General features: G+C 69.5%; 55 protein-coding genes (2 of these 55 running past the window's edge). 27 read left to right on the top strand and 28 right to left on the bottom strand.

The features are described from left to right. Both ACI3KT_RS01685 and ACI3KT_RS01680 read left to right on the top strand, forming a co-directional pair. Nucleotides 1–68 carry the 3' end of an ATP-binding cassette domain-containing protein gene (locus ACI3KT_RS01685; RefSeq protein ID WP_292908692.1) on the top strand. Its footprint begins 967 nt before the window's first position, so the window shows 68 of its 1035 coding nt (coding positions 968–1035); its start codon lies beyond the left edge, outside the window; the stop codon is at nt 66–68. Beyond that, entirely contained in the window at nt 65–844 is a 780-nt protein-coding gene (locus tag ACI3KT_RS01680; protein ID WP_404902160.1) for an ABC transporter permease, read from the top strand. The genes ACI3KT_RS01685 and ACI3KT_RS01680 overlap by 4 nt, the downstream gene beginning before the upstream one ends. A 73-nt stretch (nt 845–917) precedes the next feature. On the opposite strand, the gene ACI3KT_RS01675 is transcribed toward ACI3KT_RS01680, so the two are convergent. From ACI3KT_RS01675 to ACI3KT_RS01650, 6 genes are all read right to left on the bottom strand, one after another. Continuing rightward, nucleotides 918–1625: an SDR family oxidoreductase gene (locus ACI3KT_RS01675; protein WP_292908696.1), complete on the bottom strand. Its 708-nt coding sequence runs from the start codon at nt 1623–1625 to the stop codon at nt 918–920. A 116-nt stretch (nt 1626–1741) separates the two neighbouring features. Then, nucleotides 1742–3109, bottom strand: a complete 1368-nt coding sequence (locus tag ACI3KT_RS01670) for a DUF6716 putative glycosyltransferase (RefSeq protein WP_307298696.1) — start codon at nt 3107–3109, stop codon at nt 1742–1744. Then, complete coding sequence (locus tag ACI3KT_RS01665) at nt 3106–3978, bottom strand: N-acetylneuraminate synthase family protein (protein WP_404902158.1); 873 nt, start codon at nt 3976–3978, stop codon at nt 3106–3108. Before ACI3KT_RS01665 ends, ACI3KT_RS01670 begins: the two co-directional genes overlap by 4 nt. 83 nt (nt 3979–4061) lie before the next feature. Further along, nucleotides 4062–5207 (bottom strand): cytidylyltransferase domain-containing protein, encoded by a 1146-nt coding sequence (locus ACI3KT_RS01660; RefSeq protein ID WP_404902155.1) that lies wholly within the window; start codon nt 5205–5207, stop codon nt 4062–4064. Further along, complete coding sequence (locus tag ACI3KT_RS01655) at nt 5204–6553, bottom strand: polysialyltransferase family glycosyltransferase (protein ID WP_307298702.1); 1350 nt, start codon at nt 6551–6553, stop codon at nt 5204–5206. The genes ACI3KT_RS01660 and ACI3KT_RS01655 overlap by 4 nt, the downstream gene beginning before the upstream one ends. Beyond that, the gene (locus tag ACI3KT_RS01650) at nt 6550–7530 is read right to left on the bottom strand and encodes a glycosyltransferase family 2 protein (protein ID WP_404902152.1); all 981 of its coding nucleotides are present in this window, start codon (nt 7528–7530) and stop codon (nt 6550–6552) included. The genes ACI3KT_RS01655 and ACI3KT_RS01650 overlap by 4 nt, the downstream gene beginning before the upstream one ends. A 103-nt stretch (nt 7531–7633) precedes the next feature. On the opposite strand from ACI3KT_RS01650, the gene ACI3KT_RS01645 reads away from it, so the two are divergent. Genes ACI3KT_RS01645 through ACI3KT_RS01635 form a run of 3 tightly spaced genes read left to right on the top strand, consistent with a single transcriptional unit; the run spans nt 7634 to nt 9449 of the window. Further along, nucleotides 7634–8509 carry a hypothetical protein gene (locus ACI3KT_RS01645; protein ID WP_404902150.1) on the top strand — a complete coding sequence of 292 codons (876 nt, stop codon included), beginning with the start codon at nt 7634–7636 and terminating at the stop codon, nt 8507–8509. Beyond that, nucleotides 8506–9126, top strand: coding sequence for a hypothetical protein (locus tag ACI3KT_RS01640; RefSeq protein ID WP_404902147.1), 621 nt, complete (start codon nt 8506–8508; stop codon nt 9124–9126). The genes ACI3KT_RS01645 and ACI3KT_RS01640 overlap by 4 nt, the downstream gene beginning before the upstream one ends. 41 nt (nt 9127–9167) lie before the next feature. Further along, nucleotides 9168–9449, top strand: coding sequence for a DUF4229 domain-containing protein (locus ACI3KT_RS01635; RefSeq protein WP_404902144.1), 282 nt, complete (start codon nt 9168–9170; stop codon nt 9447–9449). A 9-nt stretch (nt 9450–9458) separates the two neighbouring features. Here the strand turns inward: ACI3KT_RS01635 and ACI3KT_RS01630 are convergent, their stop codons facing one another. From ACI3KT_RS01630 to ACI3KT_RS01615, 4 genes are all read right to left on the bottom strand, one after another. Continuing rightward, nucleotides 9459–10442: a 1,4-dihydroxy-2-naphthoate polyprenyltransferase gene (locus ACI3KT_RS01630; RefSeq protein ID WP_292908713.1), complete on the bottom strand. Its 984-nt coding sequence runs from the start codon at nt 10440–10442 to the stop codon at nt 9459–9461. 168 nt (nt 10443–10610) lie between these two features. Continuing rightward, the gene (locus ACI3KT_RS01625) at nt 10611–11255 is read right to left on the bottom strand and encodes a dihydrofolate reductase family protein (protein WP_292908715.1); all 645 of its coding nucleotides are present in this window, start codon (nt 11253–11255) and stop codon (nt 10611–10613) included. Between the two features lie 22 nt (nt 11256–11277). Next, nucleotides 11278–11568 carry a DUF4287 domain-containing protein gene (locus ACI3KT_RS01620; RefSeq protein ID WP_404902141.1) on the bottom strand — a complete coding sequence of 97 codons (291 nt, stop codon included), beginning with the start codon at nt 11566–11568 and terminating at the stop codon, nt 11278–11280. Between the two features lie 13 nt (nt 11569–11581). Then, nucleotides 11582–11968: a cupin domain-containing protein gene (locus ACI3KT_RS01615; protein ID WP_404902138.1), complete on the bottom strand. Its 387-nt coding sequence runs from the start codon at nt 11966–11968 to the stop codon at nt 11582–11584. A gap of 45 nt (nt 11969–12013) precedes the next feature. On the opposite strand from ACI3KT_RS01615, the gene ACI3KT_RS01610 reads away from it, so the two are divergent. Then, nucleotides 12014–13036, top strand: a complete 1023-nt coding sequence (locus tag ACI3KT_RS01610; RefSeq protein ID WP_404902135.1) for a DUF5937 family protein — start codon at nt 12014–12016, stop codon at nt 13034–13036. 11 nt (nt 13037–13047) lie between these two features. On the opposite strand, the gene ACI3KT_RS01605 is transcribed toward ACI3KT_RS01610, so the two are convergent. Both ACI3KT_RS01605 and ACI3KT_RS01600 read right to left on the bottom strand, forming a co-directional pair. Further along, nucleotides 13048–13848 (bottom strand): alpha/beta fold hydrolase, encoded by an 801-nt coding sequence (locus tag ACI3KT_RS01605; protein WP_404902134.1) that lies wholly within the window; start codon nt 13846–13848, stop codon nt 13048–13050. Nucleotides 13849–13936: 88 nt separating this feature from the next. Next, complete coding sequence (locus tag ACI3KT_RS01600) at nt 13937–14395, bottom strand: Lrp/AsnC family transcriptional regulator (RefSeq protein ID WP_404902132.1); 459 nt, start codon at nt 14393–14395, stop codon at nt 13937–13939. Between the two features lie 70 nt (nt 14396–14465). Here ACI3KT_RS01600 and ACI3KT_RS01595 point away from each other — a divergent pair, with 70 nt between their 5' ends. Together ACI3KT_RS01595 and ACI3KT_RS01590 are read left to right on the top strand one after the other, a co-directional pair. After that, a complete protein-coding gene (locus ACI3KT_RS01595) occupies nt 14466–15968 on the top strand; it encodes a DUF6421 family protein (RefSeq protein ID WP_404902130.1) in 1503 nt (500 codons plus the stop codon). Between the two features lie 144 nt (nt 15969–16112). Beyond that, a complete protein-coding gene (locus ACI3KT_RS01590) occupies nt 16113–16751 on the top strand; it encodes an SDR family NAD(P)-dependent oxidoreductase (RefSeq protein ID WP_404902127.1) in 639 nt (212 codons plus the stop codon). A gap of 8 nt (nt 16752–16759) precedes the next feature. On the opposite strand, the gene ACI3KT_RS01585 is transcribed toward ACI3KT_RS01590, so the two are convergent. After that, complete coding sequence (locus ACI3KT_RS01585; protein WP_404902125.1) at nt 16760–17719, bottom strand: helix-turn-helix transcriptional regulator; 960 nt, start codon at nt 17717–17719, stop codon at nt 16760–16762. A 102-nt stretch (nt 17720–17821) separates the two neighbouring features. Here ACI3KT_RS01585 and ACI3KT_RS01580 point away from each other — a divergent pair, with 102 nt between their 5' ends. After that, complete coding sequence (locus ACI3KT_RS01580; protein WP_307298721.1) at nt 17822–18220, top strand: VOC family protein; 399 nt, start codon at nt 17822–17824, stop codon at nt 18218–18220. A 555-nt stretch (nt 18221–18775) separates the two neighbouring features. On the opposite strand, the gene ACI3KT_RS01575 is transcribed toward ACI3KT_RS01580, so the two are convergent. Next, a complete protein-coding gene (locus ACI3KT_RS01575) occupies nt 18776–20242 on the bottom strand; it encodes an MFS transporter (RefSeq protein WP_404902123.1) in 1467 nt (488 codons plus the stop codon). A gap of 86 nt (nt 20243–20328) precedes the next feature. Here ACI3KT_RS01575 and ACI3KT_RS01570 point away from each other — a divergent pair, with 86 nt between their 5' ends. Further along, the gene (locus ACI3KT_RS01570) at nt 20329–21396 is read left to right on the top strand and encodes a threonine aldolase family protein (protein WP_404902121.1); all 1068 of its coding nucleotides are present in this window, start codon (nt 20329–20331) and stop codon (nt 21394–21396) included. Nucleotides 21397–21408: 12 nt separating this feature from the next. Here the strand turns inward: ACI3KT_RS01570 and ACI3KT_RS01565 are convergent, their stop codons facing one another. From ACI3KT_RS01565 to ACI3KT_RS01555, 3 genes are all read right to left on the bottom strand, one after another. Then, a complete protein-coding gene (locus ACI3KT_RS01565; RefSeq protein WP_404902118.1) occupies nt 21409–21837 on the bottom strand; it encodes a hypothetical protein in 429 nt (142 codons plus the stop codon). A gap of 80 nt (nt 21838–21917) precedes the next feature. Next, nucleotides 21918–24236 (bottom strand): Ig-like domain-containing protein, encoded by a 2319-nt coding sequence (locus tag ACI3KT_RS01560; RefSeq protein WP_404902115.1) that lies wholly within the window; start codon nt 24234–24236, stop codon nt 21918–21920. A gap of 198 nt (nt 24237–24434) precedes the next feature. Then, nucleotides 24435–25037: an NUDIX hydrolase family protein gene (locus ACI3KT_RS01555; RefSeq protein ID WP_292904084.1), complete on the bottom strand. Its 603-nt coding sequence runs from the start codon at nt 25035–25037 to the stop codon at nt 24435–24437. A gap of 29 nt (nt 25038–25066) precedes the next feature. Between ACI3KT_RS01555 and ACI3KT_RS01550 the strand changes: the two genes are divergently transcribed. Beyond that, nucleotides 25067–25714, top strand: coding sequence for an alpha/beta hydrolase (locus tag ACI3KT_RS01550; protein WP_404902112.1), 648 nt, complete (start codon nt 25067–25069; stop codon nt 25712–25714). A 6-nt stretch (nt 25715–25720) separates the two neighbouring features. On the opposite strand, the gene ACI3KT_RS01545 is transcribed toward ACI3KT_RS01550, so the two are convergent. After that, nucleotides 25721–26992 carry an endonuclease/exonuclease/phosphatase family protein gene (locus ACI3KT_RS01545; RefSeq protein ID WP_404902111.1) on the bottom strand — a complete coding sequence of 424 codons (1272 nt, stop codon included), beginning with the start codon at nt 26990–26992 and terminating at the stop codon, nt 25721–25723. A gap of 66 nt (nt 26993–27058) precedes the next feature. Continuing rightward, nucleotides 27059–27319 carry a hypothetical protein gene (locus ACI3KT_RS01540; RefSeq protein ID WP_292904090.1) on the bottom strand — a complete coding sequence of 87 codons (261 nt, stop codon included), beginning with the start codon at nt 27317–27319 and terminating at the stop codon, nt 27059–27061. Between the two features lie 279 nt (nt 27320–27598). On the opposite strand from ACI3KT_RS01540, the gene ACI3KT_RS01535 reads away from it, so the two are divergent. Then, nucleotides 27599–29260 carry an ABC-F family ATP-binding cassette domain-containing protein gene (locus ACI3KT_RS01535; RefSeq protein WP_404902109.1) on the top strand — a complete coding sequence of 554 codons (1662 nt, stop codon included), beginning with the start codon at nt 27599–27601 and terminating at the stop codon, nt 29258–29260. A 91-nt stretch (nt 29261–29351) separates the two neighbouring features. On the opposite strand, the gene ACI3KT_RS01530 is transcribed toward ACI3KT_RS01535, so the two are convergent. After that, on the bottom strand, nt 29352–30644 hold the full coding sequence (locus ACI3KT_RS01530) for a PA2928 family protein (protein ID WP_404902106.1): 1293 nt from the start codon (nt 30642–30644) through the stop codon (nt 29352–29354). An 80-nt stretch (nt 30645–30724) separates the two neighbouring features. Between ACI3KT_RS01530 and ACI3KT_RS01525 the strand changes: the two genes are divergently transcribed. The 4 genes from ACI3KT_RS01525 to ACI3KT_RS01510 are packed head-to-tail and all read left to right on the top strand — an operon-like array spanning nt 30725 to nt 36046. Beyond that, a complete protein-coding gene (locus ACI3KT_RS01525) occupies nt 30725–32044 on the top strand; it encodes a hypothetical protein (protein ID WP_404902104.1) in 1320 nt (439 codons plus the stop codon). Beyond that, on the top strand, nt 32041–33114 hold the full coding sequence (locus tag ACI3KT_RS01520; protein ID WP_404902102.1) for a hypothetical protein: 1074 nt from the start codon (nt 32041–32043) through the stop codon (nt 33112–33114). Before ACI3KT_RS01525 ends, ACI3KT_RS01520 begins: the two co-directional genes overlap by 4 nt. Next, complete coding sequence (locus tag ACI3KT_RS01515; RefSeq protein WP_404902099.1) at nt 33111–34730, top strand: hypothetical protein; 1620 nt, start codon at nt 33111–33113, stop codon at nt 34728–34730. The genes ACI3KT_RS01520 and ACI3KT_RS01515 overlap by 4 nt, the downstream gene beginning before the upstream one ends. After that, nucleotides 34724–36046 (top strand): CHAT domain-containing protein, encoded by a 1323-nt coding sequence (locus ACI3KT_RS01510; protein WP_404902098.1) that lies wholly within the window; start codon nt 34724–34726, stop codon nt 36044–36046. Before ACI3KT_RS01515 ends, ACI3KT_RS01510 begins: the two co-directional genes overlap by 7 nt. Nucleotides 36047–36097: 51 nt before the next feature. On the opposite strand, the gene ACI3KT_RS01505 is transcribed toward ACI3KT_RS01510, so the two are convergent. Genes ACI3KT_RS01505 through ACI3KT_RS01495 form a run of 3 tightly spaced genes read right to left on the bottom strand, consistent with a single transcriptional unit; the run spans nt 36098 to nt 37875 of the window. Beyond that, entirely contained in the window at nt 36098–36841 is a 744-nt protein-coding gene (locus ACI3KT_RS01505) for a hypothetical protein (protein WP_404902096.1), read from the bottom strand. After that, complete coding sequence (locus tag ACI3KT_RS01500; RefSeq protein WP_404902093.1) at nt 36838–37434, bottom strand: RNA polymerase sigma factor; 597 nt, start codon at nt 37432–37434, stop codon at nt 36838–36840. Before ACI3KT_RS01500 ends, ACI3KT_RS01505 begins: the two co-directional genes overlap by 4 nt. A 30-nt stretch (nt 37435–37464) precedes the next feature. Next, nucleotides 37465–37875: a DUF6157 family protein gene (locus ACI3KT_RS01495; RefSeq protein ID WP_404902091.1), complete on the bottom strand. Its 411-nt coding sequence runs from the start codon at nt 37873–37875 to the stop codon at nt 37465–37467. A gap of 173 nt (nt 37876–38048) precedes the next feature. On the opposite strand from ACI3KT_RS01495, the gene ACI3KT_RS01490 reads away from it, so the two are divergent. From ACI3KT_RS01490 to ACI3KT_RS01470, 5 genes are all read left to right on the top strand, one after another. Then, entirely contained in the window at nt 38049–38228 is a 180-nt protein-coding gene (locus tag ACI3KT_RS01490) for a PspC domain-containing protein (RefSeq protein ID WP_404902089.1), read from the top strand. 38 nt (nt 38229–38266) lie between these two features. Continuing rightward, nucleotides 38267–42862 carry an ATP-dependent helicase gene (locus ACI3KT_RS01485; RefSeq protein ID WP_404902086.1) on the top strand — a complete coding sequence of 1532 codons (4596 nt, stop codon included), beginning with the start codon at nt 38267–38269 and terminating at the stop codon, nt 42860–42862. A 19-nt stretch (nt 42863–42881) separates the two neighbouring features. Beyond that, the gene (locus ACI3KT_RS01480) at nt 42882–43661 is read left to right on the top strand and encodes an EI24 domain-containing protein (RefSeq protein WP_404902083.1); all 780 of its coding nucleotides are present in this window, start codon (nt 42882–42884) and stop codon (nt 43659–43661) included. Next, on the top strand, nt 43661–44449 hold the full coding sequence (locus ACI3KT_RS01475; RefSeq protein ID WP_404902080.1) for a DNA-formamidopyrimidine glycosylase family protein: 789 nt from the start codon (nt 43661–43663) through the stop codon (nt 44447–44449). The genes ACI3KT_RS01480 and ACI3KT_RS01475 overlap by 1 nt, the downstream gene beginning before the upstream one ends. 88 nt (nt 44450–44537) lie before the next feature. After that, nucleotides 44538–44945, top strand: a complete 408-nt coding sequence (locus ACI3KT_RS01470; RefSeq protein ID WP_307298758.1) for a DapH/DapD/GlmU-related protein — start codon at nt 44538–44540, stop codon at nt 44943–44945. A 34-nt stretch (nt 44946–44979) separates the two neighbouring features. On the opposite strand, the gene ACI3KT_RS01465 is transcribed toward ACI3KT_RS01470, so the two are convergent. Both ACI3KT_RS01465 and ACI3KT_RS01460 read right to left on the bottom strand, forming a co-directional pair. Further along, nucleotides 44980–45639: a response regulator transcription factor gene (locus ACI3KT_RS01465; protein WP_307298760.1), complete on the bottom strand. Its 660-nt coding sequence runs from the start codon at nt 45637–45639 to the stop codon at nt 44980–44982. Continuing rightward, nucleotides 45632–46804 carry a PspC domain-containing protein gene (locus tag ACI3KT_RS01460; RefSeq protein WP_404902077.1) on the bottom strand — a complete coding sequence of 391 codons (1173 nt, stop codon included), beginning with the start codon at nt 46802–46804 and terminating at the stop codon, nt 45632–45634. Before ACI3KT_RS01460 ends, ACI3KT_RS01465 begins: the two co-directional genes overlap by 8 nt. 114 nt (nt 46805–46918) lie before the next feature. Between ACI3KT_RS01460 and ACI3KT_RS01455 the strand changes: the two genes are divergently transcribed. From ACI3KT_RS01455 to ACI3KT_RS01435, 5 genes are all read left to right on the top strand, one after another. Beyond that, nucleotides 46919–48505, top strand: a complete 1587-nt coding sequence (locus ACI3KT_RS01455; protein WP_404902075.1) for a PspC domain-containing protein — start codon at nt 46919–46921, stop codon at nt 48503–48505. Then, nucleotides 48502–48861, top strand: coding sequence for a hypothetical protein (locus ACI3KT_RS01450; RefSeq protein ID WP_404902072.1), 360 nt, complete (start codon nt 48502–48504; stop codon nt 48859–48861). Before ACI3KT_RS01455 ends, ACI3KT_RS01450 begins: the two co-directional genes overlap by 4 nt. Continuing rightward, the gene (locus ACI3KT_RS01445; RefSeq protein WP_404902070.1) at nt 48861–49583 is read left to right on the top strand and encodes a LysR substrate-binding domain-containing protein; all 723 of its coding nucleotides are present in this window, start codon (nt 48861–48863) and stop codon (nt 49581–49583) included. Before ACI3KT_RS01450 ends, ACI3KT_RS01445 begins: the two co-directional genes overlap by 1 nt. A gap of 17 nt (nt 49584–49600) precedes the next feature. Next, on the top strand, nt 49601–50173 hold the full coding sequence (locus ACI3KT_RS01440) for a YdeI family protein (RefSeq protein ID WP_404902068.1): 573 nt from the start codon (nt 49601–49603) through the stop codon (nt 50171–50173). Nucleotides 50174–50263: 90 nt separating this feature from the next. After that, nucleotides 50264–50983 carry a glutamine amidotransferase-related protein gene (locus ACI3KT_RS01435; RefSeq protein ID WP_292904128.1) on the top strand — a complete coding sequence of 240 codons (720 nt, stop codon included), beginning with the start codon at nt 50264–50266 and terminating at the stop codon, nt 50981–50983. 185 nt (nt 50984–51168) lie between these two features. Here the strand turns inward: ACI3KT_RS01435 and ACI3KT_RS01430 are convergent, their stop codons facing one another. After that, on the bottom strand, nt 51169–52737 hold the full coding sequence (locus ACI3KT_RS01430) for a DUF222 domain-containing protein (RefSeq protein ID WP_404902066.1): 1569 nt from the start codon (nt 52735–52737) through the stop codon (nt 51169–51171). 328 nt (nt 52738–53065) lie between these two features. Further along, nucleotides 53066–53521: a glutaminase gene (locus ACI3KT_RS01425; protein ID WP_404902065.1), complete on the bottom strand. Its 456-nt coding sequence runs from the start codon at nt 53519–53521 to the stop codon at nt 53066–53068. A gap of 75 nt (nt 53522–53596) precedes the next feature. Here ACI3KT_RS01425 and purU point away from each other — a divergent pair, with 75 nt between their 5' ends. Beyond that, nucleotides 53597–54448 carry a formyltetrahydrofolate deformylase gene (purU, locus tag ACI3KT_RS01420; RefSeq protein WP_307298772.1) on the top strand — a complete coding sequence of 284 codons (852 nt, stop codon included), beginning with the start codon at nt 53597–53599 and terminating at the stop codon, nt 54446–54448. Nucleotides 54449–54470: 22 nt separating this feature from the next. On the opposite strand, the gene ACI3KT_RS01415 is transcribed toward purU, so the two are convergent. Next, nucleotides 54471–55480, bottom strand: the 3' portion of a protein-coding gene (locus ACI3KT_RS01415) for an NAD(P)H-dependent flavin oxidoreductase (protein WP_404902063.1). The gene runs 25 nt beyond the window's last position; 1010 of the gene's 1035 nt are visible here — the last part of the coding sequence; its start codon lies beyond the right edge, outside the window; the stop codon is at nt 54471–54473.

Below are 55480 nucleotides of genomic sequence, written 5' to 3'. Positions count from 1 at the left end.
GTTCATCCGACGCCGCATCCGAGACCACCCCCGAGATCGAGACCGCCCAGACAGGAGTCCTCTCATGACCGCCACGGACACCCTCGTACGTCCGAACCTCACCAGGGACACGAAGAACGTGCTGATCAGGGAGCTCAAGCCCGTGCTCCGAGATCCCTTCACGCTCATCTTCAGCCTGCTCCAGCCGCTGGTGTTCCTCGGTCTGTTCGCGCCGCTTCTCGTGGGCAGCTCGGGTCGTCCAGCCGACGAGACGCTGGCGTGGTTCGTGCCGGGAGTGCTCGTGATGATCGTGCTGTTCGGCACCGGCGCCACCGGATCCAACCTGCAGTACGAGATGATGACCGGCTCGCACGAGCGCACCCTCGTCGCTCCGCTCGCCCGCTCATCGCTGCTGGTCGGCCGTGCACTCAAGGAGATCGCGCCGATCGTCGTGCAGGCGCTCGTGATCTCCGCTCTCGCCTGGCCGTTCGGCTTCGCGATCGATGTGCCGGGGCTCATCGTCGGGCTCGCGCTGCTCGCCGTGTTCGGGGTGGGGCTCGGCTCCCTCTCGTACTCGCTGGCGCTCGCCACCAAGGATCGCGAATGGCTGTTCTGGGGCGTGCAGCAGGCGCTGATCTTCCCGTTGCTGATCCTGTCGGGCATGCTGCTGCCGCTCGACGAAGGACCGGGGTGGATGCGCGCGGTCGCGTCGGTGAATCCGGTGAACTGGGTCGTTCAGGCCGAGCGGGCGCTGTTCGCCGGTGATCTCGGCGACGTCACGGTGCTGTGGGGCTGGGTCGCCGCCCTCGCGGTCGCGGTCATCGGGATCACGGTCGGCGTGCGCGCCATCCGTCGCAGCAGCTGATCGAGCCCAGCCTTGCACCCGCGCCTCCCGTCCCGGATAACGGGCGGGAGGCGCGAGTGCTGCGAGTTCGGACCTATGCGGTGCGCAGCTGCGGGTAGAGCGCCTCGATCGGCGCGCTGAGGCCGGCCTTGAGCTGCACCGAGGTCTCGTCGGCGAGGACCTCGTACTCGCCGCGCTCGGTGGCGTCGAGAACCGCGCCGACGAGGTCCGCCGGGTCTGTCTTCGGGTCGTCGACGTGGGCCGCCATCGCCGTGTCGACGTAGCCGACGTGCACTCCGACGACGTGGACGCCAGCAGGCGCGAGCTCGAGGCGGAGGGAGTTCGTCGCGGACCACAGCGCGGCCTTGGTGGCGCTGTAGATGCCGCCGACCGCGTACCAGGCGAGCGCGGAGTGGATGTCGATGATCGCCGCACCCGGGCGTCCGGAGAGCAGCGGCGCATAGGCACGGGCGAGGAAGAGCGGGCCGAGGAAGTTCGTCTCCACGTTCCGGCGGATGTCCTCGTCGGAGTGCGTGAGGATGCCGGCCGAGGGCACGGATGCGCCCGCGTTGTTGATGAGCACGGTCACGTCGGGGGCGGCCTCGACGACCGCGCTGATCGAGGCGGGGTCCGTCACGTCGAGAGCAAGGGGCACGACACGGTCGTCGTTCCATTCGCGCGGGCTGCGGGCCGTGGCGTACACCTTGGCCGCTCCGCGCGCCAGCGCCTGTTCGACGAAACGGGTGCCGATGCCCCCGTTCGCTCCGGTGATGAGGACGACGGCGCCGGTGAGTGAAGGCATGAGCGGATCTCTTCTCTTGTTGCGACAATGGGTGATGAGGAATCGCGTAAGCGACTCAACTCATAACTGAGTCAATTCAGTTTCTATTCCCAGAGTCCCTGATCCCCAGAGATCGCTCAGCGCCGGATCGAGTCGTGGAACGGATTCGGCTCGAGCGTGTAGTCCGTCGAGGCGTCCGACCAGGTGCCGAGCCCCGGCGCACGGCGCCGATCGCGCACCGCGGCCATGGCACGTGTCGCCGGCACTCCGAAGGCGAGGGCGGCGCGACCGCTCAGGGTGCGGTCGTCGCGCCCGAGGACGCTCGCCCGGTGCCACGCGGCCTTGACCGCTCCCCCACGCCCGTACCGCACGGGTCGCGCCGGAAGCGCGCCCGCCCGTCGTTGCGCCACCAGTTCCTCCACCCGCTGCCACCAGGTCGACTCGGACTCGGGGTGGAAGTAGTTGTCGCGCAGCCAGTTCGGATGCGGATGCCGGAACCGCCCCGCGATGACCTCGCTCCGCCCGCCCAGCAGACCGCTGCCGACGAACACGGTGTTCAGCAGCGACTTGCTGACCCCGAACGAATCGAGGGCGATCACCGGCACGCCGAGCGCTACCGCCTCGATCGCCGCGGTCGAGCTCACCGTCACAAGGCCCGCGGCCGTCGACAGGGCGTCGGCCATCGAATCGTAGGAGACCACGAGATTCGACGGCCTCCTGCCCTCGAGCAGGTCGATGTAGGCGTCGTGCTCGAGATGCGTCTCGGCCTCGCCGGGCCGTGAGCGCAGCTTCACGACGACCCGACGGTTCGGATCCGCGTTCGCCGCCTTCACCAGGGTCGCCGCGATCTCCGCCCGCTCTTCGCGCTCCATCGGCACGAGCGCCTGCGAGGCGAACACCAGATCCGTGGCCGGTGGTCGGAGCACCTGGCCCGCCGAGCGCTCAGCGACGAGAACCCCGCGCGCCCCCGCGGAGCGGACGAGCTCGGGCGACAGCATCCGCGCCCTGGTCTTCGCGAACGGCAGCGTCGCGAGGGCCGTGGGCACCTGCACCCCGATGCGACGGCCGAGCTCTTCGAACGCCCACTCCTCCCGATGCGAGTGCACGACGAGCAGGTCAGCGTGCCGCCGGTACTCGAGCGCTCCGCGCTGCGCGGGGATCGCCATACCCGGGAGCCCCGCGACCGTGACAGGCCGTCGGGACAGCGTGTCGATCACGCGTCCCATCAGACGCACGAACGGGCCACGGCCGGCGAGCAGGACGACATCGGGGCGCTGAGCCTCGAGCCACGGACCCGCTTCGCGGAACGCGATGCGCGACACCGACGACGCGTCGAGCCCTGCGCCGGCGAGCGCAGTGCGCTCCTGCGCAGCGCTCGCCGTCAGCGGCGTCTTCACCAGCAGCAGATGCGCACGGATGCCGGGCACGCTGCCGAGCAGGGATGCCGACCATTTGACGAACGAGTCGGCATCCGCGACCGCGACGACCCGCAGCGGCTCGCTCATGCCGGAACGCGACGCAGCTTCGCCATCGGCGCGCGCTCGCTGTCGAACACGCGCTTGACTCCGTCGCCGAGCGCCTTCTCGATCACGCGGATGTCGCGCACCAGGTGCTCGAGCCCCGCGGGCTCGAGCGAGGCCGCATGATCGGAGCCCCACATCGTGCGGTCCAGCGTGATGTGCCGTTCGACCGCGACGGCGCCGAGCGCGACGGCGGCGAGGGAGATCTGCAGGCCACGCTCATGACCGGAGTACCCGACCGGGATACCGGCGTAACGATCGCGCAGCGTGGAGATCACGCGCAGGTTCGCCTCTTCCGGCTCCAGCGGGTACGTCGAGGTCGCGTGCATGAGGACGACACGGTCGGTGCCCAGCGCCTCCAGCGCTCGGTCGATCTGCTCGATCGTCGACATGCCCGTCGAGAGGATGATCGGCTTGCCCGTCTCACGCAGGCGGACCAGCAGCTCGGTGTCGGTGAGGCTCGCCGAGGCGACCTTGTGGGCGACCACGTTCAGGTCCTCGAGGAAGTCGACGCTGGGCACGTCCCACGGCGAGGCGAACCAGTCGAGGCCGAGCATGGTCGCGTAGTCGCCGATCTCGATGTACTCGTCGCGGCCGAACTCGACACGACGGCGGTAGTCGAGGTAGCTCATGGTTCCCCACGGCGTCTCGCGCGGCACGTCGCGCATGTGCTCCGGCGTGGAGATCTCCGGCGTGCGCTTCTGGAACTTCACGGCGTCGGCTCCCGCCCGCGCCGCCACGTCGATGAGCTTCTTGGCGATCTCGACGTCGCCGTTGTGGTTGAGGCCGATCTCGGCGATCACATAGGCGGGATGGCCGCCGCCGATCACGTGCGATCCGATGCTGACAGTCATGATTCCTCCGGTCGTCGAATGCCTTCTCTCCTGGGTACGCGCCGAGAGTGAACATCGCGCGACGCCGGGGTTACCGGAGCGCGTCAGCTCGACAACACGCGTTCGACCAGTTCGCGAACAGCTCCCCTTCCGCCCTCGCGGGACAGCACGGCCCTCGCCTCCGCGATCACGAGCGGATGCGCGTTCGCCACTGCGACCGGCCAGCCGACGATGCGCATGGCAGGCAGGTCGTTCACGTCGTTGCCGAGGTAGGCGACGTCGGCGAGGTCGAGGCGGTTCTCGGCGGCCCAGGCACGCAGGGCTGTCGCCTTGTCGTCGATGCCGTGCAGCACCGGCACCTGCAGCTTCTCGGCGCGAGCGCGCACCACGGCGTTCACCTCGGTCGAGAGGATCAGCATCGGCACTCCAGCCTTGCGCAGCAGCGCGACCCCCATACCGTCCTCGCGGCTCACTTGCACGCGCTCTCCGCCGTCCGCGTCGATGATCGCCGTGTCGTCGGTGTGGACTCCGTCGAAGTCGGTCACGACCGCCTTCACCGGGATGGGATGCTCCGCCTCGTGCAGTGCAGCGAGGGAGCGGGCGATGCGCAGCTGCTGCTCGTCGTCGATCTCGATCGCCGTCCACTCCGGGACTTCTGCGATGGCCGTGCGGCCGAAGAACCGATGCCCGCTCTGGCGGAACCCGGCCGCCGAGAACACGTAGAACGCGCCGGTCTCGAGATAGTGCGGTTCGCGGTCCTGGCGCCGAAGCCGGTACGCGGCGTCGTGATTGATCGCCAGTGCCGCGCCGTCGGCATCCCTCCGCCAGAGGAATCCGTAGGTCTCGAACGCCGAGAAGACGCTGTCGGCCTCGCCATTGCGCACCTGCGCGACCGCCGCGGCCAGGGCGTCGGGCGGGATGAACGCTGAGGTCGCCTGCAGGAAGGCGATCACGTCGACCTGTTCTCCTGCGGAAGCGAGCTCGTCGAGAGCATGCATGATCGCGCTCTCGGATGTCGCCGTGTCCCCGGAGATCTCCGCAGGGCGGCGGATGACACGCGCGCCTGCGGCCGCGCTGACTCCGGCGATCTCGTCGTCGTCGGTCGACACCACGACGAGATCGATGCCGTCGGCGGCGAGAGCCGCGCGCACCGCCCTCGCCACGAGAGGCACCCCGCCGACCTTCTGCACGTTCTTTCGCGGCACCTGCTTCGACCCGCCGCGCGCGGGGATGATCGCCACTGTCGTCATCGTCCTCGTATCGCCTTCCATGCTCGTCCAGCCCGACGTCTGACGCCGAGCGCGGTCAGCCGCAGCTCTTCGGCCCGTCCGATGCCGCCCGCCGGCCGGAGCGCGCGCTGCACCGGAGTCGGCGCGGGGGCGCCTGGTAGACGCAGCGCGGCCAATCGTGCGGGCCCGAAGTAGCGATCGCGCTCGGTCTGCTCCAGCGTTCCGAGCAACCGCTCGGCCCGAGGGCGCAGGTGGGCGGCGATCTCGGGCTGCATCGCGTATCCGACCGCATCGACGAGGAGCTGCAGCGCCCCGACATCCGTCCACCTGCCGTCCGTACGGGTGAGTGCGTCGACGATCGTGGCGGGTATCCGGTTGCTGTTCTCGAAGGGGGTGAGGCGGGAGAGCACGGTTTCGTTCCCCGCCGATCCGATCTCGCGCCCCTGCAGGGCGCGGACGGTCGGGAGAGCGGTGGAGAAGCCTGCGACCACCGCGAGCGCGTCGAGACGTTCGGCGAGGAGCTCCGCGGCGAGCGGGCCCCGGTACTCGACGAACTCGACGTCGTGGAACGCGGCCCTGCTCCGAAGGGCATCCGTGAACCGAGGCGGCGCAGAGGGGTGGGGCTTGAAGACGATGCGCTCCGGCGACCAGGAGACTGCGCGATCGATCATCTCGACCTGCATCGCCACCTCCTCGGTCTCGGTGGCGAGTCCGAGCGCAGCCAGGTACTGGCCGAGGACGAGCACGGTCGACGAATCCGTGTCGAGCGATTCGCGATCGGCCGTCTCATCGGCCGTCTCGGCGAGCGCCGCGCCGAACAGCGCGGCCGGCACCGGCACCGCGGAAGCCAGCGGCGATCCCACGAGCGGCGTCACGCCCGGCACCACGTCGGCGTAGACCACGCGCACGATGCGAGCGGCGATCGTGTGCGGCAGCTTCACCCGCATCGGCGAGTAGGTCATCAGGCCATCGCCGACGATCGTGACGGGCGCTCCGGGGAACAGCGTCATGAGGGTCCGAGCCGGTGCCACCTGCGGGCTCTGCACGAACAGCTCGACCTCTCCCCGATCGAGACTCCACGCCCTGGTCAGCAGACGCTCGAGCACGGGCAGGTCGGCGTCGCGCGGCCTCCACGAACTCGGATGCGTGGCTCCCAGCAGCTCATCGAGGTCCTCGATGCGGTCGAACCGGTCGCGCAGCGACCGCAGGGCGGGATCGGTGCGGATGCTGCGGCTGATCTCGGGTATCCGCGACGAGGTGAACGGCACGAGCACCCGCTCGCCCCTCGTGCCGAGCAGACCGCCGTCGATCGCCGCCGCGGCCGTGGCAAGCCCATAGGCGCTGTGCACCGCGAAGATCTGCGTCATACGCGACTCCTCGCCCTGCGCAGCAGCGGTGCGAGCACACGGCGGCGCGGTCCGTCCAGACGTCCGACGACGGCATCGACCTCGTCGACGGGCAGGCGGCCCAGCAGCTCGCGGATGCCCGACCGCATCTCCCCTCGCAGCGAGGGCGTCATCCGTCGCGCACGCACGAGGTGCCGCGAGCTGAGCGCGAGCACCGTCCAGGTGGCCTTGGGTAGGAAGCGCCCCGCATCGGCATCCGCCTCGACCACGTCGATGACTTCTCTCATCGCACGCACGAAATCGAGCTGCCGCCGATCGCGCACCTGGGTGAGCGAGGTGGGGACACCGCGACGGTACAGCAGAGCCGGCGCGTCGACGACGGCGAACGACTGCGCCTGCAGATGTAGCCGCCAGATCCATGGTCGGTCCTCAGCCGTGAACAGGCCGGTCGAGAAGCCGGCGAGGCCCTGGTCGATGACCCGGCGGTGGAACATCCCGGCCCAGGCGAACGGGTAGTCGACCATGGTGGGCTCGTGCTCCGGAAGAATCGCGTCGCGCGGGGAGGCGACCCGTTCACGCCACGGGAACGGTGCGCGTTTCACCATCCGCTTCGTGCCGGTGACCGTGACGTGGTCGGTGCGCACGAAGTCGCAGTCCAGTTCGCGCAGCCTCGCGGAGAGCACCTGCAGCCGCAGCGGCTGCATCCAGTCGTCACCGTCGAGGAAGCAGAAGTGATCTCCGTCGACGTGGTCGAGTCCCTGGTTGCGCGCACTGGCGAGCCCGAGCGGGCGAGGATTCGTCAGCACGACGGCGTCGTCGAAGCGATCCGCGTAGCGGCGCATCAGCGCACCGGTGTCGTCACGCGACCCGTCATCGATCATGATGACCTTGAGGGCGGAGGTGTCCTCGAACTGCCGGGTGAGGGTCTCCAGCGTGGTCCCGATGTACGGGCCGGCGTCCTTGGCGGGGACGATGACGGTCACAAGTGGCGTACGCATGGTGCCAGGGATGGTCGCACGCGTTCGTGGCCGATCGGGGACGACGAGGTGAACGCCGGGTGTCCTCGCCCTGGTTCCCAGGTCGATCGGCGACGATGGACGCATGCCGCACCCGCACCGCCCCTCGTGGAGACCCGTGCTGCGCCATGGCTCCGACGTGCGCTGGCTCACGGCTCGGTCGTGGACGAACCGTTGGTATCCGCAGGGTGTCGACACCGGCCTGTTGCAGGGGCGGCGGATGCTGGCGATCAGCTGGTTCCGGCAGGATCGGAACCGCACGCACCTCGCCTCACGGGTCTCGTTCATCGACCTCGCCCGTCCGCGGCGCTTCGACGTGGCGCTCGCGATCGAAGGCGACGACGGGGCGCTCGAGCCCGCGCGGATCCACGTCGGCGGGCTCGCATGGTTCGGCGATCGGCTGTTCGCCGCCGCGACCAGGCAGGGCGTCTGGGAGTTCGATCTGGCCGGCGTCCGACGTGTCCAGGGGACGACCGCACGACGCCTGACCGGCGGCTCCCGCTCGAAGACGCTCGTCGCCGTGCGCGCCCGCGAGCATCCGATCGATCTGCGCTGCTCGTTCGTCGGGCGCGTGTTCGATGAGGCGGGGCGTTCGCTGCCGCGTGTGCTGATCGGCGAATTCCGCTCAGGCGAGGAGGGCCGGATCGGGGAGTTCGAGCTGACTGCGCACGGGTTCGCTCTGGTCCGAGAGTTCACCCCAGGTGTCCGTCATATGCAGGGCGCGGCGCTCTGGGGACAGGAGATCCTGATCTCGCAGTCCGACGGCCTGCGGCCGGGTGCGCTGTGGCGCGGGAGTTTCGGCGCAGTCGAACCAAGCGCGACGGCACTGCCCGCGGGGTGCCAGGACCTCGCGCTCGACCCGCACCTCGGCATGCTCTGGTCGCTGGGTGAGCACCCGTGGCACCGAGTCGTACGCGGCGTCCCCTTCGCTACGCTGGGAATCGGAGAGGATCGCGCATGACCGCTACACGACAGCGCCTTGCAAGGCGCGCGATCACGGCTCTGCTCGTCGGCCTGATATGCACCCTGCCGCTCACCGGATGCTTCGTGATCCCGCTCATCGACGACCGATCGCCCTTCGACGATCCGTTCGGCACCAGCACGACCGACGTCGCGAACGCGCTGCCCGTCGTTCAGGAGGCTCTCGAACTCGTCGACACACAGGACGGGCTGTGGCGATACGAGGTCCTGCGCGGGCAGGGGAACTGCGAAGGCGCGTGCGATCTGCACGTCGAGGTGCGCGTCGTCCCCTCCGGCATCCTCTCTGCATATCCGGAGGTCGATCTTGAGAGCGACCCTTCGCTGATCATCGTTCCCGAGCAGGTGCTGCGCGATGTGCTCGTGGCCGTCGTCCCGGCCGCGGAGCAGCAGCGGGTCGATGTTCGTGTGGTGCCGGGCAACGGCGACGCCGGCAGCAGCGATCTCGGCGACGCAGCCGATGCTCTGTTCGGGCCGCTTCCCGCCGATGGGCTCTCCGAGGAAGCGTTCGAGGTCGACGTGAACCACTCCGATGAGGTGTCGGTCAACGCGAACACCCGGGATCAGCAGAATGTCCTCGAAGCGATGGGATTGGCCTGACTGCGGACGCTGCCGCGCCCAGGCGAAAGTAGACTGAAAGAGTGAAGCCCGCACCGATCCTCGTCTACTCCGTGCTGCGGTTGCTGGCGTTCCTCCTCCCGCTCGCGATCCTCTGGTACTTCTTCCCGATCTTCCGCGAGCTGTGGTGGCTGGCCGTGATCTTCGCCGCGCTCATCGGTGTCAGCATCTCGATGCTGTTCCTGCGCGCGCCGCTGTCCGAGGCGTCGGCCGACCTCTACGAGCGCCGGCGCACCCGCACCACGACGGGCCAGGAGGACGCCGAGGCCGAAGACGAGGTTCTCGACAAGGACTCCGAGGTCTGAGCCCCGGCGTCAGCCGACGAACGCCCAGAACAGCGCGCCGGCGTACAGCAGCGCCGCGAGCGAGGTCAGCGCGAGCGCGATGACGAGTTCCGCCGGCTTGCGGTACGTCCACACGATCAGCAGTGCGGGCAGGGCCGCGAGCAGGGCGAGCAGCGCGATCCACGCGATCGGGAAGAGCAGCGCGAGCAGCACGGCGATCACGAACGGCGCGAGCACGAACAGCGTGAACAGCACCTGCGTCGCGCGCTTGCCGATCAGCACCGTGAGGGTGCGCTTTCCCACCAGGCGGTCCTGATCGATGTCGCGGAGATTGTTGGCGAGCAGCACTGCGCACGCGAACAGCCCCGCGGCGATCGCCCCGAGCCACGCCTGCTGCGGCAGCGCGAAGATCTGCACCCACGTCGTTCCCAGTGTCGCGACGAGGCCGAAGAAGACGAACACGAAGACCTCGCCGAGGCCGAAGTAGCCGTACGGGCGCTTGCCGCCGGTGTAGAACCACGCGGCGATGATGCACACGGCGCCGACCGCCAGCATCCACCACTGCTGAGTGCGGATCACGATCGCGATGCCGACCAGCGCGGCGAGCGAGAAGAACACCAGTCCGATGATCAGCACCGTGCGCGGCCTCACGCGACCCGACGCGGTCAGTCTCGCAGGACCGACGCGGTGGGCGTCGGTGCCGCGGATGCCGTCGCTGTAGTCGTTCGTGAAGTTCACGCCGATCTGCAGGAACACCGCGACCGCGAGACAGGCGAGCGCGATGACCCAGTGGAACTCCGGCCCGGTGCTGCGGGCGGCTCCGGTGCCGATCACGACCGGCGCGATCGCGAGCGGCAGCGTGCGCAGACGGGCGGCGCCGATCCAGTCACGGGCCGTCACCGGGCCCGCCTCGACGATCGGCTTCTTCGCCGGGTTGCCGCTCGTGCGGGTCGCTGTACGAGTGCTCTTCTTCTTGCTCGCGCTCTTGTTCTTGCGCTGTGAGGATGCTGCCACGGAGGAATCCTAGTAGGCGTGGCTTTGCGGGCCGCGTTCAGTCCTCGATCTCGAACGGCATCCGTTCCGGAGGAGAACTCGCGTTCAGAAGGAGGAATCCGCGCAGATCCTCCTCCACACCGCGAGTTCTCCTTCCGAACGAGCGCGGCGGATACGACAGCGGGTGGCTCAGCGCCGGGTGAACGTCACGTGGGTGACGCCGCTCTCGGCCACCTCATTGCGGACGGCGTAGTCGTTCTCGAGCCCACGCAGGCCGTCCCAGATGCGTTCGCCGCTGCCGATCACGAGCGGGGCGACTGCGAGGTGCATCCGATCGATGAGCCCTGCGCGTAGGAATTGCCGCACGACGTCCACGCCGCCTCCGATGCGCACGTCCCCGTCGCCGGCGACTGCGGTCGCCTTCGCGAGTGCCTCCTCCGGCGTCGCCTCGAGGAAGTGGAAGACCGTGCCGTTGGCGAACTCGATCGACGGACGCGCTGTGTGCGTCAGGACGAAGACCGGCACGTGGAACGGCGGCTCATCACCCCACCATCCCTTCCAGTCCGGATCATCGCCGTGCTCGTGCAGGCCGAACATGCCGGCGCCCATGATCTCGGCGCCGACCTCTTCGAAGTATGCAGCCGCGTAGTCCTCGTCGAGCCCGGTCGTCCCCTCCCCGGAGGAATCGCCGAGCACCCGGGCACGGAAGGTACGGGTCGCCACGTAGGCGGCGACGAGGCGGCCCCAGTCGTCGCCGAACGGGTTGTCGGGGGTCTGGTCGGTGGTGGTCGCGAATCCGTCGAGTGAGATGTTGAGGTCGGCGCGAACGGCCATGGTGGTTCTCCTTGCCGTGGAGTCAGAGAGCGGGCTTGGTGTCTTTGCCGTCGAGCCACAGGGTGTCCGAGGCGTCGGCGTGCGCACCGTCGGTGCCGACGTGCTTGGCGCTGATCTGCGGACCCTTGGTGATGACGTGCACGAGAGCCATTCCGTATCCGCGCGAGAGGTCGTAGTCGGCCTTCAGCCACTCGAGGATCGGGGTGGCCTTGGTCTGCGGGCCGAACCCCTTCTCGGTGGCGAGGTCGAGGAACTGGCGGGGTGTGAGCCCGGTCTTGGTCTCGATGTTGTCGAGGTATGCCTGGAACGACATGCTTTCTCCTGTCCTATGCCTGCACTGAGCGTGCCGATTCGTCCTCGTCGAGGAACGTCTGGATGATCGTGGGGGATGCGTGGATGCCGATGAGTCGCAGCATCCCGTCGCCGACGTTCGTGAAGCGATGCGGCACGAACGCGGGCCCGGTGGCGGTGTCACCCGCCTCGGCGACGAAGGTGTCGTCACCGACCGTGATGCGAGCGGTGCCCTCGAGCACCACCCAGGTCTCAGAGTAGGGGTGCCAATGCAGTCCTGGGCCCTGACCTGGCTGGTTCTCGACGTAGAAGTACGAGACATGCGCGCCGTGCTCTGCGCCTTCGAACTTTCGGCTGAGGCCGGTGCCGATTCGGATGTCGGCGCCGGCGACGACCGATGCGGGAAGCGGTGTCCTGTTCATGCCACCAGTCTCGACAGCCGCACGATGAGTCCCTAGAGTTTCGATGTGGGTCGAAACATGCCGATCGAAGGCGTCGAGCATCCCGATCACCGGGTCGAATTCGAACTGAGCCCTGGCGACATCCAGGCGGTGCGGTTCGGCATCTCCCCTGGCCATGAACTCGCCCATGCCGTGCGGGTGCTGCTGCGTCCGGCGCAGCATCCGCTGCAATGGGGCTGGCTGCGCTCGGTGCGCGAGAACCTTCCTCGCGACAGCTTCGCGGTGCTCGCCGCCGTGATCGGCGACGACGGCTACCTGCCCGACTTCCTCACGGCGACCGCGAGCTGGGAGATGACCCCGGAAGCCGAACTCGACGCCCTGCGTGCGGCGTCGCTCGATGGCATGCGGGTCGACTTCGGCAAGATGGTTGTGCGCTCGACGGGTGCACGACGGCAGGCCCTGCGCGAGATGCAGGAGCACCCGACCCGGGCGCGGGCGATCATCGCGGACGCCTGGTCGGAGGTGTGGGAGGCCGCGCTCGCACCCGCGTGGTCCCAGCTCGAGCGCATCCTGCGCGCCGACATCGTCGTGCGTTCGCGCGCGATCGCGACCGGGGGCATCGCCGGCATGGCGGGTGATCTGCACCCGAAGGTCGGCTGGGGCGACGGCGCCGTGCGCGTGTCGCTGCGGCGGCACAGCGAGCAGGTCGACTGCCGCGGCAGCGGTCTCGTTCTGGTTCCCTCGGTCATGTCCTCGTGGGGTTGCATGGTGCTCACCGAGCCGCCGGCGCAGCCGACGCTCTTCTACCCCGCCCGCGGGGTCACAGCGGGATGGGCTAAGGACGCGATCGAGATCTCCGCCGCGCTGAGCGCATTGCTCGGTCCCGCCCGAGCGGAGATCCTGCTCGAGGCCGGCAATGCGCGCACGACGTCGCAGGTGGCGAAGGATGCCGGCATCGCGGTCTCGACGGCATCCCACCACCTCACCGTGCTCCGTGGCGCGGGTCTGGTCTCTTCGGAAAGAGACGGCGCCCGAATGCTGCACCTGCGCACGCCGCTCGGCGAGGCGTTGGTCGGCGCGACCCTGTGACGAAAGGTCGCCTACCCGTGGCGGCGAAGAAACTCGATGACAGCGCGCCCCGCGGCTTCAGGCTCTTGCTCCAGCGGGTAATGACCGGAGTCCTCGAGAACGACACCGGTCACGTCCTTGGCGAAGAGACGGACGCCGTCGGCGACGGCGGAGCCGAAAGCGAAGCGTCCGCCGAGCGCGAGTACTGGCGCGGCGACCTGATCGGCGACGAGCGCACGGACATCTCCGAGGTCATCGCTGCCGGTGCGGTAGTAACCGAGGCCGGCCTCCAGAACGCCCGGTGCGGAGTATGCCTCGATGTATGACCGGACTGTGTCGGGATCGAGCCCCGCCGGACCCGCGCTCTGCTCGAGGAACATGCCGTAGTACGCGGCTTCACGCCCGGGGACGAGCTGTTCGGCGAGACCGATCGTGCGATTGATGGGCCCGTGCCAGGTCGGGTAGTGGCTTCGACCCGGCTCAGGAATGTGGATGTCGATCCCGGGAAGGATCTCTTCCTCGACGACCAGGGCGGTCACCGCGGAAGCCAGCTCGGCGGCGAGAATCACGGCAACTGTGGCGCCCCAGTCATGACCGATCAGCGCGAACCGCGTGATCCCCCGCTGAGCGAGCATGTCTTTCAGCCAGTGCGCAAGATCGGCCTTGCGGAAGCTCGTGGCTTGAACGGGCTTCGCGCCGAGACCCGGCAGCGTGATCGGCACCGCGGCGAAGCCCGCCTGATCCAGAAGGGGGAGCAGATGCCGCCAGTGCGCCTCGGTGACGGGCCAGCCGTGCAGCAGCACGACCGGTAGACGGGATGATCCTGCAGTCATCGTTCTATGATGCCCGCATCCTCGGGCGGCGATCGAGGTCGTCATCCTGAAAGCCGCCGCCGTCACGCGGAGCGCCGGGCAGGAACGCCTATGGAGTGTTCTCGACCGAGATGATGGGCCGATGCTCGTAGTAGGTCTGCAGCACGACGGTGGTGCGCGTGCTGACATTGGCTTCCAGCCGGATGTCGCGAACCAGCTCCTCCAGGGCGCGCGGCGACGGAACCCGGACGAACAGCATGTAGCTGGCGTCGCCGGCGATCGAGTGACAGGCTTCGATCGCCTGCAGATGCTCGAGCAGCTCGGGGGCGTTGTCGGGCTGAGCGGGATCGAGCGGAGTGATCTCGATGAAGGCGGACAACGGGGTGCCCACCTGTTCGGGGTCGACGACCGCCCGGTAACCCGTGATGACGCCGCGGGTCTCGAGGCGCTTGAGTCGCGACTGAACGGCTGACACAGAAAGCCCGACGGCGTCGGAGAGCTGGGCGAGTGTGGCGCGCCCGTCGCGCGAGACCGCGGCGAGGATGGCGCGGTCGACAGAGTCATCCATGCATGGAATAATATCGGGAGAACCCGGCAATCACCGGAATATTTCCTGCATTTCATGATCGGAGGTCCCGATGTCCCTCACCACCACTCACAGCAACGCTCTCATCGGCGAACCCGAGGTCGTCGAGGACGCGTCGACTGCTGAGCAGTCCGCCGCCTGGGCCCAGCTCAAGGACGCCGCGATCGCGATTCGCGAGATGCAGATCAAGGACGGCTCGATCCCGGACGCTTCGCTCCCCACGCCCACTCCGGGCATCGCTGACGCGCTGTCCGGAGCCTCCGAGCGCGGGGGCCCCCGCTCAGCGACCCATGAGAAGGCCCGCCAGCTCGTCTCCGCGATCATCTCCGGCATCCGCGCGCTCTCCCCTGCCTTCCCGCACGACGCCGAGTATCTCGCCGCGTCCGTCGTGGACTTCGAGCGCTGGGCGGACTCCGGTTTCGGCGTGCCCGACTTCCTCGACTCGCTGATCGCGTTCCAGCCGCAGCAGAACCGCGTCGACGGCATCCGTCACCTCGTCGTCTTCCCGATGTACACGCAGAACGGCTCGAGCGACCGCCTGGTCGAGGCGCTCATCGTCGAGACGATCTGGCCGGAGTTCATCGGCGCGCTCGAGGCGGGCGACTACGGCAACAAGCTGTTCGTCTCGCTGCGCCTGATCGACTTCACCCCCGGCTACGACACGAACTCTGCGGTGCTGTTCCCCGAGACCGTCGCGATGCGCGAGATCCCCTCGTTCACGTGGGGTGCGATCTTCCAGGACCGTGAGGCGGCCCGCTACCGCCGCGTCGTGCGCGCGGCGTCCGAGATCACCAACCTCGAGCTGCCTGAGCGCGCCGCGGCGATGCTCGACGACCAGGCGCTGACCGAGCGTGCGTTCGTGATGTGGGACATCATCCACGACCGCACACACATGCGCGGAGACCTGCCGTTCGATCCCTTCATGATCAAGCAGCGGATGCCGTTCTTCCTCTACTCCCTCGAAGAGATGCGCTGCGACATGACCGCGTTCCGCGAGTCGGTGAAGATCGAGCGCGCCCTCGCGGCGCGCATCGAGGCCGGCGAGGAGCTCACGGCGAGCGAGCAGGAGATGCACGACCACGCCGGGCTGGTGCAGTACGCCGTGATCTTCGACCGGATCTTCCGCTTCGCGATCACGGGCAACCGCACGCGCAACTACGACGCGGTCGGCGGACAGCTGCTATTTGCCTGGCTGCATCAGCGGGGCGTGCTGCACTGGACCGACACCGCCCTCGCATTCGACTGGGACAACGTCCCCGACGCGGTCGTCGCGCTGGGCGACGCGATCGACGACCTGTACTGGCACTCGATCGACCGCCCGAAGGTCGCGCACTGGCTCGCCGCCTACGAGCTCGTCCGCGGCACGCTCACCCCGCACCCGGCATCGCAGTGGGCTCGCGGTCTGAGCGACGAGATCCTCGCCGGAGCCCCCAAGGGCTACACGGATGCGGTGATGGACGACGAGTTCCCGCTGTCGATGTTCTTCGAGACCCTCGACAAGAAGATGAAGCCCGTTATCGAGTCGACCGTCGGCATCCGCGGAACCGACGACTGAACCGCTCCCCTGCCCACGTCACGCCCACGAGCGAGCGTGACGTCTCGCGGAGGATGTGACGGGCATCGGAGATATCCCAGGGAGACCTCCGAAGCCCGTAACATCCTCCGCAGTGCGTGACACCCGCCCTTGAGGAGGAACCCCATGAACGTTGCAGGGCGCACGATCGTCCTCGCCGGAGCGACGAGCGACGCGGGACTCGTAGTGGCCTCCCGCCTTCTGACCGCCGGTGCGCGCGTGGTCGCGACCGGCCGCTCTGCCGGGCGTCTCGAGCCGCTTCGCGAGGCAGGCGCTCAGGTCGAGGTCGCCGACGCGACATCTCTTGAGTCGATGGCGGGGCTGGCTGCGCGCCTCGACAGTGTGGACGCCGTGATCCCGCTGGTCGGCGGGTGGCGCGGAGGAGGCGGCCTGTCGGGGCAGACGGATGCCGACTTCGACGCGCTGATGCCTGCGCTCCAGGCAGTTCGCGCCACGAGTCGCGCATTCAACGGTGCCCTGCAGGCCTCGGATGCCGGCCGGTTCGCGATCGTCTCGTCGTCTGCCGTCGCGCGACCTCTGGCCGGCGGTGCGAACTACGCCGCGGTGAAGGCCGCGAGCGAGGCCTGGACGCGGGCGGTCGCGCACGGATTCGCGAAAGCTGCTCGGGATGGGCAGGAGCCCCTGCGGGCGGCATCCGTCGTGTTCCGAGTCAAGGCGCTGGAACCGGAGACGCTGGCCGCCGCCGTCGTCGCTCTGTGGGACACGGACGCCGCCGAACTGAACGACACCATCATCGAGCTGTAGGCCCGCGCTCACGCGCCGGCGGCGAGCAGGCGGTCGGCTGCGGTCCGCACCCGGCCGCGCAACTCCTCCGGGGCCTCGATCACGGTCGCGCCGTCGACAGCCGCGATCACGGCAGGCAGCCAGTCCAGCCTCTCGGCGCGGATGTCCGCGCGGTGCCAGCCCACCTGCTCGCCGGCGAGAGGGGTGAGCCTCGCGACGGACTCCGGCAGGTGTCGCCTGATCTCCTCGTGCTCGGCCCGGATGCGCAGCACGACATGCCACCGGTAGTCGGCATCAGCGAAGCCCTCGACCAGCCGCGCAGCGGCATCCCGCGGCTGCGCGGCTGCGGGGAACGTCTCGACCAGCGCACGGGCGGTGCGGATGCGGTCGACGCGGAAGACTCGCTCGGTGGCGCGCTCGAGGTCGAGTCCCACGACGTACCAGCGGCCGCTCCGGGCGACCAGGTCGTACGGGTGCAGCACTCGCCGCGACGGCTCGTCAGCAGCGTTGCGGTATCGGATGTCGAGGGCTCGGCGCGTGCGCACCGCGTCGGCGACCGTGAGCAGGATCGACGCATCCGGTACGTCTTCTGCGGCCGGCGCCCGAACCACGGTGCCGGCGAGAAGTGCATCCAGGCTCCGGGATGCCGTAGGCGGCAGAGACCGCACGATCTTGGCGAGCGCGGTCCGCGCCGGGAGCGTCTCCCCCTCGTCGGTGGACTGCGCGCGGAGCAGGCTCAGGGCGACGGCGACCGCTTCACCCTCCTCGAGCATGAGCGGTGGCACGCGGTACCCGGGCGCGATGCGGTACCCGCCGTAGCGCCCTCGCACCGACTCGATCGGAATCTCGAGATCGATCAGCTGTGTCACGTAGCGGCGGACGGTGCGCTCTCCCACGCCGAGGCGCTCGGCGAGCTCGGCCACCGTGCGGGTCTGGCTCGACTGCAGCAGCTCGAGCAGCTGCAGCACACGGCCTGTCGTCCCCGTCATGAGTCCTATCATCTCGCAATACCGGACAGAATCAGCCCGGTATCTTTCCTAGCCTTCTGACGGGCTCGAGGTCCCGGGCCGAACATCACAAGGAGAGAAACCATGCAGCTTGCCGCCACCCGCATCATCACCGACGACGTGGATCGTCTGGTGGACTTCTACGAGCGCATCACCGCCCTGAAGGCGGTTCGACTGCATCCGCTGTTCGCGGAGCTGCGCACGGCATCCGCGACCCTCGCCATCGCGAGCTCCGCCACCGTGCCTCTGCTCGGCGAGAACGCCGCGGAGGCCGGGGCGAACCGCTCCGTGATGCTCGACTTTCTCGTCGAGGACGTCGACCACTCGGCGTCGTCTCTGCGGTCGGTCGTGACCGAGTTCGTCAGCGGCCCCGCTGACATGCCATGGGGCAATCGTTCTCTGCTGTTCCGCGATCCGGATGGCAACCTGATCAACTTCTTCTCGCCGACGGGCGCCGAGGCGAGGTCGCGATTCGAGCGCTGAGGGCGACGGCGACGGCGACGGCGACGGCGACGGCGACGAAGATCGTGGCAGTCTGAGACGACGGATGCTGCGGCGTCCAGTCACGTCGACACCGAGGAGTCCGATGAGCGACAGCGCCGAGACCCCGGCCATCTCCCGCCGCGCGCAGAGCGACCGGCTCAAGGAGCGCATCTATCTGGCGTTCGTGGCCCTCGCCGTGGTGCTCGCACTCGGATCGCACGAGGTCACCGCGGCCGATGCACTGACGACGCTCGCCGTGACGACCCTGGGCACCCTGCTCGCGGTTCTCGTCGCCGACGTCATCTCGCACATGATCATGACCGAGCGCACCATGACCCGCAGCGAATTCGCGCACGCCGTCTTCGCGAGCTTCGGCGCGCTGTCAGCCGTCGCCGTACCCGTGGTCGCGCTGCTCATCGCGTTGATCGGATGGTGGTCGACCAAGATCGCGCTGCGCGTTTCGGCTGCGGGGCTCATCCTGTCGCTCGTCGTGATCGGATTCGCCGGCATCCGGCGCGTGCCGATGACCTGGTGGCAGCGCCTCCTCGCGCTCGATCAGGCGCGGTCGTCGCCGGGAGCCTCGATGCCGTCCGCTCCCGCCCTGCCGCCACGCGCCGACACCGGGTCGATGGGCGCCGAGGCGCCAGACGGCGCTGCCTCGAGGGAGGGCGAGGCAATTGCATCCACCTCGCCCTCTCCCGCTTCTTGGGCGGGCGCGTGCGCGTAGAGGTCGGTGAGCTTGCGGTATGAGCGGGTCAGGAAGGCGAGTCCGCCGGCGACGACCATGATCAGGCCGGCGAACAGGCAGATCAGTGCGATGCCGCGCGCTTCTCCCTCACCCAGCAGCCACCCCCAGTGCCGGTCGCCCTCCGGGGTTCGCATGTACGGGATGATCAGGAACTCTGCGATCGGTGCGATGAGGAATGCGGTGACCGGAGCGGCCGCCGCCTCCATCGCGGCTGCGACGCCGAACACGCGGCCCTGCCGGTCGAACGGCACCACTTTCTGGATGATCGTCTGCTCCGCGGCCTCGGCGGGCGGCACGAGAGCCATGTACATCCACATGCCGATCACGTACAGCGGCCACCACTCGCGCAGCATGAACACCGCGCCGAGCAGACCCATCGCCATGACGATGAGAAGCAGCGTGCGCATCGGTTTGGCTCCGAGCCCGAACTTCGCCACGAGCCCGCCGCCGATGAGGAATCCGGTCGAGGCGAAGGCCAGCGCGAATCCCCATGTCTGCGCGTCGAAGAGAGTGAGGCCGTAGGGATCCATGAGCGCCATGTAGACGCCGCCGATGAGGTTGTTGAACGTCGAGAAGATGATCAGCGCGAAAAGCCCTGGCGCCAGCCTGATCGCCTTCACGCTGCCTCGGAAGTCGAGCGCGCTCGACGCAGTGGGGTCGGGTTCGGGCGCGCCCTCGGGGATGCGGATGAACAGGAGGTGCACGAAGGTCAGCGCCATCGCGGCGATCGCGATCGCGAGGGTCCAGCCCATGCCGAGAAATCCGATCGAGAGGCCGGAGAACACGCTGGTCACCAGGAACGCGAGCCCCTGCACCGTGCCGACCAGTCCGTTCGCGTTCGCGCGCTTGTCTTCCTCGACCAACAGCGTGACCGTGGTCGACAGCGCGATGTTGCGCAGCTGCTCGATCACGCCGCCGAACAGGATCACGAGGGCGAAGAGCCAGAACCACGGACCCCCGAGGTCGAGCAGCGCGGCCTCGGGCTGCCAGAGGTACAGGAGCCCCGCGACGAGGAACGCGGCGGCCGAGATGACACTCGAGAGCAGCATGACGGTGTGCTTGCGGTGACGGTCGACGATGGTGCCGAAGATCATGGCGAAGAACGCGATGAACAGCATGTACGCGCCGCCGATGATGCCGGTCGCGAGCACCGACCGGGTCTCGATGTACACCCAGAACGTGAGGGCGAACCAGAGGAAGCTCGTCGTCACGTTGGCGATGAGCGTGTTGAGGAGGACGTTCGTGAACGCCGTCTTCGCTGCGGTGCGCTGCATGCTTCGAGGGTAGGCGGGGCCGTCGACATCCGGTAGAGCCGGTTCCGGCGGATCGCGCGGGCGTCGAGCCCAAATAGACTTGGTCAGTGAGCATTCAGCATGACCCCGCGATCCGGGGATTCGCCAGCGACAACTACTCCGGCATCCACCCTGATGTCCTCTCCGCGATCGCGGCCGCCAACGGTGGCCACCAGGTCGCCTACGGGGAAGACGCCTACACGGCGCGCCTGCAGGAGGTCTTCCAGTCGCACTTCGGTGAGGGCGCGCAGGCGTTCCCGGTCTTCAACGGCACCGGCGCCAACGTCACCGGCCTGCAGTCGATGCTGCCGCGCTGGGGAGCCGTGATCGCGGCGTCCACCGCGCACATCAACGTCGACGAGGGCGGCGCCCCCGAGAAGATCGGCGGCTTCAAGCTGCTCGCCGTGCCGACCGACGACGGAAAGCTCACCCCCGAGCTCGTCGACCGCGAAGCCTGGGGCTGGGGCGATGAGCACCGCTCACAGCCGCTGGTCGTCTCGATCACGCAGTCCACCGAACTCGGCACCCTGTACACGGCCGAAGAGATCAAGGCCCTCGCCGACCACGCGCACGGGCACGGCATGAAGCTGCACCTCGACGGTGCGCGCATCTCGAATGCGGCGGCTGCCCTCGACCTGCCGCTGCGGGCGTTCACGACGGATGCCGGTGTCGACGTGCTCAGCTTCGGCGGCACCAAGAACGGCGCGATGCTGGGTGAGGCGATCGTCGTGCTGAATCCCGCCGCGTCCGACGGCCTCATCTATTCCCGCAAATTCAACATGCAGCTCTCCTCGAAGATGCGCTTCGTGTCGGCCCAACTCATCGCGCTACTCGAGGGCGACCTCTGGCTGCGCAACGCGCAGCACGCGAACGCGATGGCCCAGCGCCTGCGCGGCGAGATCGACGCAGGCATCGCCGACGGCTCGATCACGGGCGTCGCCTTCACGCAGCCGACGCAGTCGAACGGCGTGTTCGCGACCCTCCCCGACGGTGTGACCGACCGGTTGCGCGAGAAGTTCCGCTTCTACGACTGGGATGCCGCGCGCAACGAGGTCCGCTGGATGTGCGGCTTCGACACCCAGGAGGAAGACGTCGACGCGTTCGTCGCCGAGCTGTCGCGCCTCACGCAGGGCTGAGAGCTCTCCGCCTTACGGGGTGTGCGTGTCGCGGTAGTAGATCGATCCCGTGACCGAGATGTGCACGGTCGAGTCGGTCTGCAGCAGATGAGTGAGCTCGTCGACGGTCATCCCGTTGCGCTCCGCGACGACGTCGATCTTGTCGCCGAGCGCGTCGATCGCCTCCTGACCGCTCTTCGGCTCGTCGAGGACATTCGTGCTGCCCAGCTTCACGTCATCATCTCCGTCATCTCCCTCGTTCGTCGGTGCGGGCGTCTCCGGTTGCTCTGTCCGAGCAGTCGTGGGCGTCGATGTCGCGGTGGGCGTCGGTCCTGCACCGGGCTGCTGAGAGATCGCGAACGCCCCCGCACCGACGACGATCGTCGCAGCGGCGAAGAGTGCGATCAGCGGCCCTCGCCGCTTTCCCGGGCGGCGTTCGGATCCTGCTGCGTTCTCTGCCATGTCAGCATCCAACCTTGTCAATATGCGGATGGGGTGGGAACCGCTCTCGCGACTCCCACCCCATCCTCAGTCCGGTGAGATCAGCTCTCCACCGAGACCTTGCGGCGAGCGCGGACGCCGAAGGCGACCGATGCCCCCGCTGCGAGAAGCACTCCGGCGACCAGGAGCGACATCGTCACTCCGCCGAGGTCGCCACCCGTGGTGGCGAGGTTGCCACCCGGGGTGGTGGTGCCGCCGGTGCCACCAGGACCGGTCGGAGCCTGCGTGATGGTGAAGGCGACCGCCTCTGCGTCGTCGGACGTGACGCCGTTGATCGCCTGGTTCGCGACGACGGTGTAGGCGCCCGCGGGAAGCTGACCGAGGGTCAGCGTCCAGTTGCCGGCGGCGTCGACCACAGCGGATGCCGTGACCGATACGCCTGCGCCGTTCGACACCGTGATGGTGACGGTCGCGCCGGCGATGCCGGTGCCCGATACGACCGGAGTCGCGTCGTCGGTGGTGGATCCGGCAGCCGGGGCCTTGACCACCGGAGCGTCCACCGGAGCCGTGACGGTGACCGTGGCGGTTCCGGGAATCTCGATGGCGTCGAGCTTCTGCGATGCCACGATGTCGGTGTTGCCGAACTCGTTCGCGGTGATGGTGGCCGTCCATGCCCCGGTGTCGTCGGCGTTCGCGGTGCCGACGACTGCGCCGCCGACCGTGAGGGTGACGGTCGCGTTCGGCGTCGCCGTGCCGGTGACCTCGACGTCGGAGCCGCCGGTGACCACGGTGCCGTTGGCCGGCGTGTCGATCACGATCTCCTCGGTGACGAGCTCTGCCGCGGCTCCCGAGAGCGTGTAGTTGCCGAGGCTCGCGTAGTCGCTGTAGCCGCCCGCGTTGGTCGGAGTCGCGCCCGCCCCGCTGCCCGAGCCGACGCCGTCGACTGCGAGGTAGTACGTGCCCGCGGGAACGGTGGTCGAGATCGAGGCGCCGAGGCCTGCCGCGACCTCGATAGAGGTGCGCGTGGTCGGAGCATCGTTCTCAGCGAGGACCGCACCCGAAGCGTCGGTCAGCGTCAGCTTGGCGTCGAGGTTCGGGTTGACGTCAGCGACCTCGACCGTGGCGGTGAACGGACCGCCGGCGGTGACGACGCTGAAGACGTCGACGTCGGCCGTGCGCTCGATCACGCCGGCGCCTTCGAAGGTGCCGTCGTTCGCGAGGTTGGCGGCACCCGCCGCGTCGTTGCCGACCTGGTCGGCAGCGTAGTCGGCGCGGTCGATGTACGTGAAGTTCAGCGTGAGCGGCGTGAGCTCGCCCTGGCACGACCCGCCGTTCGGCAGGAAGAGGGTGTCCCCGGGCTTCAAGTTGTCGAGGTCGACACCTGAAGGCACGCAGACAGCGCCGAAGTAGTGCTGACCGTCCGGAGTCGCCACGAACGCGAACGGATTGGCAGCCGCTCCGCGGTTGGTGATCTCGCCCAGGTCGTCCTGATTGTTCGTCGAGCCTGCGTAGTCGCCGTTCGACCACTGGGTGAGCGGAACCTCATACGTCGAGCCCATGATCGGGCCCCACACTCCCGCGGTGGGCGAGTAGTACTCGCTCGCCTCGCCGGCGATGCCGTCGTGTTCCAGACCGAGGTTGTGTCCGGCCTCGTGCGAAGCGATGTCGGCGATGTCCTTCGCCGTCGCCGCCGCCGGATTGCCACCGGTCGCACCGTAGGTGAAGACGAGCGCACCGGTCAGATACTGCGAACCGGCTCCCTGGAGCCAGGCCAGGCCCGAACTGTTCGCCGCCGCCGGGAGCACGTCGGTGAAGGAGTCGGTGACGATGACGTGCACACCGTACTCGGCGTCGCCGTCCGACGTCTTGTAGAGCTTGTCGTCGCTCGGACGCGTGGTGGTGACGTTCACGTTGAAGGGGGCGTAGTCTTCAGCAACGCCCGCCCAGACGTCCGCCCGGAACGCCGCGTTGGCCACCCCGGTCGGCGCGAACGCGAGGCTCGCGATCTCGGAGTCGTCGTTCCACTGCGTGCCTTGGAGAGTCTCGCCATCGAAGTCGAGGTAGACCGTCACGGGCGCACCCGGGCGGGATCCCGCACCGGGATCACCGGGAACGGGAGCGCCGAGCGGCGCGACGGGAAGCGCGAAGGCCGACGCCTTCATCTCGGCGCGGGCGTCATCGATCTGCAGGACGAAGCCGTTGTCGGCGACCTTGATGTCTCCGGCGGCCTCTGCGCTCTTGAGTTCCTTGACAGAGTTGTCGGAGTACGCCGCGGCGAGCTCGTACTTGTCTGGGCTCTCCTGCAGCGAGAGCGAGCCGTCTTCTGCGGCGGCCGGAAGGGCCGCTCCTCCGAGTGCCAGCGCGCATGCGCCGACAGCCGCTGAGGTGGCCACGAGCCACTTGCGGTGTGTTGTCTTCACGTCGTTGAGTCCTATGGGTCGTAGGCGGGAAAAAGGGCGTTCCGCCGATCACCGTATTCCACGGGAACTCATAGGGAACGCCCAGGGAGAACCCATGTGGGAACTACGTACATCCTTCGTGGACGCCCGGCCCGGACGACGACGCCCCCTCCGACTGACGGGTCGAGAGGGGGCGTGGAAGAGCGAGCTGAGAGACTGCTACCGCAGCAGCCCGAGGTTCGCGAGCGCCTGCCGGATGAGAGTCCCGCGGCCGCCTTCCATCTCGGCGGCGACGGCATCCGACCCCGCCTCCTCGGGTGTGAACCAGGTCACCTCGAGAGCGTCCTGACGCGGCTCGCACGTGCCGGTGACCGGCACGACGTAGGCGAGCGACACGGCATGCTGACGGTCGTCGTGATAGGCGCTGACCCCGGGGATGGGGAAGTACTCGGCCACCGTGAACGGCAGCGGCTGCGGCGGCAGCAGCGGGAACGCCATGGGGCCGAGATCGTTCTCGACGTGCCGGAACAGGGCGTCGCGGATCGTCTCGCCGAAGCGCACCCGACCGGAGACGATCGTGCGGGTCATCTCGCCCATCGGTGTGGAGCGCAGCAGGATGCCGATCTCGGTCACGACGCCCGAGCCGTCGGTGCGCACAGGGATCGCCTCGACGTAGAGCATCGGCAGGCGGCGCCGTGCCTCCTCGAGCTCGAACTCGCTCAGCCAGCCCGGATTCGATCCCGGCGCGGGTGTCGCCGCGGCGTAACCGGCGAGACCGTCGTCATCGGGCTCGGGATCAGGATCAGGTGTGCGGACCGCCATGTGTCCTTTCTACCAGGCAGGATGGAGGAGTGAGCGAGAACCTGACGATCGACGACACCGCGACGCTCTGGTCGACGCAGGCCACGGAGCGGATGCCGCTGCTGGTGCTGCTGCACGGTTACGGCGCCGACGAGAACGACCTGTTCGGACTCGTCCCGTACCTGCCGGAGGGCATCGCCGTGGCATCCGTCGCCGCTCCCCTCTCCCCTCCTTGGCCGATGCCGGGCCGATCCTGGTATCCGATCGAGGGACTCGACGGCCGCGACGCCTCGCACGTGACGGCCGCCGCCGAGGCGTTGCTGCGCTGGCTCGACCAGACCGGAGCCGAGAAGATCGCCCTGCTCGGCTTCTCCCAGGGCGGTGCGGTGTCGGTGCAGGCTCTGCGGCTGGCGCCCGAGCGCATCAGTGCCGCGATCGTTCTCAGCGGCTACGCCACCCCTGGCGATCTCCCACGCGATCCCGAACTGCAGGAGCTTCGCCGTGCGGTCTTCTGGGGACGCGGCACGCACGACGACGTGATCCCCCCTGAGCTCATCGCCCACACGGCAGACTGGCTGCCCGCCCACTCCGATCTCTCGGGTCGGGTCTACACCGGCCTCACGCACAGCATTTCGGAGGAGGAGCTGCGCGACGTGACGCAGTTCCTCACCAAGTGGCTGGACGGCCTGGCCGGCTGAGGGGAGTCAGCGCCTGGCGCCCGGAACGTCCGCGTCGAGCCACACCAGACGGTGATCGCTCGACGGGAACGGATACGTGCCGGTCAACGCCGACAGCGGGTCGCCGGAGGCGGGCCAGAACACACCGGAGTCGAGGATGCGGATCTGCCGACTGGGCAGCACATAGTCCACGCGCAGGTTCCCGGGAGGCTCGGAGAAGTCGGCGGTGTCCTGTCTCGGGTCACCGAGATGGGCCGCGTTCACACCGCCCTGGAGTTCCGCCGCTTCTGGGGCGCCGACGCTCGTGGGCACGGAGCCCGTGTTGATTCTCGGATTCTCGAGCAACTGGTGGATGGCGCCGGCTGTCGAGTCGCCGTCGTTCGGATCGGCGTTCTGGTCGCCCGCGATGACGAACAGCGAACCGCCCTTCAGCCCTCCGGTCCGCCCCGCGTCGTCGGCGATGTAGGCCGCCGTGCGGCCGCCGGTGACGTAGTCCGCCCAGAACCGGATCTCGTCGTGATTGCGGTTTCCGTTGCGATCCTCGGCTCCGTCGAAGGTCGGCGGCGTCGGATGCGACACGAGGAAGTGCACGGTCTTGTTCTTCGAGACCCGGATCGGCACATCCCAATGCGACTTGCTCGACAGCGGCAGCTGCTCGAGCTCGTCGGGCGAGTACCAGTCGCCCGACGCAGCCGTCGCGGGGTCGTCGGGCAGCAGCGCACCCGGCATGTCCGCCCAACGGAAGTTCTGGAAAGTGCGGATCGCGGCCTCGTCGATCGGCAGCTTGGAGTAGACGGCCATGCCGTACTGCCCGGGGAAGAGCCCGAATCCCCAGGCGTCATCGCCTCCGCCGATCCTTCCGTCGTTATTGAGGTCGAAACCGCTGGGCACTCCCGTGTTCACGGGCGCGGTGTATCGATAGGGGTACTCGACGGGCGCCGCGTCTCCGTGCGGCACGGAGAGGTAGTTGTCCTGGAACAGGCGCAGCGCCTCGCCACCGGCGACGTAGTCGAACTCGTTGATGAGCAGCACGTCGGGGTTCGCGCGCTGGATGATCTCGGCGACGGCATCCGCCTGCGCGTTGCCGGGCGCTGACAGATCGCTGACGAGGGCGCCCTCGGCTCCGCGGTTGAGCGAGGCGTTGAACGTGGCGAATCGCACGTCACCCGCGGTGTCCCCGGTGCTGCCGGCAGACGGAGCAGAGGAGGCGAGCGCCGGGGCGGCCGCGGCCATCCCGGCCGCGGTGAGGAGCAGTGCGGCGATTCCGGCGGTGCGCACGCGGCGATGCGTTCTGATCATGCAGCCACGCTAGACCCGGCAGGTGACGACCGGGTGAACGATCTCGGTGCATCGGATGCCGTCGGCTCAGCCTGCGGACCGATCGTCAGGTTCGTCGGCCGGCGCGGCATCCGATTCCTGCTCCCGCCCACCCTGTGCGAGTCGCGATGCCGCCACGGCGAAGGCGATCATGACGACCGTGCCGAGAGCGATGCCGAAGCCGATGCCCAGCGCCATGTTGTCGAGTGCCACACCGAGCGCCACGCCGACTCCCATGCCGATCGAGAGCCCGGTGCCGAAGCCCACCCGCCGCATCATCTCGCCGGAGCTCGGGTTGTCGTGTGCCATGCCTCCACGGTAGGTGCTGAAGGTCTCGCGGGTATCCCCCGCAAGGCGGATCATCCGCGACACGCCCGGGTTGCAGGCTCCGCTCCGGACGGGTAGCCTCGTGGAGTCCTGTCCGCCGTGTCTGGAAGTCCTTTGATCTGATCCGTCGCCTCCGCGCCCCTCTGTTCGCGCGCTGACCCGACGATCGCCGACTCCACGGCCACCCTCCCTGTTCCGGGAACCCCTCGATACTCCGGGGGATCGGTGTCAGTGCACCCTCGCACTCGACAGGAGACACTCATGTCATCACCCACCCTTCACGCATCGGTCGTCCTCGACCGCCTCACCTTCACCTGGCCCGACGGATCGACTGCGCTGAGCGAGGTGTCCGGATCGTTCGGAACCGGACGCACCGGGCTCGTCGGACGCAACGGCGCCGGAAAGTCCACACTGCTGCGCCTGATGGCCGGCGATCTCACTCCGACGTCGGGAGTCATCACGGCGACCGGTGAGATCGCCTATCTGCCGCAGCGGTTGACCCTCGACGTCGAACGACGCGTCGCCGAGCTCCTCGGGGTCGCGCCGGCACTCGACGCTGTCCGCGCGATCGAGGCCGGCGACGTGGACCCCGGCCATTTCGACGCCGTGGGAGACGATTGGGACATCGAGGCGCGAGCCGAGGCGTCCCTCGCGGAAGCCGGCCTCTCCCCCGACTTCCTCGATCGCCGCGTCGGGGAGTTGTCCGGCGGTGAGGCCGTGCTGGTGGCGATCGCCGGCATCCGTCTTCGCCGCGCACCCATCACCCTGCTCGACGAGCCCACGAACAACCTCGATCGCGATGCCCGCGCGAAGCTCGCGGCGATGGTCGAGTCGTGGAGAGGCGCCCTCGTCGTGGTCAGCCACGACCTGTCGCTGCTCGAGCTCATGGACGACACCGCAGAGCTGTACGGCAGCGAGCTGAGCGTGTTCGGCGGCCCCTACTCGGAGTGGCGGGCGTGGCTCGATGCTGAGCAGGATGCCGCGAAGCAGGCCGAGATCGCCGCGAAGCAGGTGCTCCGCAAGGAGAAGCGCCAGCGCATCGAGGCGGAGTCAAAGCTCGCGACCCGCGCGCGGATGGCGAACAAGGCCGAGGTCGAGAAGCGGGTGCCGAAGATCGTCGCACACGGACGGAAGATGGCGGCGGAAGTCTCGGCCGGCAGATTGCGCGTCGAAGTCGGGGCGAAGGAGGACGCCGCACGGTCGGCCCTCGACGAAGCGGGGCGCCGGGTGCGCTCCGACGCCTCGATGAAGATCGAGCTGCCGGATCCTGGCGTCTCGCGGGCTCGCCGCATCGCGACGATCGGCGACGCCGAGCGCTCGTGGGTCGTCCAGGGTCCCGAGCGCGTGGCACTGATCGGGCGCAACGGCGCCGGCAAGACGACGCTGCTCGAACGGCTGGTCGGGAGCGCCGCCCTCGGAGAAGAGCATCCGGATCGGACCGAATCCGCGGATTCGACCGAGCCGGGCGCTCAGGGCCGAGAGATCGGCACGGATGCTGTCGCGCACACCGCACAGATCGGCTACCTGCCGCAGCGCGTCGACGGCCTCGACGAGGCCCGCACCGTCTTCGAGAACATCTCGGATGCGGCACCTCAGGTGCCGGAGAAGGAACTGCGCAACCGGCTCGCGCGGTTCCTCATCCGCGGCGCGACCGCAGAGCGACCGGTGGCGGCCCTGTCCGGCGGCGAGCGCTTCCGCGTGGCCCTGGCGAAGCTGCTGCTGAGCGATCCGGCCCCGCATCTGGTCGTGCTCGACGAGCCGACCAACAACCTCGACATCGACACCGTCGATCAGCTCGTCGAGGCGCTGCGGGCCTACCGCGGAGCGGTGCTCGTCGTGAGCCACGACGACGCGTTCCTCGCCCGGCTCGATCTCGACCTCACACTCGAGATCGATGCCGAGGGGGCCCTCCGCGCTGTCTGACCGGCACCGCGCGGCCGGACCGGGATCGATTCCCGGTCCGGCCGCGCAGCCCCTCCTCCGGCTGCGCCCTCCCCCTTCATCCGACCGCGCCTCACCCGAACGGCACTGCCCACCACGGCACCGCCCCGACCTCGACGTGGCGCAAGGAGCCGTCGGATCCGAGCACACGGAGCGAGTCGGGCTGCCACGAGTCCGGCTCGGCCACGATCACGGCCGTCGTCCCCGACGGGCCCGTGACCGCCCGCAGAGCGTCGGCCCCCATCTCGACCGTGTCGACGATCTCGCCCGTCGCGACCGACACGCTGCTCACCAGCCTCCGATCGGCGTTCACCGATTCGCGGTGCTGCACGAGGACGTATCCCGACCCGAACCCTGCGGGCGACGCCGTCGCCTCTCCTGAAGAGGCCTGGGCTCTCGCCTCCTCGAGCAGCGCCTCGATGTCGTCGTGGTCGACATCGCTGAAGTCGCCCTCGATGAACTGCCCTGTCTCGAGCATCACGCCCAGAGGCGACGCCTCGGAGACCGGGAGTATCTCCGCATCGACCAGCTCGGTGCGACGGATCGTGCGGCCGTCGGCCGACGTGATCACGAGCGCGTCACGACTCACAGCCTCCGCGATCGTCTCGATCTCGACCGTCGTGCCATCCGCGCCCCGTGCCGTGTCCACGAGACGCGTGAGGGCGGTGGTGTCGAGGAGCGCCGTGGCACTCAGCGCACCGCGCCAGCGACCCGCGACAGCGGAATCCGCCGGAGCCGCCGCCGACGTGCCGACGGGGATCTGCATCACCGCACCCGAGCCCGTGAGAGCCACGACCGAGTTCGACTCGGCATCGAAGCCGTAGGCAGATGCGGCGAGCACCGCGTCGGCCCCGATACCTGCGACGCCCGTCCCCTCGGCGACGATGCCGCCGGTCACCGCGTCCAGGATCACGAGCCCGTCGTCTGTCGCGACGTAGACGAACGTCGAGTCGCCCGCGAGTGCCGCGGCATCACTGCCGAGGTCGTCGTTCAGGCGCTGATCCCAGAGCGTGTCGCCGTCGGAGAGCCGGATCGCCGCCGCTCGGTGCTGGAACATCGGCTCGCCGAATCCCGGGCGGGAGTTGTCGGCGTAGACGACGATCGCCACGTCCTGCTCGTCCAGGCTGATCACCGCCGCTCCCGGCAGGATCTCCAGGTCCCGCATCGGCGGCGCGAGCGCTGACGTCACGACGATGATCAGGCCGCCGATCAGCACGGGGGCGAACAGGAAGCCGAGAAAGCGGAATCGGATGCGCTGCCGCACCTTGTGCGGGTCGTGCGGTTTCCGGGGCGGAACCGGCGTCGATCCCAGGGGAAGAACCGTGCTGCCGTTCAGCACGTACCCTCGCGACTCGTTCGTGTTCATGATGTCAGCATCCCGTCGCAGCCGTTCTCCCGATCACGGGTTTCGGCGCACCGTCGCAACCGCTCTATAGGCTGGCCGTCATGAGCGCGCCCACCGATCTCTCTCCCGAGGCGCCGGCCGTGGAGTCGGGCCGGGCGCGGCATCCGCGCGCTCAGGTGATCGCGCAGGCCTGGATGGAGCTCGGGGCATCCGTCGCCCCGCTGAGCAACGGATCGGGGCGCCCCCTCGCCCGCACGGCGAAGCTGATCCTCGATCCGCTGGTGATCAGGCCTCTGCAGAACCCGGGACTCGCCGCCGGGACGCTGACGGACGATGCCGCGGTCGAGCTTCGGGAGCGCATCCGCGCAGCCGGCCCAGATCTCTCGGCGGCGGCCGCGTGGTTCCTCGAGTTGAAAGCCGCGCGGCGTCGGCTGCGCATCACCGACGGCAATCCGCAGGAGAAGTACTTCCAGCGCTGCTACGAGCTTGCCCGTACCGCGGGCTCGCCCGCCGCGGATGCTGTGGCCGTGGCCGCCGGGGCCGTGTCGGAGATCGCTCAGGCCTCGGGCGGCTCCCTGCTCGCCCGAGTGCGTCAGCTGCTCGCAGACGAGGAGCACGCGGCGGATCTCGGCCGAGAACTCGATGACGCCTGGCGCCGGCGACCGGCGTCGATGCCGCCGCCGGCGCCGGCCGAGACCGTCGCCGCGGCGCTCGACGAGTGTCCTACCGGCGAAGGCTCCGCTGCGTTCGACGCCCTCGTCGCCGAAGCGGCGGGAACAGCCTCGGGCGCCGGACTCGCCGACGAGGGGATCGCACAGGGACTCGGGCTCACCCGGCATCCGCTTCCTCCCCTGCCCCGGATCGGCGAGACGGCCTCGAAGCGCGACCTGCCCCTGCCGTTCGACCGCTCCATCTTCGAACGCCTCTTCGCGGCGCTCTCCGGAGGAGTGCCGCCGGACCTCGCCGTCGACGCCGAGGGGCTGCTCTCCGAGGAGATCGTCCGGTCCGCGCGCGTGTGGCAGCTCGGCGAGGAGGAGGGCCGCGTCGCGATGCTTCTGGGCGCAGAGGCGAGCAGCGCTCTCGAGGAGAACGGCCCGGCGCGACCGACGGCGGCGCACCGGCTGCTCGCGGCGCGCTGGCACCGCGAGGCCTACGTGCGGCGGGCGCTGCGGCTGCCCGCCGATCTCAGTGGTGTGCCGGCCGCCGTCGTCGACGACGTGCGCGCCGTGCGCCGCGGCTATCTGCGCCGGCTCTGGGTGAGGCTGCACGGCAGAGAGCTGCGCGATCAGCGCGTCGAGGGTCGTGACGTGTGGGATCTCCTCGACGGCGTGCTGCGGTCGGTCGTGATGGATCAGCGCCAACGCCTGAAGACGGCCATGACCCGCGGGGCCGACAATCGGGAAGCGACGGAGGCCGCATGAGCGTGCAGATCCGTGTGCAGGGAGACGCCGTGCGCGTCTCTTCGTCCGAGGCTCTCCCCGATCGGATGCCGTATCTCGTCGCCCTCGTCGAGGTCGCTGGCGGGCTGCTGCACTGGGATCCGACGGAGCACATCGTCTTGCCGGACGCGGATGTCGACGACCTGCACGCGGCGACCGGCTGGCTCGCGGAGATCTACGGGCAGGACGTGGCGGATGCCGTCGGCCAGGGCGCCGACGCGACGCTGCCTCTCGGCCACGGCGATCCGGCCATCGTCGACGCCGTCCTCCGGTTCGGGCATCTGGCCTGGGCGCGGGCCTGGTGGCCTGCCGGAGCCCGGTTTCCCGCCCTCGACCCCGCGCTGCTGGCCGCCGAGGCGGCGGTGACCGCGCACGATGTCGAGCACCTCCTCGACGATGATCGGGCGATCGAGCGGGCGCTGGCGGATGCCGCGGACGCCCCCTCGGCGCTGGCTGCCCTTCCTCCGGCCTTCGCCGCGGAGGCTGAACGGCTGCTGTCGACGCTGACGGACCTCTCCGAGGACTACGGAGTCGCGCTCGAATCCGCAGAGCCCGTCGCTGTCCGCGAGGACTGGGCCCTCGCGGCGAGCGGAGTCCACGATGTCCGGGAAGGGGTCGAGATCGCGTCCGGCCGCGCCACGGTGAGATGGAGCGACGTGCCAGCGCAGACCGTGGATGCCGAAGCCGAAGCTCGGTGGGTGATCCGTCAGCGTGCTGGCGCCGCTGTGCTGCGCGTCGAGGCGGCGGCCGTCGATTCCCCGCTCGCAAGCCGCTCGCTGATCGCTCGATTCGGTCCGGCGGAGCTCGGCGTGGAGGTGGTGCTGCGGCGCGAGACGACGCTGTTCCAGGGAGAGGCCGAGGTCCCCGCATCCGCTCTGTTCCTCCCTTCGGCCGAGCACACGCTCTGGGTACGCGACCCGGTTCTGAGTCCCGAAGACGACGGTGCCTCCGATCCGCACGACGCTCGCGAACGGGTGCTCTCCTTCGCGGCCACGCGGCTGCTCTCGCCCGCGGCATCGCTGGCAGAGCGCACGGCCGGAGCCCGGCGGTGACGTCTCCTGAGGAACGGCCCCCGAGCGCCGTGCTCGGTCGCATCCCGGCGACGCCGCGATGGAAGCCTGGACGCGACAAGAACAACGAAGCGGCGATGATGCTGCACGCCGGGCGCGTGGACGAGGCCGCTGCCCTGCTCGGCGAGGTCGTGGCGCTCACACGCGTCGCCGACGTCGACGGCGAGGGGCTGGACATGCGCGCCAGGGCGCTGCTGAACCTCGCGGCGGCGCACGAGTTCCGAGGCGATCTGGTCGAGGCTCTGCGCACCGCCGATGAAGGCCTCGCCGCAGCATCCGAGGCTCTCGAGCTGATCGGCGACGAGCGGGCCACACGCACCGTGCAGCTCAACGGGATGCTCGCGAGGGCGCAGACGCTGACGCAGATGGATCGTTTGGACGACGCCCTCGCCGGCATCGACGACGCCGAAGCGCTGCTGGACTCCGAGGGCCTCGACCAGCGCGAGCTCCTCCAGTTCTCCGTGCACAACGCGCGCACCGCGGTGCTGATCGTGACCGGGCGACTGCAAGAGGCGGACGACGAGGCTCAGCGCGCGCTCGCGGTCGCGCTACCCGTCGGTCCTGCTCTCTCCGGACACGCATACGCGAACCTCGGCGTGATCGCACAGCGCACCGGAGACGACGAGGCGGCGCGCGAGTACCTGCAGCTCGCGCATCGCGCGCAGGAGCTCTCCGGCGATGCCACCAGCCGCCAGCATGCGGTGGAGAACCTCGCTCGCGCGGCCCTGCAAGAGGGGCGCATGCGAGAGGCGGAGGAGGGCTTCCGCAAGGCCGCAGAGCTCGCGCAGCAGATCAGTCTCACGACGCGGCTCGCCGCGAGCAGGACGGGCCTCGCGGCGGTGCTGCTGCAGTCGGGACGGGCAGGAGCCGCGGCGAAAGCGCTGCGCACCCTGCTGGACGAACTCGATCCGGATGCGGCCGTGCACGAGCGACTCGAGGCGTACTCGTTCCTGGGCGACGCCGAGTCGACGCGCAATCGCTACCCGGCGGCCGACGACGCCTACAGGGCCGCCCTCGACCTCGCCCGATCACCGCGCGACCGCGGCAGGATCAACCTGCGCCGCGCCGAGATGCACGCCGAGTGGGCGTCGATGTCGATCACCCCTCACTCACGACGCGCCCGCCTCGAGAAGGCACGGGATCTCGCGATCCCCGTGCTGCTCGTCACTGAGGCACTGCGCGACGGATTAGCGCCCGGGGGCACCCGCGAGCGCTGGAGCCTGCAGGTGGCCGCCCCTGCGCGAGAGCTCGCGTTCCGTCTCGCACGCACGCTCGGCGACTCGGCGCTGCTCTTCCAGCTCGTCGAGAACGCTGCAGCCTCCGTGACCCTGCAGGCGAGTGCCGCGGCAGACACCGCCGTGATCCTCCCCTTCGAGCGTCCGAGCGGCCCTCGTGATGACGTGTGGGAGCGCGATGAGCTCCCCGCGGCCGCCGCGGGGCTGGTCGGTGGCGAAGGCACGGCGTCCGTCCGCTTCGCCCCGCCACCGCGGGTCGTCGCCGTGCCCGGCGGCGAGCCGGTGCTCGACGAATGGATCCGCACGGCCGAGGCCGAGTACGGCATCCCTCTGCGCACCGAGACGACGGTGCCGGCGTGGTGAACGGCTGGCGCGATCTCACCGACCTCGGTGCGCCGTTGCCCCTGGCCCGCACCGAAGGAGCAGCGGTGCTGGTCGACCTGCCGGAGGGGCAGCGCCCCGTCGCCCGGCTGCGCTTCGTCGACGGGGACGACCTGTTCGTCAGCTGGGTCTGGGAGCATCAGCGCAGCTCGCCGAGGATGACCCTGATCGGACGGGAGCTCGTGACGCCGGCACTCCATCGGCTCGCCAGAGCGCTGCCCTCGCCGCTGCCGGGCGAGAGCGGGATCGACGCGCTGACCAGGGCTCTCACGCGTGGCGACCTCGTCGACCCGGATCGCGAGCAGGAGCTCGCCGGCCTGCTCACCTCGGCGCTGATCCCGCAGTGGCTGGGCGCGGAGCTCGATGCGCTCGAAACGGCCGGACTGCGCCCCCACCTGCGCATCCAGCTGTCGCCGTCGACCGCGCAGCTGCCGTGGGAGCTGCTGAGCACGTCGGGCCGAGAGCGCGGCATCGACATGGCCGATGCATCCGTTCTGCTGCCTGCCACCCTGCGCAACGATCCGTCGAGGACGGTGTCGCCGTGGTCGCCCCTGTCACCCGTGGCGACCGCGCTGGACCCGGCGGTTCCCGGCTTCTCGGCCACGAGCGAACTGGGAAGCGTGCTCGGCGAGGTCGCGGCCGATTCGAGCCTCGCGCGGGCCGTCGACGACCTCGGCACGCGGCGCCTGCCACGCGGCGAGGCATTCCGCCGGGCGGACATCGACCGACTCGCGCTGGCTGAGGCGGTCGCGGATGCGGGGCGGCTTCTGTACGTCGGGCACGTCACCGCCTCGACGCACGCTCTCGACGCGCGGCTGCATCTGTCCGACGGTGCGGACGCCCCCGGCACGACCCCTCCCGTCGGATCGCACCGTCCGTACTCCGCCGCCGAGATCGCGCTGGGCGGAGCGGGCCTCCCACCGCTGCGCGCTCCGAACAGGGTGGCGCTGATCGCCTGTGATTCGGGCACCGATCTGCGTTTCGCAGAGCCCACCGGGCTCGTCGCGGCGTTCCTGCACCGCGGCGCCGAGTACGTCACGGCCACTCGTTGGACCCTGCCCACCGAAGCGGGACTGCGCCGTCTCGTCCCTGGTCTCGGCGATCGGGCCGAGGGGATGCTGACGGATGCCGTCATCGCGGTGAATGCCGCTCACGAGTCGGACGACCCGATCAGCGCGCTGGGCGCGTGGCAACGCGATCAGCGCAGACTGTGGACGTCGACCGGAGACCCGCGTCACTCCCCGATCATGTGGGGCGCTTTCGCGACGGCCTGGGCTCCGGAGCCGGTGCGGCTCTGACACCGGCTGGTTGTAGGTCCGCCCGAGACTGCCGGCGTTCCTGCTGGTGTGTCACCGCGCGGGATCGCACTCTCCTTCAGCTGCGCCGTTCGGGAAGAGGCCGATCACCGTGGTGCCGTCCGACAGGTAGACATTGATGCAGCCTTCGATGCTCCAGAACTCACTCTGTCGGATGTAGCCGACCTTCCCATTCGTGGCGTACGCGGCAGAGAGGTCGGGAATGCCGTTGTCGTTCGGCACTCCGTAAGTCTCATCGTTTACGTTCGTCCCCCACTCCGTCGTCTCCGAACCTCCGTACCTGGCGGTGACTGACCACGGCGTACCCGGGTCGGCGATCACTGTGATCGATGTGCTGTCACCGCCGGGAAGACGGCCGTCATTGATATGCGTCGTCAGATTCTTGCGGACCGGATCGGAACAGTTCCATGTGACGCGGTCATCGCCACCGGTGGGCGCACGGAGCGGAACCTCGATCTTCCCGCCTTCGGAGCAGGTGACGTCGAGGATCACGCGGTCTGCTCCCTCGGGCACCGGTCCCAGTTCGATCTCGCCCGTCCCCGTGTAGCTGCCGGTGACGACCGTCTCGAACGGAGTCACGGTCGTCTCCCCCGGCAGCCCGCTCACGACGACGGCGGCGCCGGTGAGCGCGCCGACGAGCGCGAGGGATCCGATGGCGATCGTCGCTGTGCGGGTTCGACGCTGGTGGCGTCGCAACCGGCTGCGGGCGGTGCCGATCGCGGCGAGCTCACGCTCGACGGCGGCTGCGAACGTGCGATTGATCGTGGTGGTGTTCATGCTCGTTCTCCTTCGGCGAGGAACCAGGTGAGATGCGGTGAATGCGAACCGAGGTCGCTCTGCAGCCGACGGCGTGCGCGCATGAGCCGCGTGCGGGCGGCGCCAGGACTGAGCCCGAGCAGGGGTGCGGCGTCGGCGACGCTCAGCCCGTCGAGCGCGGTGAGGGTCAGCAGCGCGGCATCCTTCGCATCGAGACGAGCCAACGCCTCCCGAAGTCGGACACCGAGCACCTCCGCCTCGATGATCGACACGGCCTCCTGCTCCGCATCTGGTGCCACCTCCTCGCGCGGCATCGTCGCGAGCAGACGTCGATAGCGCAGACCGCTCCGTCTCTGATTGCGTGCCGTGTTAGCGACCGTGACGAGCAGCCACGGCAACACCGTGCCGTCGACGAGCGTCACCGCCTTGCGACGCCTCCACAGCTCGAAGAAGGCGATCGCGGTGGCATCCTCGGCATCCTGGAGTCGGTCGACGAGCGCGCTCGCCCGACGGAAGACACTGTCTCGATGGCGGCGGAAGAGCTCGGCGAAGGCGTCGCCGCTGTCGGCGCACGCTCTCTGCCAGATCTCGGCTTCGTCGTTCTCTTCACTCATACCCGGTGATGTCCGGCAGGTGCGGAAGTGTCACAGACGCTTGGATCGCATCGCCCTCGTGTGCGCGAGCGTGGGATCGGCGGCAAGCGCCGCGTACTCCTCCGATTCCCGCGGAACCAGGGCGACACGTCCCTCGGTGTCGTGCACGATGCCCCAGCCGTAGCGCTTGCCCAGAGGAGAGGAGCGCAGGCAGGCCTGTCCTTTCGAGAAGAACTCCTCTCGCGCGGCTGCATCATCGACAGGGATGCCGTGACGCAGCGCGTGGGTCTCGAAGATCACGTCATCCGAGGTGCGGGCGAAAGGGCGTTCCGAGATCAGTCGATAGTGCAGGGCGGCGATCGTCGGATTCTCAGTGATCGGCGGTTCGACAGCGTGGGCTGCGGGGCAGTCTTCAGCGACCTCGCTGAACGTCGCAAGGTAGTTCGTCGTGTGCAGCGCCATGCGCCCAGCATCCCGCATCCCACCGGCATCCGGCACACCGCCCTGCCGGATCCGGCGCTTTGTCGGGAGGTTTCACGTTCGTCGGGTGGATCGGGAGGGACACGCCGGGAACTCGCCCCTTCCTTCCGACAGAGTGAGTCATCGGGACGGCCCACCAGGGGCAGGATGGAGTCATGAACCCTCTCGTGCGCCCGCGGAAGGACCGCGTCATCGCCGGTGTCTGCTCGGCTGTCGCCCGGCGCTTCGGCATGAAGGCCTCCACCGTCCGACTGCTCAGCGTGATCCTGGTGCTGTTCGCCGGACTCTCGCTGTGGGCCTACGTGCTGCTCTGGGTCGTCATCCCGAACGAGTGAACCGAGCCGATGTCCGTCCCCTCGGCGAAGATGGAGGGATGGGTGATGTGCTCGATCGGTTCACCCCCGCCACGCAGGACTGGTTCCGGGGTGCTTTCAGCGCACCCACACCGGCGCAGGCAGGCGCGTGGCAGGCGATCTCCGCCGGCAAGCACGCCCTCGTCGTCGCGCCCACAGGCTCGGGCAAGACGCTGTCGGCGTTCCTGTGGGCGATCGACAGCGTCTTTCGCGAGCGGATGCAGATCACGGATGCCGCCCCGAAGAAGGATGCCTCGCGCACCCGCATCCTCTACATCTCACCGCTGAAGGCGCTCGGCGTCGACGTCGAGCGGAACCTCCGTTCTCCACTGATCGGCATCGGACAGTCCGCCCGTCGTCTGGGCGTGACCGCCCCGAGCGTCACGGTCGGCGTGCGCTCGGGCGATACGACGTCGAGCGACCGCCGCAAGCTGGTCGCCGACCCGCCCGACATCCTCATCACCACTCCCGAGTCGCTGTATCTGATGCTCACGAGCCGCGCGGGCGAGACGCTGCGCGACGTGCACACGGTGATCATCGACGAGGTGCACGCGGTCGCGGCCACCAAGCGTGGGGCCCACCTCGCGGTGAGCCTCGAGCGCCTCGACGCGTTGCGCAGTGCGCGCGGCGCACAGGCTCCCGCCCAACGAATCGGCCTGTCCGCGACCGTGCGGCCGATCGACGAGGTCGCGCGCTTCCTCGGAGGCTCCGCGCCCGTCGAGATCGTGGCGCCTCCCGCATCCAAGACGTTCGAACTCGGCGTGATCGTACCGATGGACGACATGACCAACCCTCCCCCGCCACCGGGCGTCACAGCTCCTGTCGACGGCGAGCCGGCGGAGTACTCCGAGGTGACCGGCTCGGTGTGGCCGCACGTCGAGGAGGCGATCGTCGACCGTATCCTGCAGAACAACTCGACGATCGTATTCGCGAACTCCCGCCGCCTGGCCGAGCGGCTCACGGGGCGTCTGAACGAGATCTACTCCGAGCGCAACGGCATCGCGCTGCCCGAGGCGTCGGTACCGGCCGCGATGATGGCGCAGGCCGGAGCGACCGCGGGCGCCGACCCGGTGCTCGCGAAGGCCCACCACGGCTCGGTCTCGAAGGAGCAGCGCGCGCAGGTCGAGGAGGAACTGAAGTCCGGCATCCTGCGCTGCGTCGTCGCGACCAGCAGCCTCGAACTGGGCATCGACATGGGCGCCGTCGATCTCGTGATCCAGGTCGAGGCGCCGCCGTCCGCGGCGTCGGGTCTGCAGCGGGTCGGCCGCGCCGGACACCAGGTCGGCGAGATCAGCCGCGCCGCGCTCTTCCCCAAGCACCGCGGAGACGTGCTGCACACCGCGATCGTCACCGAGCGGATGCTGGCAGGCAAGATCGAGGCGATCCAGGTGCCGCGCAATCCGCTCGACATCCTCGCGCAGCAGACCGTGGCCGCAAGCGCACTCGGCGAAATCAGCGTCGAGGAGTGGTTCGAGACGGTTCGGCGTTCGGCGCCGTTCCAGTCGCTCCCGCGCTCGGCATACGAAGCCACCCTCGACCTGCTGGCCGGGCGCTTCCCCTCCGACGAGTTCGCAGAGCTCCGCCCCCGTCTCATCTGGGATCGCGACGCCGGCACGCTGACGGGCAGGCCGGGAGCGCAGCGCATCGCAGTCACCAGCGGCGGCACGATCCCCGACCGAGGGCTGTTCGGGGTCTTCGTGGCCGGCGAGACCACAGGGGCGCGCGTCGGAGAGCTCGACGAGGAGATGGTCTACGAGTCCCGGGTGGGCGATGTGTTCACCCTCGGTACCACGAGCTGGCGCATCGCCGAGATCACCCACGATCGCGTGAACGTGATACCCGCCTACGGCCAGCCGGGCAAGGTGCCGTTCTGGCACGGCGACGGCATCGGCCGCCCGTTCGAGCTCGGCGAGGCGCTGGGCAGGTTCTCGCGCGAGGTCTCCGCGGCGACCCCCGAGAAGGCGGCGCAGCGACTGATCGAGGCGGGTCTCGACGAGCAGGCCAGGGCGAACCTCATGGCGCACCTGACCGAGCAGCGCGAGGCCACCGGGACGCTCCCGACCGACCGCACGCTGACCGTCGAACGCGGCCATGACGAGGTGGGCGACTGGCGAGTCATCCTTCATTCCCCGTACGGCATGAAGGTGCATGCGCCGTGGGCGCTGGCGATCAACGCGCGCGTGCGCGAACGACTCGGCGTCGAAGGATCGGCCGTCGCGAGCGACGACGGCATCATCGTGCGCATCCCCGACGCCGACGCCGAGCCACCAGGTGCCGAACTGTTCGTGTTCGATCCGGACGAGCTGGAGCAGCTCGTCACGGACGAGGTGGGCGGGTCGGCTCTGTTCGCCTCGCGGTTCCGCGAGTGCGCGGCCCGATCGCTGCTGATGCCGCGCATGAACCCGAACAAGCGGACGCCGCTGTGGCAGCAGCGCCAGCGCTCCGCCCAGCTTCTCGAAGTGGCGCGCCGGCATCCGACCTTCCCGGTCATCCTGGAGACCCTGCGCGAGGTGCTGCAGGACGTCTACGACCTGCCGTCGCTGCGGCGCCTCGCCACCTCGATCGCCGACCGGCGGGTCCGTCTCGTCGAGACCGAGCCCGCCCAGCCGTCGCCCTACGCACGCGACCTGCTCTTCGGCTACGTCGGGGCGTTCATGTACGAGGGCGACTCGCCTCTCGCCGAGCGCCGCGCGGCGGCCCTGTCGGTCGATCCGGCGCTGCTGGGCGAGCTTCTCGGCACGGTCGAGCTGCGAGAGCTGCTCGACCCCGACGTGATCGCCCAGTTCGAGCGCGAGGCTCAGCGACTCGACCCAGAACGCCACGCACGAGGACTCGAGGGGGTGGCCGACCTGCTGCGGATGCTCGGGCCGCTCAACGCGGCGGAGGTCGGCGCGCGCCTCGACGAGCCTTCCGAGGCGCAGGACCACCTCGACGCTCTCGTCGCCGCACGCCGCGCGATCCCCGTGACGATCGCCGGGGTTCCGCGGATCGCCGCGATCGAAGACGCCGGCCGCCTGCGCGATGCGCTGGGAGCCGCTCTCCCCACCGGCATCCCCGTCGCCTTCCTCGAACCGGTGGCCGATCCGCTCGGCGACCTCGTCGCTCGACATGCCCGCACGCACGGACCGTTCACGACGGATGCCACAGCTCTCCGATTCGGCATCGGAACCGCTGTCGCGCGGCACACGCTGCAGCGCCTGGAACAGGCCGGACGGATCACGAGCGGATACTTCCTGCCCACGGCCGCAGGCTCCGCCGACGATCTCGAATGGTGCGACACGGAGGTGCTCCGGCGGCTGCGGATGCGCTCGCTCGCCGCGATCCGCGGGTCGGTCGAACCGGTCTCCCCTGAGGCCTACGCGCGGTTCCTGCCCGACTGGCAGCATCTCTCCCGGCCGCTAGAAGGACTCGACGGCGTGCTCACGGTGATCGAGCAGTTCGCAGGCGTGCCCATCCCGGCGAGCGCCTGGGAGTCGCTGGTCCTCCCCTCGCGTGTACGCGATTACACCCCCGCCATGCTCGACGAACTCACCTCCTCGGGCGAGGTCGTCTGGGCCGGCAACGGCTCGCTCCCGGGACGAGACGGGTGGGTGTCGCTGCACCCGGCAGACCTTGCCCCCTTCACGCTGCCCGAATCGGATGCCGAGATCGGCGCCGATTCGCTCGAGGCGCAGCTCCTCGCTGCTCTCGGCGCGGGAGGCGCGTACTTCGCCGCCCAGCTCAAGGAGATGACCGGAGCCGAGAACGAGCAGTCCGTGCTCGAAGCCCTGTGGAGTCTCGCCTGGTCGAGCCGCGTGACGAACGACACCTTTGCGCCGATCCGTTCGCTGCTCGCTGGCGGTTCCCAAGCCCACAAGGTGACCCGCCGCGCCCCGCGCACCCGCACCTATCGCGGCGTCTCGCTCGCGCGCACCGCACCCCGCCCGACATCTCTCGGCGGGCGGTGGTCGCTGCTTCCGGCGCTCGACGCTTCGACCGGCTCATCGGCCCAAGATGCGGCGAGGCGCGCGACCGTCACCGCGGGGCTGCTCCTGGACCGCTACGGCGTGGTCACGCGCGGCGCGGTACAGGCCGAGGGCGTGCCCGGCGGCTTCGCCCAGGCGTACCGCGTTCTCGCCGGATTCGAAGAGGCGGGGCACTGCCGCCGCGGATACGTGATCGAGCGACTGGGGGCTGCGCAGTTCGCGGCATCCGCCACCGTCGATCGCCTCCGCACGTTCGCGGGTCTCGCCGACCCGCCCCCGCGGCACGCAGTCACCCTCGCCGCGACAGATCCCGCGAACCCGTACGGCGCCGCGCTCGGCTGGCCCCGCCGCGACGGCGTCTCGCATCGTCCCGGCCGAAAAGCAGGAGGGCTGGTCGTGCTCGTCGACGGCGCTCTCGTGCTCTACCTCGAGCGCGGAGGGCGCACGGTGCTGTCGTTCAGCGACGATCCGGACCTGCTGCGGGCCGCCGCATCCGACCTGGCGAGCACCGCCCGAACGCGACGTCTTGAAACGCTCACCGTCGAGAAGGTCAACGGCGAAGGTGTGTACGGCACCGAGTTCGCACTCGCCCTCAACGAGGCCGGATTCGTCGTCACGCCGCGCGGATACACGCTCCGCAAGGCGGTGTGACCCCCGTACGCTGAGACACATGATCCAGGAATTCGGCGCCGGAATCCGCACCCTGATCCGCGGGTTCGGGCTGTGGCGCACCCGCCCGGGCCTGATGAATCTCGGTCTCATCCCGGCAGTCATATCGATCTTGCTCCTGGGCGCCCTGCTGCTGCCGCTGATCTTCGGGATGACCTCGATCTCGGCGTGGCTCACTCCCTTCGCCGAGGAGTGGCCCGCGCCGTGGAAGGGTCTGCTGCGCGGCGCCGTCGGCTTCGTGATCGTCGCCGCCGCGATCGCCCTGTCGACCGCGGTGTTCAGCGCGCTCACGCTGACGATCGGGGACCCCTTCTATCAGCGCATCTGGCACGCGGTCGAGGTGGATCTCGGCAACCCGCCACCCGAGGACGGCGGCGGTTTCTGGACAGCGCTGGGCGAGGGGCTCCGGCTCGTCGTCCTCGGCATCCTCACCGCGCTGCTGGTGCTGCTGATCGGGTTCGTCCCGCTGGTGGGCGGCATCCTCGGCGGAGTGCTCGGCGTGGTGCTCTCCGGCAGGCTGCTCGCCCGAGAGCTCACCGGGCGCTCCTTCGACGCGCGCAATCTCAGCCCCGCCGATCGCGCGGCCCTGTTCTCGGGGAGCAGAGCGCGGGTGCTGGGGTTCGGAGTCGCCACGCAGCTGTGCTTCCTGATCCCCGGCGGGGCGGTCGTGGTCATGCCTGTCGCCGTGGCCGCATCGACCATGCTCGCGCGAGACATGATGGCTCGGACGCCACTCGCGGCCCTGCCCCCGGCGCTTCCCCCGACCCCCGAGCAGGCCTGATGCCCGAGGGCGACACCGTCTTCCGCACCGCGCACCGTCTCGACGATGCGCTGGCGGGCTCCGAGGTGATCCGGTTCGACCTGCGCGTTCCGCAAGCGGCGACGGTCGATCTGACGGGCCAGGTCGTGCAGGGCGTCGCCTCCCGCGGCAAGCACCTGCTGATGCGCATCGGCGACTTCACGGTTCATTCGCATCTGCGCATGGACGGCGCATGGTTCGTCTACCGGCCGGGTGAGAAGTGGCGGCATCCGGCCTTCAGAGTGCGCGCGATCGTCGGCACGGCCGCCTGCGAAGCCGTGGGCGTCGACATCGCCGAGATCGAGGTCGTGCCGACACACGATGAGGAGTCACTCGTCGGCTATCTCGGCCCCGATCCGCTCGCGCCCGACTGGGACGCGGAGGAGGCGGCCCGCAGGCTCGGAGCGGATGCTCGCAGCATCCACGTCGCTCTGCTCGATCAGCGCAACGTGGCGGGTTTCGGCAACGAGTACGCGGCGGAACTCCTGTTCCTGCGCGGGATCCTTCCGACTACCCCGACGCCGGATGTCGACGTCGCCGCGCTTCTCGACCTCGGCGTGCGCACGATCCGCGCCAATCGCGATCGCGTCGATCGCACCTTCACCGGCGTGAATCGTCGAGGGCAGACGACCTGGGTCTACGGCAGAGCCGGACGCCCCTGCAGGCGCTGCGGGACGCCGATCAGAAAGGGCTCGCAGGGCGCAGATCCGACCCGCGAACGCGTCACGTTCTGGTGCCCGAACTGTCAACGATCCCCTCTGGTTTCCTGAGCCTGTCGAAGGATCACCACCCGGGAATGAATCCGGATGATCCGTGGTTGTTGCTATATCCGGAGAACTCCGGAACACGGGAGGAATCGTGGGCAAGAACTACGTCGACATCGAGAACGATCAGGGTGGCACGCTGCGGTACCGCAAGCACGCCAACGGTCGCGGCCTCGTCGCGCACGGCGCGAAGGTGCATCCGATGGCGCACATCGAAGCAGGTGCGTACATCGAGCCCGGCGCCCGCGTGGGTAAGGGAGCGACCATCGCACGAGGTGCGTGGATCGACGCGGATGCCGTGATCGGCGACAACGCGCACATCGACGCGCACGCGCATGTGGGTCAGGGCGCCGCGATCGGCGACGGCGCGCATGTGGGAGTCCGCACGGAGATCGGCCCGGGCGCGCGCATCGTGCGCGGAGCCCGCATCGGCGACGACGAGACCGTCGCGGCAGGGCTCACCGTCGCCACCGACCCGAAGGGTCTCTGGCTCGCCGCTTGAGTACGGGCGCGCACTCGCGAACAGCGAGCGCCGGCTACAGCAGCCGGCGCTCCGACGCCCAGACCGTGAGCTCGTGCCGCGACGACAGTTGCAGCTTGCGCAGCACTGCCGAGACGTGGGTCTCGACCGTCTTGATCGAGATGAACAGCTCGGCAGCCACCTCCTTGTAGGCGTAGCCACGAGCGATCAGGCGCATGACCTCCTGCTCTCGTGCGGAGAGGCGGTCGAGTTCGTCCTGAGCTGTCGCCGTCTCACCGGACACGGCGCCGAAGGCGTCGAGCACGAACCCTGCGAGACGCGGCGAGAACACCGCGTCTCCTCCGGCGACTGCGTGCACAGCGCGGCTGACCTCGGCTCCCGATGAGCCCTTCGTGATGTACCCGCGGGCGCCGGCTCGGATCACCCGCACGACGTCTTCTGCGGCATCCGACACGCTCAGAGCGAGGAAACGGGTCGCGGTCGGCTGCGAGCCGCGGAGGACCGCTTCGCCGCCCGTCGCTTCCGCCCCGGAACCGCCAGGAAGATGCACGTCGAGTAGAACGACGTCCGGCGACGTCTCGCGGATCACCGCGATCGCGCTGGGCACGTCTGCGGCCTCGCCGACCACGTCGACGCTCGCATCGAGGTCGGCGCGCAGCCCCGAGCGGAAGATCGAGTGATCGTCCACGATCACGACGCGGATGCCGTCAGACACGGGTTTCTCCTCCTGCCGGGAGGTGCAGGTGCACCTCGGTGCCGTTCTCATCGCTGCGCACGCTGCCCGAGCCTCCGGAGCGGCGCATCCGGCCCACGATCGACTCGCGCACGCCCAGCCGATCGCTCGGCACCTCATCGAGCGTGAATCCGCGCCCGCGGTCGCGGATGAACACGTCGACCCCGGCCGCGCTGCCTTCGATGTACACCGAGATCTCCCCGCCCGCATGCCTCGCGGCGTTCAGCATCGCCTCCCGAGCGGCCGCTGCCAGGCCGCCGCTCGCGCGCTCCGCCGACATGCCGGCCGAGACCACGTCGATGCGCACGGGGAAGTCGAGTTCGAGAGCACCCGCGTAGTCGCGGAGATCGGTGGGCAGGTCGCCGTCGGCGGGTGCGTCGCCGTCGTACAGCCAGGCGCGAAGCTCGCGCTCCTGCGCTCGGGCCAGCCGCGCCGCCTCGCTCGATGCGCCGGCGCGGTTCTGGATCAGCGCGAGGGTCTGCAGAACCGAATCGTGCAGGTGCGCGGCCATCTCGCTGCGCTGCTCCTCGCGGATGCGTCGTACCCGCTCGCCGGCGAGCTCGCGCCAGCGATGAACGAACGTCGAGGACAGCACTGCAAGGAGCCCCGCGAGCGGGAGCAGCACGAGAGCGGGAGCGGCGCCTGGCCGCATGACGAGCAGCAGGCCGAACACCCCGGCCAGCAGCAGAGCGGCCAGCACCAGGACGATCATCGAGTGGCGCGGCCCGCGCGCGGTGTCGGTGCGGTCGATCAGCGCGGCCCAGAGGCCTGCGCCGGCGGCGAGAGCGGATGTCGCCCCGACGACGACAGCTGCCGTCGGCGACGATGCGACGTATCCGCTGAGCCCCCATGTGAGCACTGCGAGGGCGCCGACAGCGGCGGCGACCACGAGCATCCACGCCACCGGCATCCGTCTGGTCGGCGGGCTCTCCCCGTCGGCCCACGGCGTGAACAGCCAGCACCACGCGTACAGCAGCACGCCCGCGCCGCCGCACAGGGCGAGCGCGATGAACAGCGCGCGCACCGTCCAGAGCCTTGCCCCCAGGTGCCTGGCCAGCCCCGCGCTCACGCCCGCGACCACACAGTCTCGGTCGCGCTCGAGCGGCGGCCGCATGCGCGCGGGCGCCGGAGCGGTGGAAGAGGGCATGACGCCATCCAACCATTCGCCCCGCCCCGAGCGCCGCGTAAGGGGTCAGAATCAGGGGTCGCTCAGGGGAACACCCCATGGCGGCGTGCGAGCGGATGCCGGGAGGATCGACTCATGACGATTCCCACCGAGCCGCCGATCGCGGAACCGGACGCCGCTTCCGCGCCACCTTCGCCTTCTCCCTCTCCCGCCTCGCACAGCAGCGACCGATTCTTCCTGTGGGTCGCCGGTCTGGGCGTGGCACGCTCCGAGGGCTGGCTCGGCGGCGTCTCCGCCGGTATCGCCGCGCGGTTGCGCATCGACCCGCTGATCGTGCGGGGAGTGCTCGTCGTCGCCGCGCTCTTCGGGTTGCCCGTGATCTTCCTCTACGCCCTCGCCTGGGCTCTGCTGCCGGATGCCGACGGTCGGACTCACGCCCGAGACCTGATGCGCCGCGACTATCAGCCGGTGCAGCTCGGCATTCTCGCGATGGCGGTCATCGGCCTGATCCCGACCGCGCCTCTCACCGGCACCGTCTTCGGCCTGGGCTACGTCAACTGGTCGGCCCTGTCGATCCTCAGCTGGATCGCCGGCCTCGGAATCGTGGTCGTCCTGCTCGTTCTCATCGTGCGCGCCGCAAGTCGCGCCCCGGGTGCTTCTGCGCCGGATCTGCCGATGGCTTCGGCAGACCCGGCGGCCCCGGCCGCGCCCGTCACCCTCGGCGTTTCGGGTACGCCCGAGGGTGCGGGCGCCCCTTCTTCGGGTGCAGGTCTGCCACCCGCATCACCGTATGGTGCGCCCGTCGTCGACCCGTCCTGGGCTGCGCCGTCGGCAGATTCTCCGCAGTTCGTCCGCCCCGAGCCCCCCGCCGCGCCGGCCGCGAACGACGCGGAATCCGTGGCGGCCTGGCGTGAGCAGCACGCCGCCTGGCGGAACCAGGATCAGGCGTGGCGACGGCAGCAGCAGGATGCGGAGCGCGCGGTGCGCGACCAGTTGCGCCGCGAACGACAGGCCGAAGCGGCCGTGTTCGCCGCTGCAGCCGCGGAGCGACAGCGCATCCGCCGTGCGTCGAACCCACGGGCCAGCTTCGCCTACGTCGCCGCCGTGATCGGTCTGGCGATCGTCGTCGGGGCCGGTGTCGGCCTCTGGGGAGGCTTCGGTGCCACCGCCGGAGCGATCGGCGCATTGGCCGCCGCGCTCGTTCTGGCGATCGGCATGATCGTCGCGGGACTGTGGCGTCGGCGCAGCGGGTTCCTCGCCTTCGCGACCGCAGCGACTCTCGTCGGCGGTCTGATCGCCGGAGCGGCGAGCACCGTCCCGCAGGTCACAATAGGCAGCGCGAGCATCACGAACAATCAGTCCGAGACGGTGACCCAGCCGTTCGGAGACACGTACGTCGGCCTGTTCCCCGTCGACGCACCGAGGAAGATCGACGTGACGAAGGGGACGGGGCACACCCAGATCATCGTCGACCCCGGCGTCGAACTCGATCTGCGCGCGTCGGTCGGGAACGCGACCGTCGAGTGGATGCGCGTGCGATATGGATCCGGTGAACTCATCGACAACGGCACGTGGACTCCTGACGAGCGCAACGGCGAGCGTCTCGTCGACGAACGGGCCTCGTCCGACGAGGCCAGCATCTCGACTGTCCAGACGGTCACTCTCAACCAGCAGAGCGGCTCGATCATGGTCGTCATCTACGAACCGGAGGAAGAAAAGTGAGCACCGAGACCATGGACTTCGAGCAGGCAGCGTCCAGCCCGACGGCATCCGCTCCCGAGATCGCATCCGCCCCGACTCCCCCGCGCACCCGCTGGGCCGCGATCATCTGGGGAGCCATCTTCGCCGCGATCGCCGTAGTGGCGATCGGTCTGCTCGCCGACGGTCGCCGCAGCGACGACGTGAGCGACTGGATCCTGTCGCTCACTCCGGCGTCGATCACCGCGATGGCTCTGCTGGCGCTCGGGGGCATCGTGCTGATCTGCGGGGCGATCGGACTCATCCGGCGTGTTCAGCGGCGTGCGGCAGCCTCCTGGTCCCCGTCGCAGCGCGGGGTGGACGGCGATACCCTGGCCTGATGGCGAAACAACCTCGGCGTCCCGCCGGCCCCGTGCGCAGGAACAAGGCAGCGCCCGCCGAGCGGTTCCCGCCGCGCAAGCCGCCGAAGAAGACCGCCAAGGTCGTGTTCGACGCTCGGGCCGCAGCCCCCGACGAACCGCGCAGCTTCCGGCTGGGCGTGGTGGCCGGAGCGACGCCCGGCAAGTGGATCGATGCGTGGAAGGAGCGGATGCCGCGGGTGCCGCTCGAGCTCATGCCGATCGAGGTCGCAGACCAGCGCTCGGCGATCGACGCGGTCGATGCGGCCCTCGTGCGGCTGCCCATCCCGGACGAGGATCTGCACGTCATCACGCTCTACGACGAGAGGCCGGTGGTCGTGGCCGGGATCGACTCGCATCTGCTCGCCGCCGACGAGCTGACGGTCGCCGACCTCGACGGGGAGGTCGTGATCGGATTGATCGACGACGTCCTCGGCCCGCTCGACCTGCCGGGCACGACGCCGGCCTCCTTCGCGGCGCTGCCCGCCGACGAGGCGATCGCGACGGCCGCATCCGGAGTGGGGATCGTGATCGTACCGATGTCGCTCGCGCGGTTGCATCACCGCAAGGATGCCGACTACCGCGTGCTCGCCGACGGCCCCACCTCGACCGTGGCTCTGGTGTGGCCGCGCGACCGCACGACCGCCGACGTCGAGACCTTCGTCGGAATCGTCCGGGGGCGCACCGCGAACTCCTCGCGCTGAGCGCCGAACCCGCTGTCATGGCCGCCTCTTCGAACAAGCCCGAGCTCCACGTCGATTCTGTCGCGGAGTGGGAAGCCTGGTTGAGCGCTGATCCCGACCCGAACGGCGTGCGGCTGCGTGTGCGGAAGAAGGCGTCACGCCTGCCAGGGATCTCCTATGCGGAGGCGCTCGACGTCGCCCTGTGCTTCGGGTGGATCGACGGACAGACAGCATCCCTCGATGCCGACTACTACCTGCACACCTTCACGCCCCGACGTCCGCGCAGTCTGTGGTCGAAGGTCAACATCGGTCACGTCGCGAGGCTGATCGCCGAGGGGCGCATGCGCCCGGAGGGTCAGCGCGAGATCGACCGCGCGAAGGCGGACGGACGCTGGGATGCCGCCTACCGGCAGAGCGACGGCGAGGTGCCGGTCGAGCTCCAGGATGCTCTGGATGCCGACCCGGAGGTCGCCCGGGCGTACGCGGCGCAGTCGGCGCAGAACCGGTTCGCGATGGCGTTCCGGGTGTCTCAGCTCAAGCGGCCAGAGTCGCGCGCCTCGCGGGTCGCCCAGTACGTGGAGATGCTCAAGCGAGGCGAGACCCTGCACTGATCCCCGCCTGGTCGCCTGGTCGCCTGGTCGCCTTGAGTAACGATTCGACCCGCGCCGGAGCTCACGCGCCGCGCTCAGTAGAATCTCCGAGTGGCTTCGCTTCTCTACGTCTGCGTGCGACCCGAGATCGGGGCGGCGGATGCCGAGCACGCCTCGTTCCGGCGGGCGCTCGGCGCAGACGTCGTCGACAGGCTCGATCTGCTCGACGAGAGGCTCGACCTCGACCGGCTCGCGCGGTATCGCGGAGTCGTGGTGGGCGGCTCGCCGTTCAACGTGAGCGACCCGTCGAAATCGTCCGCGCAGCTGCGCGTCGAGGCCGATCTCGAGCGCATCGCCGGCGCGGCGATCGATGCGAGGATCGCCGCGTTCTTCACGTGCTTCAGCATCGGAGTCCTGACGCGGATGCTGGGTGGAGAGGTCGCGAACGACACTCCCGAGTCGGCGAGCGCGACAGTCATCGAGACCACGGCCGAGGGCGACGCCGATCCGGTGTTCGGCCCGAGTGCCCCGGCGCTCACCGTGTTCACCGCCCATAAGGAGAGCGCGGTCGCGGTACCTGACGGCGCCGTGCTGCTCGCCACGAACGAGGTCTGCCCGGTTCAGGCGTACCGCGTCGGAACGCATCTGTACGCCGCGCAGTTCCATCCCGAGCCCACCCCGCGAGATTTCGCCGACCGGATGACCTTCTACCGCACGACCGGATACTTCGACCCTGAGGAGTTCGACCTCGTGCAAGGCCAGGTGCTCTCGGCATCCGTCACCGAGGGGGCTGCCCTCCTGCGCCGGTTCGCCGAGCAGTTCGCCGCCTGACGCGACCGGTATCGCTCACGGCTGCCGGTCGTCGAGCGAGCGCAGCGAAACGCACCGCCAGACCTTCACACCGGTCGTTGAGCGAGCGCAGCGAGACGAAACGCGAAATCGTCACGCCGGTCGTTGAGCGAGCGCAGCGAGACGAAACGCGTCCTTCGTCTGTTCGTCGTCAGTCAGTCATGCGGTCAGGTACGCAGCACTGTGCGCCGGGCCGGCTTCGCTGGGGTGGAGTGTCGTGGGGTGCGCCATCGCTGAGCAGGGTCCCACCAGGCGGGACCGCGGATCTGGGGGATGCCGTCGTTCATGCGGATCTCCCACCCGGAATGATCGAGGGACCTGTGGTGCCACCAGCACAACGGGACCCCGTTGTCGGTGTGCGTGGGGCCGCCGCGGGCGTGTTCGGTGACGTGGTGGATTTCGCACCATGAGGCGGGGACGTGGCATCCGGGGATGAGACATTCCCGGTCCCGAGCGACGATCGCCCGCCGCTGATGCGCGTTGAAGATCCGATCCGTCGTAGTGATGCCGACGATCCGGCCCTCGTCGAACAGCACCCGCTGGACCGCCCCGGAGCACGCGGTGTGCGCGGCCACCGACAGCGGCACCGGCGCCCCGTTCCCCGGAAGCGTCGCCCACCCCGTACCCGCGGCAAGATCCTTCGCGTCCACATGCACCACCAGCGTCGGCGCCGCGCCACCCAGCGACGGCATCTCCTCATGCCGCGCCGCGATCCCCAACGCCGCCGCAAGAGCGTCATGACGCTTCTGGCCGGGCGTGCGCGGATCGATCACATTCCGCGGATCCACATTGAACTCGTCGACCTCGTCGTCTCCCGCGGTCTCGGTGAACGCGACGCCGGGGGCGGGAGCGCCGCCGACTTTCGGGTTGTTGAACGCGTCGAAGATCTGCTGCAGCTGCGCCGCCACCTCCGGTGTGATGTTCCCGACGAGGCGATGCGCGCCCTTCTGCAACCGCCCGAGGTTCAGAAACCGCCCCTGCTGCGCGTCGCGGTCCGTGGGCTCCGCCCCATCCGGATCCAGAATCATCGCCAGCGTCGACGCGAGGTGCCGCAGATCATCCGCCGTCGCGCGCGGACCCCGATGCCCCATCTCCGCATCCGCATCCCGATCGGCGCCAGCGTCCGCGTCACTGGGCGTATCCCCATCGTCCGATGCACGCACATCACCCACATCGCCTGCAGCGTCTGCGTCACCCACAGCATCCTCATCTCCTGCCGCGGCCGCATCACCGCCGGCGTCGTCGGCGTCCCGGATCCCGCGGGCATGCATGGCGAGGACCTCGTCCGCCCAGAGCCTCTCCTGCGCCCCGACCCGGTCATGCGCGTACTCGATCGGATTCGTTGCCGCGAGCAGACCCGCCACCCCGACCGCACCATCGAGCAACGCCGAACGCAGCGCCGGCCATCGAGCGGGCAGCCGCTCCCCCGACACCAGGCTCACGTCCCGCGCCACCAGGCCCGCCGCGCGCGCGAACTTCGACGCCGACGGCGCATCGGTCAGCAGCGCTCTCTGCAGCAGCTCGTTCATGCCCCGGCATCCGAACCGATGACCGAACTCCACATCCGCCGTCGCCACCGCCTCCACCACGACCGCATCGACCAGCCGCGACACCTCACCGGCACCCCGCAACGCCTCGGCCCGCTCCGCATCCGACAGGCCCGCGAGGGCATCGTCGGACAGCACCGCACGCAGGTCGGTCGCGACCCGGGCGAGAGCGGAAACCGTGCTGTTCATACCTCCAGTATGAACAGGGCCACCGACATTCTGACCCCCGAATGAGCCTGATCAGAGAACTTTTCCCACCCTTTCCCCGACGCCCCTGCCGAGCGATATCAACACCGCACTCCGGTCGCTGTTCATGCCGCCGAAACCGACCGCAAGAGGCGCCAAACGCGACCGGAACGGGCACCTGGGGGGACCCCGGATCGGTCACCAACCTGCCGTGAACCTCACGACGTTTCGTCTCGTCGCTGCGCTCCTCGCTCAACGACCGGAGACAGAGGCACGCCTCGCCTCGCTCCGCTCGCTCAACGATCGGAGCACGCGCGGGGCCGGCGCCGAATCAGCCGAGCAGTTCCACCCGCTCCCGCAGATACCCGCCCAGGGGCACGAACCCGCCCGCCGCGCTCCAGCGCACCGAGGGCACTCCGTCGATCATGGAGAGCGGCCCTGAAGAGCCACCTGCATCCACTGCCTCCACGTCGATCACGCTCCAACCGACGTGTGCGATCTCCCCTTCGCGGAAGCCGCCGCGCAGGGCCAGCGCCCGACGCTCGGCCCGGTCGCGCGCCGACTCGGCCGTGTAGCCCCGACGCCCGGGCTCCGCGGCGCGCAGCACCTCGGCCGTGGCGAGCGCGTGAGTGTCGGTGAGCAGCAGCACGCCGAGGTGCCAGGCCTCGCCGACGCGCACGATGCGATGCCCGCGCCACCGCGAGCTCCGCTCTTCGCCGAGCCCCTCTTTCGGAACTCCGGCGAGCACCGATCGGGCATCGTCGAGAAGTCGTGCGGCAGTGTCCACGACTCCAGGTTAGGAGCCGATTCGCCCGGCACCGGCATCCACGGCAGAATCGATGCACACCCTCGAGGAGCCCCCATGTCTCAGCCTGATACCGCCCGTCTGCTCATCGCCTGCGACGACCAGCCAGGCATCGTCGCCGCCGTGGCCGGCGTGCTCTCTGAGCACGGGGCGAACATCATCTCCCTCGACCAGCACTCCACCGACTCCGAGGGCGGCCGGTTCTTCCAGCGCACGGTCATCCATCTGCCCGGTCTGTCGGCCGCCCGCCCCGCACTCGAGGCCGATCTCGAGAAGGTCGCCGAGCGCTTCGGCATGGAGTGGTCGCTGCACGACACGGCCCGCCGCAAGCGGGTCGCGATCTTCGTGTCGAAGTACGACCACTGCCTGATGGAGCTGCTGTGGCGCACGCAGCGCGGCCAGCTCGACATCGACATCACGATGGTCGTGTCGAACCATCCGGATCTCGCCGAGGCCGTCCGTTCCTTCGGAGTCCCGTTCGTGCACATCCCCTCCGGCGACAAGCAGGCCATGGAGCAGCGGCAGCTCGAGCTCCTTCGAGGCAATGTCGATCTCGTGGTCCTCGCGAGGTACATGCAGATCCTCACCGACGACTTCATCGTCGGCCTCGGCGCACCCGTGATCAACATCCACCACTCTTTCCTGCCGGCGTTCATCGGGGCGAATCCCTATGCGCGCGCGAAGGAGCGCGGCGTCAAGCTGATCGGCGCGACCGCGCACTACGCGACGGCCGACCTCGACGAGGGACCGATCATCGAGCAGGACGTGACGCGCGTCACGCATTCCGAGTCCGCCGCCGAGCTGCAGCGTCGTGGGGCTGACGTCGAACGCCTGGTGCTCGCCCGCGCCGTGCAGTGGCACGCCGAGGACCGCGTGATCGTGCATGGGAAGTCCACCGTCATCCTGTAGCCCACCCGGATGCCGGCGCGGATCACCGCCCGTCCGGAACCCCGGCCACCAGCTCTTCGAAGGCCTCTCGCGCTGATGCGTACCGTGCGAGGGGTGCGGCCTGCCCCATCCACAGCGACTGCAGCTCGCCGAGATTCTGCTCGCCGGCCGCAGCACGGAAGCGGCCGGTGAGCCAGTTCTGCATCGGGAAGGGCGCGATCGTGCCGCTCGCCTCGATCGCTCGCACGGCGCGGTTGCGGGCTCCTCTCGCGAGGCGTCCGCTCATGGCCGTCGTCAGCACCGTCTCATCAGCCGCGGTCGAGCCGATCGCGGCTCGGTGCCCTTCCGAAGCGGCCGATTCCGCCGTCGCGAGGAACGCCGTGCCCACCTGCACTCCGGCGGCCCCCAGAGCGAACGCTGCGGCCACACCGCGCCGATCCGAGATGCCGCCCGCCGCGATCACCGGAACGTCCACGGCGTCCACGGCCTGGGGCAGCAGGGCGAACAGACCGACCAGCGAGTCCTCGGCCGGCTTCAGGAACGACACACGATGGCCTCCCGCCTCGGCGCCGGTCGCGACGATCGCGTCGACGCCGGCATTCGACAGCGCGACGGCCTCGGCGACCGTGGTCGCGGTACCCACGACGCGGATGCCGCGGCCGTGCGCCTCCTCCACCAACGACTCCGAGGGCACACCGAACACGACGCTGAGCACTGCCGGTGCCGCCTCGAGAATCGCTTCGGTCTGCTCATCGAGAGACGGCAGGTACTGCTCCGGTCGCGGGGGTACGTCCACTCCGACCGCGGAGTAGAACGGCTCGAGCGCCTGGGCGAAGACCGCGTGCTGCGGGTTCGGCGCGACCTCGTCGCCCCTGGGCAGCCAGACGTTCACGGCGAACGGCTTCGAGGTCGCGGCCCGGATCGCGGCGATGGTCGAGCGGATGCGGTCACCGTCGTAGCCGTACAGGCCGTACGACCCGAGGCCTCCTGCTTCGCTCACCGCCGCCGTCAGAGCGACGGACGACATCCCGCCGAAGGGGCCGAGGACGATCG

It is taken from the genome of Microbacterium sp. ZW T6_19, from assembly GCF_044987465.1.
Taxonomy (GTDB): domain Bacteria; phylum Actinomycetota; class Actinomycetes; order Actinomycetales; family Microbacteriaceae; genus Microbacterium; species Microbacterium natoriense_A.
The sequence above is the reverse complement of the archived record's forward strand: the minus strand, read 5'-3'. Positions and strand labels throughout refer to the sequence as shown.

Coding starts and splice junctions, on each gene's coding strand:
- ACI3KT_RS01680 (WP_404902160.1), top strand. CDS start 65: ATGACCGCCACGGACACCCTCGTACGTCCGAACCTCACCAGGGACACG.
- ACI3KT_RS01675 (WP_292908696.1), bottom strand. CDS start 1,625: ATGCCTTCACTCACCGGCGCCGTCGTCCTCATCACCGGAGCGAACGGG.
- ACI3KT_RS01670 (WP_307298696.1), bottom strand. CDS start 3,109: ATGAGCGAGCCGCTGCGGGTCGTCGCGGTCGCGGATGCCGACTCGTTC.
- ACI3KT_RS01665 (WP_404902158.1), bottom strand. CDS start 3,978: ATGACTGTCAGCATCGGATCGCACGTGATCGGCGGCGGCCATCCCGCC.
- ACI3KT_RS01660 (WP_404902155.1), bottom strand. CDS start 5,207: ATGACGACAGTGGCGATCATCCCCGCGCGCGGCGGGTCGAAGCAGGTG.
- ACI3KT_RS01655 (WP_307298702.1), bottom strand. CDS start 6,553: ATGACGCAGATCTTCGCGGTGCACAGCGCCTATGGGCTTGCCACGGCC.
- ACI3KT_RS01650 (WP_404902152.1), bottom strand. CDS start 7,530: ATGCGTACGCCACTTGTGACCGTCATCGTCCCCGCCAAGGACGCCGGC.
- ACI3KT_RS01645 (WP_404902150.1), top strand. CDS start 7,634: ATGCCGCACCCGCACCGCCCCTCGTGGAGACCCGTGCTGCGCCATGGC.
- ACI3KT_RS01640 (WP_404902147.1), top strand. CDS start 8,506: ATGACCGCTACACGACAGCGCCTTGCAAGGCGCGCGATCACGGCTCTG.
- ACI3KT_RS01625 (WP_292908715.1), bottom strand. CDS start 11,255: ATGGCCGTTCGCGCCGACCTCAACATCTCACTCGACGGATTCGCGACC.
- ACI3KT_RS01620 (WP_404902141.1), bottom strand. CDS start 11,568: ATGTCGTTCCAGGCATACCTCGACAACATCGAGACCAAGACCGGGCTC.
- ACI3KT_RS01615 (WP_404902138.1), bottom strand. CDS start 11,968: ATGAACAGGACACCGCTTCCCGCATCGGTCGTCGCCGGCGCCGACATC.
- ACI3KT_RS01605 (WP_404902134.1), bottom strand. CDS start 13,848: ATGACTGCAGGATCATCCCGTCTACCGGTCGTGCTGCTGCACGGCTGG.
- ACI3KT_RS01600 (WP_404902132.1), bottom strand. CDS start 14,395: ATGGATGACTCTGTCGACCGCGCCATCCTCGCCGCGGTCTCGCGCGAC.
- ACI3KT_RS01595 (WP_404902130.1), top strand. CDS start 14,466: ATGTCCCTCACCACCACTCACAGCAACGCTCTCATCGGCGAACCCGAG.
- ACI3KT_RS01590 (WP_404902127.1), top strand. CDS start 16,113: ATGAACGTTGCAGGGCGCACGATCGTCCTCGCCGGAGCGACGAGCGAC.
- ACI3KT_RS01585 (WP_404902125.1), bottom strand. CDS start 17,719: ATGACGGGGACGACAGGCCGTGTGCTGCAGCTGCTCGAGCTGCTGCAG.
- ACI3KT_RS01580 (WP_307298721.1), top strand. CDS start 17,822: ATGCAGCTTGCCGCCACCCGCATCATCACCGACGACGTGGATCGTCTG.
- ACI3KT_RS01575 (WP_404902123.1), bottom strand. CDS start 20,242: ATGCAGCGCACCGCAGCGAAGACGGCGTTCACGAACGTCCTCCTCAAC.
- ACI3KT_RS01565 (WP_404902118.1), bottom strand. CDS start 21,837: ATGGCAGAGAACGCAGCAGGATCCGAACGCCGCCCGGGAAAGCGGCGA.
- ACI3KT_RS01555 (WP_292904084.1), bottom strand. CDS start 25,037: ATGGCGGTCCGCACACCTGATCCTGATCCCGAGCCCGATGACGACGGT.
- ACI3KT_RS01545 (WP_404902111.1), bottom strand. CDS start 26,992: ATGATCAGAACGCATCGCCGCGTGCGCACCGCCGGAATCGCCGCACTG.
- ACI3KT_RS01540 (WP_292904090.1), bottom strand. CDS start 27,319: ATGGCACACGACAACCCGAGCTCCGGCGAGATGATGCGGCGGGTGGGC.
- ACI3KT_RS01535 (WP_404902109.1), top strand. CDS start 27,599: ATGTCATCACCCACCCTTCACGCATCGGTCGTCCTCGACCGCCTCACC.
- ACI3KT_RS01530 (WP_404902106.1), bottom strand. CDS start 30,644: ATGAACACGAACGAGTCGCGAGGGTACGTGCTGAACGGCAGCACGGTT.
- ACI3KT_RS01525 (WP_404902104.1), top strand. CDS start 30,725: ATGAGCGCGCCCACCGATCTCTCTCCCGAGGCGCCGGCCGTGGAGTCG.
- ACI3KT_RS01520 (WP_404902102.1), top strand. CDS start 32,041: ATGAGCGTGCAGATCCGTGTGCAGGGAGACGCCGTGCGCGTCTCTTCG.
- ACI3KT_RS01505 (WP_404902096.1), bottom strand. CDS start 36,841: ATGAACACCACCACGATCAATCGCACGTTCGCAGCCGCCGTCGAGCGT.
- ACI3KT_RS01500 (WP_404902093.1), bottom strand. CDS start 37,434: ATGAGTGAAGAGAACGACGAAGCCGAGATCTGGCAGAGAGCGTGCGCC.
- ACI3KT_RS01495 (WP_404902091.1), bottom strand. CDS start 37,875: ATGGCGCTGCACACGACGAACTACCTTGCGACGTTCAGCGAGGTCGCT.
- ACI3KT_RS01490 (WP_404902089.1), top strand. CDS start 38,049: ATGAACCCTCTCGTGCGCCCGCGGAAGGACCGCGTCATCGCCGGTGTC.
- ACI3KT_RS01485 (WP_404902086.1), top strand. CDS start 38,267: ATGGGTGATGTGCTCGATCGGTTCACCCCCGCCACGCAGGACTGGTTC.
- ACI3KT_RS01480 (WP_404902083.1), top strand. CDS start 42,882: ATGATCCAGGAATTCGGCGCCGGAATCCGCACCCTGATCCGCGGGTTC.
- ACI3KT_RS01475 (WP_404902080.1), top strand. CDS start 43,661: ATGCCCGAGGGCGACACCGTCTTCCGCACCGCGCACCGTCTCGACGAT.
- ACI3KT_RS01460 (WP_404902077.1), bottom strand. CDS start 46,804: ATGCCCTCTTCCACCGCTCCGGCGCCCGCGCGCATGCGGCCGCCGCTC.
- ACI3KT_RS01455 (WP_404902075.1), top strand. CDS start 46,919: ATGACGATTCCCACCGAGCCGCCGATCGCGGAACCGGACGCCGCTTCC.
- ACI3KT_RS01445 (WP_404902070.1), top strand. CDS start 48,861: ATGGCGAAACAACCTCGGCGTCCCGCCGGCCCCGTGCGCAGGAACAAG.
- ACI3KT_RS01440 (WP_404902068.1), top strand. CDS start 49,601: ATGGCCGCCTCTTCGAACAAGCCCGAGCTCCACGTCGATTCTGTCGCG.
- ACI3KT_RS01430 (WP_404902066.1), bottom strand. CDS start 52,737: ATGAACAGCACGGTTTCCGCTCTCGCCCGGGTCGCGACCGACCTGCGT.
- purU (WP_307298772.1), top strand. CDS start 53,597: ATGTCTCAGCCTGATACCGCCCGTCTGCTCATCGCCTGCGACGACCAG.